Annotated in this window: 49 protein-coding genes and 1 tRNA gene; 34 read left to right on the top strand and 16 right to left on the bottom strand. The window is 46.8% G+C overall.

The window, feature by feature from the left end; genetic code table 11:
• Window positions 1-180, top strand: a 180-nt coding sequence (locus B147_RS0112300; RefSeq protein ID WP_020586660.1) for an ATP-binding protein, incomplete at its 5' end; no start/stop codon positions are given.
• 109 nt (window positions 181-289) lie between these two features.
• On the opposite strand, the gene mtaB is transcribed toward B147_RS0112300, so the two are convergent.
• The 3 genes from mtaB to B147_RS0112285 are packed head-to-tail and all read right to left on the bottom strand — an operon-like array spanning window position 290 to window position 3122.
• Window positions 290-1639 carry a tRNA (N(6)-L-threonylcarbamoyladenosine(37)-C(2))-methylthiotransferase MtaB gene (gene mtaB / locus B147_RS0112295; protein ID WP_020587501.1) on the bottom strand — a complete coding sequence of 450 codons (1350 nt, stop codon included), beginning with the start codon at window positions 1637-1639 and terminating at the stop codon, window positions 290-292.
• Complete coding sequence (gene mnmA, locus B147_RS0112290) at window positions 1636-2691, bottom strand: tRNA 2-thiouridine(34) synthase MnmA (protein WP_020587500.1); 1056 nt, start codon at window positions 2689-2691, stop codon at window positions 1636-1638. Before mnmA ends, mtaB begins: the two co-directional genes overlap by 4 nt.
• Window positions 2691-3122, bottom strand: coding sequence for an NIL domain-containing protein (locus B147_RS0112285; RefSeq protein ID WP_020587499.1), 432 nt, complete (start codon window positions 3120-3122; stop codon window positions 2691-2693). Before B147_RS0112285 ends, mnmA begins: the two co-directional genes overlap by 1 nt.
• A 209-nt stretch (window positions 3123-3331) precedes the next feature.
• Between B147_RS0112285 and B147_RS0112280 the strand changes: the two genes are divergently transcribed.
• Together B147_RS0112280 and B147_RS0112275 are read left to right on the top strand one after the other, a co-directional pair.
• Window positions 3332-5044 carry an ATP-binding protein gene (locus B147_RS0112280; RefSeq protein ID WP_020587498.1) on the top strand — a complete coding sequence of 571 codons (1713 nt, stop codon included), beginning with the start codon at window positions 3332-3334 and terminating at the stop codon, window positions 5042-5044.
• A 14-nt stretch (window positions 5045-5058) separates the two neighbouring features.
• The gene (locus B147_RS0112275) at window positions 5059-5424 is read left to right on the top strand and encodes a peptide chain release factor family protein (protein WP_020587497.1); all 366 of its coding nucleotides are present in this window, start codon (window positions 5059-5061) and stop codon (window positions 5422-5424) included.
• 7 nt (window positions 5425-5431) lie between these two features.
• Here B147_RS0112275 and B147_RS0112270 read toward each other — a convergent pair whose 3' ends face one another.
• On the bottom strand, window positions 5432-5863 hold the full coding sequence (locus B147_RS0112270; protein WP_020587496.1) for a hypothetical protein: 432 nt from the start codon (window positions 5861-5863) through the stop codon (window positions 5432-5434).
• A gap of 81 nt (window positions 5864-5944) precedes the next feature.
• Between B147_RS0112270 and B147_RS28270 the strand changes: the two genes are divergently transcribed.
• From B147_RS28270 to B147_RS30285, 5 genes are all read left to right on the top strand, one after another.
• Window positions 5945-6838 (top strand): pyruvate, water dikinase regulatory protein, encoded by an 894-nt coding sequence (locus tag B147_RS28270; RefSeq protein ID WP_020587495.1) that lies wholly within the window; start codon window positions 5945-5947, stop codon window positions 6836-6838.
• Window positions 6839-6859: 21 nt separating this feature from the next.
• Window positions 6860-7222, top strand: a complete 363-nt coding sequence (locus B147_RS0112260; protein WP_020587494.1) for a hypothetical protein — start codon at window positions 6860-6862, stop codon at window positions 7220-7222.
• Window positions 7223-7474: 252 nt separating this feature from the next.
• Window positions 7475-8296 (top strand): DNA-binding transcriptional response regulator, encoded by an 822-nt coding sequence (locus tag B147_RS0112255; RefSeq protein WP_020587493.1) that lies wholly within the window; start codon window positions 7475-7477, stop codon window positions 8294-8296.
• 1 nt (window position 8297) lies between these two features.
• Complete coding sequence (locus B147_RS0112250; RefSeq protein WP_245569004.1) at window positions 8298-8729, top strand: hypothetical protein; 432 nt, start codon at window positions 8298-8300, stop codon at window positions 8727-8729.
• Window positions 8730-8742: 13 nt separating this feature from the next.
• Entirely contained in the window at window positions 8743-10884 is a 2142-nt protein-coding gene (locus B147_RS30285) for a PAS domain-containing hybrid sensor histidine kinase/response regulator (RefSeq protein ID WP_020587491.1), read from the top strand.
• Window positions 10885-10961: 77 nt separating this feature from the next.
• Here B147_RS30285 and ppdK read toward each other — a convergent pair whose 3' ends face one another.
• Window positions 10962-13682 (bottom strand): pyruvate, phosphate dikinase, encoded by a 2721-nt coding sequence (gene ppdK / locus B147_RS0112240; protein ID WP_020587490.1) that lies wholly within the window; start codon window positions 13680-13682, stop codon window positions 10962-10964.
• A gap of 279 nt (window positions 13683-13961) precedes the next feature.
• On the opposite strand from ppdK, the gene B147_RS0112235 reads away from it, so the two are divergent.
• The 9 genes from B147_RS0112235 (at window position 13962) to B147_RS0112190 (ending at window position 24363) form a co-directional block, all read left to right on the top strand.
• Window positions 13962-15806: an ABC-F family ATP-binding cassette domain-containing protein gene (locus tag B147_RS0112235; protein ID WP_020587489.1), complete on the top strand. Its 1845-nt coding sequence runs from the start codon at window positions 13962-13964 to the stop codon at window positions 15804-15806.
• Window position 15807: 1 nt separating this feature from the next.
• Entirely contained in the window at window positions 15808-16023 is a 216-nt protein-coding gene (locus tag B147_RS0112230) for a hypothetical protein (protein ID WP_020587488.1), read from the top strand.
• 17 nt (window positions 16024-16040) lie between these two features.
• Window positions 16041-18275 carry a type IV-A pilus assembly ATPase PilB gene (gene pilB / locus B147_RS0112225; RefSeq protein WP_020587487.1) on the top strand — a complete coding sequence of 745 codons (2235 nt, stop codon included), beginning with the start codon at window positions 16041-16043 and terminating at the stop codon, window positions 18273-18275.
• 281 nt (window positions 18276-18556) lie between these two features.
• A complete protein-coding gene (locus B147_RS28260; protein ID WP_020587486.1) occupies window positions 18557-19354 on the top strand; it encodes an ABC transporter ATP-binding protein in 798 nt (265 codons plus the stop codon).
• Between the two features lie 18 nt (window positions 19355-19372).
• Entirely contained in the window at window positions 19373-19984 is a 612-nt protein-coding gene (locus B147_RS28255; protein WP_020587485.1) for a FecCD family ABC transporter permease, read from the top strand.
• Complete coding sequence (locus tag B147_RS0112210) at window positions 19971-20357, top strand: TroA family protein (protein WP_020587484.1); 387 nt, start codon at window positions 19971-19973, stop codon at window positions 20355-20357. The genes B147_RS28255 and B147_RS0112210 overlap by 14 nt, the downstream gene beginning before the upstream one ends.
• A 26-nt stretch (window positions 20358-20383) precedes the next feature.
• Complete coding sequence (locus B147_RS0112205; protein ID WP_020587483.1) at window positions 20384-22420, top strand: TonB-dependent receptor plug domain-containing protein; 2037 nt, start codon at window positions 20384-20386, stop codon at window positions 22418-22420.
• A gap of 92 nt (window positions 22421-22512) precedes the next feature.
• A complete protein-coding gene (locus B147_RS0112195) occupies window positions 22513-23181 on the top strand; it encodes a class I SAM-dependent methyltransferase (RefSeq protein WP_020587482.1) in 669 nt (222 codons plus the stop codon).
• Window positions 23182-23355: 174 nt separating this feature from the next.
• On the top strand, window positions 23356-24363 hold the full coding sequence (locus tag B147_RS0112190) for an adenosine deaminase (RefSeq protein ID WP_020587481.1): 1008 nt from the start codon (window positions 23356-23358) through the stop codon (window positions 24361-24363).
• A gap of 7 nt (window positions 24364-24370) precedes the next feature.
• Here B147_RS0112190 and B147_RS0112185 read toward each other — a convergent pair whose 3' ends face one another.
• From B147_RS0112185 to B147_RS0112165, 5 genes are read right to left on the bottom strand one after another with little or no spacing between them, the layout of a single operon-like run.
• Window positions 24371-26269, bottom strand: coding sequence for an aldehyde ferredoxin oxidoreductase family protein (locus B147_RS0112185; protein WP_020587480.1), 1899 nt, complete (start codon window positions 26267-26269; stop codon window positions 24371-24373).
• Window positions 26235-26813, bottom strand: coding sequence for an epoxyqueuosine reductase QueH (locus tag B147_RS0112180; protein WP_020587479.1), 579 nt, complete (start codon window positions 26811-26813; stop codon window positions 26235-26237). Before B147_RS0112180 ends, B147_RS0112185 begins: the two co-directional genes overlap by 35 nt.
• On the bottom strand, window positions 26810-27499 hold the full coding sequence (locus B147_RS0112175) for a YggS family pyridoxal phosphate-dependent enzyme (RefSeq protein ID WP_020587478.1): 690 nt from the start codon (window positions 27497-27499) through the stop codon (window positions 26810-26812). Before B147_RS0112175 ends, B147_RS0112180 begins: the two co-directional genes overlap by 4 nt.
• 2 nt (window positions 27500-27501) lie before the next feature.
• The gene (locus tag B147_RS0112170) at window positions 27502-28107 is read right to left on the bottom strand and encodes a Maf family protein (protein ID WP_020587477.1); all 606 of its coding nucleotides are present in this window, start codon (window positions 28105-28107) and stop codon (window positions 27502-27504) included.
• Window positions 28108-28167: 60 nt separating this feature from the next.
• A complete protein-coding gene (locus B147_RS0112165; protein ID WP_020587476.1) occupies window positions 28168-30099 on the bottom strand; it encodes a sensor domain-containing diguanylate cyclase in 1932 nt (643 codons plus the stop codon).
• A gap of 223 nt (window positions 30100-30322) precedes the next feature.
• Here B147_RS0112165 and B147_RS0112160 point away from each other — a divergent pair, with 223 nt between their 5' ends.
• Together B147_RS0112160 and B147_RS0112155 are read left to right on the top strand one after the other, a co-directional pair.
• A complete protein-coding gene (locus B147_RS0112160) occupies window positions 30323-31075 on the top strand; it encodes an RsmE family RNA methyltransferase (RefSeq protein ID WP_020587475.1) in 753 nt (250 codons plus the stop codon).
• A 67-nt stretch (window positions 31076-31142) separates the two neighbouring features.
• A tRNA-Phe gene (locus tag B147_RS0112155) sits at window positions 31143-31218 on the top strand.
• Between the two features lie 150 nt (window positions 31219-31368).
• On the opposite strand, the gene B147_RS0112150 is transcribed toward B147_RS0112155, so the two are convergent.
• Together B147_RS0112150 and B147_RS0112145 are read right to left on the bottom strand one after the other, a co-directional pair.
• On the bottom strand, window positions 31369-32550 hold the full coding sequence (locus B147_RS0112150; protein WP_020587474.1) for an MFS transporter: 1182 nt from the start codon (window positions 32548-32550) through the stop codon (window positions 31369-31371).
• A 26-nt stretch (window positions 32551-32576) separates the two neighbouring features.
• Window positions 32577-32987 carry a MarR family winged helix-turn-helix transcriptional regulator gene (locus B147_RS0112145; RefSeq protein WP_020587473.1) on the bottom strand — a complete coding sequence of 137 codons (411 nt, stop codon included), beginning with the start codon at window positions 32985-32987 and terminating at the stop codon, window positions 32577-32579.
• A 240-nt stretch (window positions 32988-33227) separates the two neighbouring features.
• Here B147_RS0112145 and lon point away from each other — a divergent pair, with 240 nt between their 5' ends.
• Complete coding sequence (gene lon / locus B147_RS0112140; protein WP_020587472.1) at window positions 33228-35624, top strand: endopeptidase La; 2397 nt, start codon at window positions 33228-33230, stop codon at window positions 35622-35624.
• A gap of 148 nt (window positions 35625-35772) precedes the next feature.
• On the opposite strand, the gene B147_RS0112135 is transcribed toward lon, so the two are convergent.
• Window positions 35773-36039, bottom strand: a complete 267-nt coding sequence (locus B147_RS0112135; protein ID WP_020587471.1) for a hypothetical protein — start codon at window positions 36037-36039, stop codon at window positions 35773-35775.
• A 379-nt stretch (window positions 36040-36418) separates the two neighbouring features.
• Here B147_RS0112135 and B147_RS0112130 point away from each other — a divergent pair, with 379 nt between their 5' ends.
• On the top strand, window positions 36419-36862 hold the full coding sequence (locus B147_RS0112130; protein ID WP_020587470.1) for a PPC domain-containing DNA-binding protein: 444 nt from the start codon (window positions 36419-36421) through the stop codon (window positions 36860-36862).
• A gap of 36 nt (window positions 36863-36898) precedes the next feature.
• Here the strand turns inward: B147_RS0112130 and B147_RS0112125 are convergent, their stop codons facing one another.
• Window positions 36899-37087: a hypothetical protein gene (locus B147_RS0112125; protein WP_020587469.1), complete on the bottom strand. Its 189-nt coding sequence runs from the start codon at window positions 37085-37087 to the stop codon at window positions 36899-36901.
• A 380-nt stretch (window positions 37088-37467) separates the two neighbouring features.
• Here B147_RS0112125 and B147_RS0112120 point away from each other — a divergent pair, with 380 nt between their 5' ends.
• From B147_RS0112120 to B147_RS0112085, 8 genes are all read left to right on the top strand, one after another.
• A complete protein-coding gene (locus B147_RS0112120) occupies window positions 37468-38022 on the top strand; it encodes a thioredoxin family protein (RefSeq protein ID WP_020587468.1) in 555 nt (184 codons plus the stop codon).
• 92 nt (window positions 38023-38114) lie between these two features.
• Window positions 38115-38888 carry an S-methyl-5'-thioadenosine phosphorylase gene (gene mtnP, locus B147_RS0112115; protein ID WP_020587467.1) on the top strand — a complete coding sequence of 258 codons (774 nt, stop codon included), beginning with the start codon at window positions 38115-38117 and terminating at the stop codon, window positions 38886-38888.
• Window positions 38889-38958: 70 nt separating this feature from the next.
• Window positions 38959-39480 carry an adenine phosphoribosyltransferase gene (locus tag B147_RS0112110; protein ID WP_020587466.1) on the top strand — a complete coding sequence of 174 codons (522 nt, stop codon included), beginning with the start codon at window positions 38959-38961 and terminating at the stop codon, window positions 39478-39480.
• Between the two features lie 28 nt (window positions 39481-39508).
• Window positions 39509-39988 carry a hypothetical protein gene (locus tag B147_RS0112105; RefSeq protein ID WP_020587465.1) on the top strand — a complete coding sequence of 160 codons (480 nt, stop codon included), beginning with the start codon at window positions 39509-39511 and terminating at the stop codon, window positions 39986-39988.
• Window positions 39989-40006: 18 nt separating this feature from the next.
• Window positions 40007-43357 (top strand): exodeoxyribonuclease V subunit gamma, encoded by a 3351-nt coding sequence (gene recC / locus B147_RS0112100; protein WP_020587464.1) that lies wholly within the window; start codon window positions 40007-40009, stop codon window positions 43355-43357.
• Complete coding sequence (gene recB / locus B147_RS0112095) at window positions 43354-46989, top strand: exodeoxyribonuclease V subunit beta (RefSeq protein WP_020587463.1); 3636 nt, start codon at window positions 43354-43356, stop codon at window positions 46987-46989. The genes recC and recB overlap by 4 nt, the downstream gene beginning before the upstream one ends.
• Before the next feature lie 15 nt (window positions 46990-47004).
• The gene (locus B147_RS0112090) at window positions 47005-47391 is read left to right on the top strand and encodes a YccF domain-containing protein (protein ID WP_020587462.1); all 387 of its coding nucleotides are present in this window, start codon (window positions 47005-47007) and stop codon (window positions 47389-47391) included.
• A gap of 157 nt (window positions 47392-47548) precedes the next feature.
• Window positions 47549-48115, top strand: a complete 567-nt coding sequence (locus B147_RS0112085; RefSeq protein WP_157237868.1) for a hypothetical protein — start codon at window positions 47549-47551, stop codon at window positions 48113-48115.
• 12 nt (window positions 48116-48127) lie between these two features.
• On the opposite strand, the gene B147_RS0112080 is transcribed toward B147_RS0112085, so the two are convergent.
• Window positions 48128-48472 (bottom strand): DUF3617 domain-containing protein, encoded by a 345-nt coding sequence (locus B147_RS0112080; RefSeq protein ID WP_169400714.1) that lies wholly within the window; start codon window positions 48470-48472, stop codon window positions 48128-48130.
• A gap of 321 nt (window positions 48473-48793) precedes the next feature.
• Here B147_RS0112080 and B147_RS0112075 point away from each other — a divergent pair, with 321 nt between their 5' ends.
• Window positions 48794-50425, top strand: coding sequence for a putative bifunctional diguanylate cyclase/phosphodiesterase (locus tag B147_RS0112075; RefSeq protein WP_020587459.1), 1632 nt, complete (start codon window positions 48794-48796; stop codon window positions 50423-50425).
• Between the two features lie 9 nt (window positions 50426-50434).
• Here B147_RS0112075 and B147_RS32460 read toward each other — a convergent pair whose 3' ends face one another.
• Entirely contained in the window at window positions 50435-50989 is a 555-nt protein-coding gene (locus B147_RS32460) for a hypothetical protein (RefSeq protein ID WP_020587458.1), read from the bottom strand.
• A 746-nt stretch (window positions 50990-51735) separates the two neighbouring features.
• Between B147_RS32460 and B147_RS33180 the strand changes: the two genes are divergently transcribed.
• From B147_RS33180 to B147_RS0112045, 4 genes are all read left to right on the top strand, one after another.
• A complete protein-coding gene (locus B147_RS33180; protein ID WP_020587456.1) occupies window positions 51736-51870 on the top strand; it encodes a hypothetical protein in 135 nt (44 codons plus the stop codon).
• A gap of 82 nt (window positions 51871-51952) precedes the next feature.
• Window positions 51953-53329, top strand: coding sequence for a hypothetical protein (locus tag B147_RS30280; RefSeq protein ID WP_020587455.1), 1377 nt, complete (start codon window positions 51953-51955; stop codon window positions 53327-53329).
• 69 nt (window positions 53330-53398) lie between these two features.
• Window positions 53399-55462 (top strand): DNA methyltransferase, encoded by a 2064-nt coding sequence (locus B147_RS28245; protein WP_020587454.1) that lies wholly within the window; start codon window positions 53399-53401, stop codon window positions 55460-55462.
• 208 nt (window positions 55463-55670) lie between these two features.
• Complete coding sequence (locus B147_RS0112045; protein WP_020587453.1) at window positions 55671-55892, top strand: hypothetical protein; 222 nt, start codon at window positions 55671-55673, stop codon at window positions 55890-55892.
• The last annotated feature ends 616 nt before the right edge of the window (window positions 55893-56508 follow it).

Here is a 56508-nt window from a genome sequence, read left to right as displayed (position 1 = left end):
ATCACTTCAAATCGCCCCATTGAAGACTGGGGCCTGCTTCTCAAAGACAATGCCGCATCATCGGCCATACTGGACCGGTTGCTTCACCATGGTCATCTGCTGAAATTTGAAGGGAAGAGTTACCGACTCAAAGAGGCTGCCAACCGGCTCTCTCAGCTGCGCGACAATAGGGAGGGATGAAAAAAGGAAAAAATGGAAGATATTAAGAGAATAACTTAGATCTCAATATTCTGCCGCCGGGGGATTTTGACCCGGCCACGGGTGGGGGATTTTAAAGTGGCCATCCGGGTCATGGGATAATCCGGCCCACAAGGCAGTTGCCGTTGTTGCATTGATCATATTTAATCTTAACGATTTTTCCTTTAAGGCTGTCCGGGTTGCCATGCGAATTTTTTTCATTCTTAATAAAGACGGTCAGGTAGTTGGTGGTGATCGCCTTAAGCATACCTGTGTGCCGGTCCCTTTGATTCTGGATCAATCCCTGAAGTACCCGGCCCCGGTTTGACTCGATAAACGCCGAACGCTTCTGCTCGCCAAGCTCGCGCATCAGTGCAGCCCTTTTCTTTGCCGTATCCGACGGTACCTTTGGGGTGAAATGCCATGCAGGTGTCCCTTGTCTTGGTGAGAAGGGGAATACATGAAGGTAAGATACGGGCAGCTCCGCCACAAGTTTGTATGTATTTTCAAACGCCTTGTCTGTTTCACCGGGAAACCCCATGATCACATCAAGGCCGATACCGGCATACGGCAGGGTTTGATGTATCTTGTGAGTAACTTCTGAGAACTGTTCAACTGAATAGGGCCGCTTCATACGGGCCAGAACGTCATTGTCTCCTGCCTGGAGCGGGATATGAAAATGATCGCACAAAATATGACCGGGGCCTGCCATATGAATGAGCTCATCCGTTATTTCATTTGGCTCAATGGAGGATATCCTGATTTGATCCACCGGACGTTCTTCATCCAGTTTTTTTACAAGTTGGGTTAAAGAGGTTTCAGGCTTTAAATCAAGTCCATACAGCCCGGTGTGAATACCTGTGAGAATAACCTCTTTGAACCCCTGCCTGTTTAAGCCTAAAACATGGGCCATGACCTGGTCAAAAGGCATGGATACGGATGCGCCCCTGGCATAGGGGATAATGCAATAGGTGCAGAACTGATTGCATCCGTCCTGGATTTTTAAGTAGGCCCGGGTCATTTTACCGAATACGGGCCGGTCAGGTTCTGCAATTTCCAAAAAGCATGCCGTTTTTCCGTATTCAGGTTTTCTGAAATCAAATAAGTTTTCTTTCGCCGGTTCCCGGGTGAGATATGCGGGGATGAGCGGTTTATCCTGGTGGCAGACAATAAAATCCACACCTGAAATTTTTTTAAACTGTTCAGGGTCAGTCTGTGCATGGCATCCGGTGACAATCATTGTAGCATCGGGGTGTTCACGGATCAGTTTCCTGGTTTCCTGGCGGGACTGCATGCCGGCCCTGGAGGTCACTGCACAGGTGTTAACAATACAAATATCAGCGGATTGCCCCTTACCTGCCCTTGAGAATCCATGGGCTTCAAGCTGGGCTGCAATGGCGTCCGATTCATATTGATTGACTTTACAACCAAGGCTTTCGATATAAAATGTTTTTTTTTTCATTGAATTGCTGAAATCAAACCGGCGCCTAATACGCGGTTTGCCTGATAGAACACTGCGGCCTGGCCGGGGGTTACCGCATTTTGGGGTGTGTCAAATGTTACAATGCCACGGGTGTCCTCCCAGTCAAGGCCGGCAGGGGCTGCTTTGTGTGCGTACCGGATCTGAACAGTCAGGTTTTTTATATTTTTCTTTTCAGGATAATTCCAGACCATCTGTTCAACCGTCATCCGTTTTTGGGCAAGATCTGACTTAAAACACACATGAAGGGTGTTGGTATTCATATCAATTTTTTTTACATAGTAAGGTGCCGGGCCAGGAATATTGATTCCCCTGCGCTGGCCAACCGTGAATTTGTGAAGCCCCTGATGGGAGCCCACGGTCTTCCCCTGACCGTCAACCACCGGCCCGGGCTTTGGGGAGACTTTTGTTTTGGTGTTAATGAACCTTCCATGATCTTTATCCGGCAAAAAGCAGATATCCTGGCTTTCACCCGGTACAACCGGTACAAGGTTGTGTTGTCCGGCAAATTCCCGGACCCGGCTTTTGGTAAAATCGGACAGGGGAAACACCAATCTGTCCAAAATATCAGGGGAGAGCATGGATAGAAAATAGGACTGGTCTTTATTCAGGTCAGCCCCCCTTTCAAGCCATGCCTGCCCGGACGCTTTTCTGCCGGACGTATATTTGTTGACCACCGTTGCATAATGGCCGGTTGCCATCAAATCCGCCCCAAGCGTTTGCGCATGCTCAAACAACCTCTTAAATTTTATCTGCATATTGCAGACAAGGCATGGATTCGGTGTTTTCCCCGCCATATAGGTTGACACAAAATATTCAACCACCCGGGTCTCAAATTCCCGGGACAGGTCTATGGTGTGAACGGGAAATCCGAAGACGGACGCCAGGCCGGATAGATCCGGCATACGTTTTTCATAGCCGGTGGTGAAATGAACGCCGAGCACTTTTTTAAAACGCTGTTTAACAAGAAACCCTGCCACCATGGAATCTATTCCCCCGCTCAGAGCCACGGCTACAACCGGTGAATCAGACATCAGGCAGTTTCTTTTAAATCATCACTGAACAAACCCATGGCTCGGACGGGGCAGGTCAGAAGACAGCGCTCACACAGGCTGCATTTTTCCCTGTCAAATATCACTTCCATTTCAGGCCGTTTGATGTACAGCGCCCCCGTGGGACAGACTGCGGTGCATGCGCCGCAATGGGTGCATCTTTCTTCATCTTTGAAAATTTTATGTTCGGGTGTGGATACAAGAACCCCATGTTCCTTTAAATAGGTGATCCCCTTGTTAAACGCCGCTTTCCCGGCACCAGAGATTTCAAGCACCATATGGCCTTCTCTTTTTGAAGATATTCGTGCCTTGAGGATATTAAACATCAGGTCATATTTCTTAACCAGCTGGCAGACAATGGGTTCTTGGGCCGATCTTGGCGGAAAATCTAAAATAACAATTTTTGAATACAACTCCTTAACCTCCGTTCCTTGTGTTAGGTCGAAACCAAATTAAATATCATATCATTCATCGTGGTTTATATTAAATACCTAAATCGCTCAAATTCGCAGTTTTGTGAAAAATTTCTTGTCAAACCGTCATACTTTTAGATAAGAATATACAAAAATTACCTCTTTTCGTTAATTTCTTAACAATCGCTGGTTCTTTTTCCAGGAGGAACATGTCTCAAAAGGCGTCATATAACAGTTTAGTAAAACGGATTAAGGAGCTTGAACTTGAAAAGGCTACCCTGAAACAAGAGATCGTTACACTTAAAAAATTTCGGACCATTGATAAAAGTGTTGGCTCTGATCCCGTTGAGTTTGCGGCTGCAATCAATCAAAAAATTGAGAAAGAGAGAGAATTGCTGCTGGCTGCAGTCGAGCAAATTTCGGAAATGGTCTATATCACAAATTCCGAAGGTATTATCCTGTATATCAATTCCGCCTTTGAGACCCTGACCGGGTTTTCCAGGGAAGCGTGCATCGGCCGGGATATCAGCATGTTCAGAAGCAAGAAATATGATAGCCAGTTTAATATTAACCTGCGGGCCATTATCAGTTCCGGGCGGGTGTGGAGCGGCCATGCCGAGTTTAAAAAAAAAGACAACACTTTTTGCATAATGGAAATTACCATATCTTCGGTCAGGGATAAAAATGGTGACATTACCAACTATGTAGGTGTACAGCAGAATGTTTCCAATGAGATGAAGATTCATGAAAAGATGGCCCAGGTCCAGAAGCTGGAATCCCTTGGCACCCTGGCAGGTGGTGTCGCCCATGATCTTAATAATATGCTGTTTCCCATTATAGGAAATGCAGAGCTTTTGATTCTTAAAAGCGCTGCCTATGACGATGAAACAAAAGAAAGGCTGGCTCAGCTTCATGAAAGTGCCCTGCAGGCAAAAGAACTTGTCCGGCAAATTTTAAATTTTTCCCGTCAAAAGAAAATTAAAAGAGAGCCGTTACAAATACAAAATAGTATAGAGACCGTACTCAAGCTGATGAAGTCCGGTATTCCACGCTATATTTCAATAAAAAGAATTGTAGATCCAAACTGTCCGCCTGTTATTGCCGATCCCACCCAACTACATCAGATTATAATGAATTTGGTCAGCAATGGCGTGCATGCCATGGGTAAGACAGGCGGTGTAATCGAAATTTCATTAACGCCTGTAAATGTTTCTCAATCTGATTCCAACGGCGGGGTCAAGCCGGGAGAGTATATTTGTCTAAGTGTTTCGGATACAGGCGAGGGAATGTCAAAGGAGGTGATGAGCCGTATTTTTGAACCGTTTTATACCACCAAGGGCAATGAGGATGGAACCGGCATGGGATTGTCTGTTGTTTATGGTATTGTAAAAGATATGGCCGGCGGCATAAAGGTACACAGCCAGCCGGGCAAGGGAAGTGAGTTCAAGTTGTATTTTCCAAAATTTTCGGAAAAAAGTATTGAACCACGACTTCATGTGCCTGCCCTAAATGAGAAAATCGACATTGAATATAAGATCCATGTCCTTTTTGTGGATGACGAAGACATCATTCTCAAAGTAGCAAAATCCATGCTGGAGCGTTTAGGGTGCCGTACCACAACCATGACAGATTCTTTGGTTGCCCTGACACATTTCAAAAAAGAGCCTTTAACCTATGATCTTGTGATTACGGATCTGTATATGCCGCATATGAACGGCGATTGTCTGGCGGAAAACATAAGGGAGTTTCGCCCGGATATCCCTATCTTTCTTTGTACGGGATTCAGCGACGACATTACCTTGGATATGATGGCGCAAATAGGTATTAGGGGGGTGTTATCCAAACCGCTTTCCATAAAAGAGATGTCTGAAAAAATTGGAAAATTTTTTAACCCCCAAAAAATACCATTAAAAAAAATATAGCGGCTGAAATCCCGATGCCCGGTCCTGATATAGATAAAATAAGAGCCCTTGAAAAGAAAATGAATCATTTGGGTATTTCAAAAAAAGATATCCAGGAGAAATTTATAAAATCCTCGGGCCGTGGTGGCCAAAAGGTAAATAAGTCATCCTCTGCCGTATTTTTGACCCATGTGCCCACCCAAATAACTGTAAAATTCGGGAAGTATAGATCCCAGCATCTGAACCGGTTTATGGCCTTGAGATCCCTGGTGGAAAAGATTGAACAGTTGCAATTCGGGATGCCTGATGCCACAGCCCAAAAATTAGCCCGGGTGAAAAAACAGAAGCAGCGGCGAAGGAAAAAGGCGCTTAAGAAGGTGTCGGACAGCAAAGAGACTTGATTAAATTTTAGAATACCCCCAACTGACAGGGTTTGATCCGGATTTCAAGCCGCTCACAGACAGACCCCATATCTATTCTGGTAATTTTAAATTCCTTTGCTATCTCCCAGCAGGTTTTGCAGTCAATTTTTCCGTCAGACTGAGCATCAAGTATCCTGTCCTTTAATTGCTGTGTAATGCCGGCATCGGGATTGAAATTCTTTTTGCCCTGGGGGGATCCGAAAAGACCGAGTTGGCATTGTGCGATACGCAATTCAAGTAGATCCGCCTGTATACCGATCTGCTTTGGCAAACAATTTTGTGCCTTCGCAAGGCGATGGGCACTTGCACATGTAAGCCTGCCGTTACTGCTCGCCTGCAGAATGGCTTGGGAACGCGTCTGATCCAATTGCGCCCCGGAATGCCTTTTTGCATCTGGGCCGCTGTCCTGGTGTTCCATAATATTTAATTGACTCTTGTTTCAGGTTTATGTATGGGTGGTTTATAACGTAAAACTTCGACAGGATAAAGGCCTTATTTTATGAAAAACATGCTTGGATCCGGCAAATTCCAAATGATATACATTGCTTCCTGCGGTGAGGGTGTCAACGCTTTTCATCTCGTGGAATCCACCCTTGTACAATTTCCTGATTCCGATATCAGTGTTGTAAAAGTCCCCAGGCTACGTACGGAGAGCCAGGTCGATGATCTCATCGATAAGGTCAAGGATATTGAAAGTATTATTGTTCATACCATTGTTGATTCAAACCTTCGCAGGTATCTCACGCGTCAGGGCATGGATAATCATATTGTCACCATTGATCTGATGGGCCCCATTATTTCAAAAATAGAAACATTTCTTGACCGTAAGCCCCTGGAAACCCCGGGACTCTATCGGGAGATTCACCTGGTAAATTTAGAACAGGTGTCTGCCATTGATTTTGCCCTGGCCCATGATGACGGTTTGAATCCTGAGAGTATTGCTGAAGCCGAAATTGTGTTGATCGGACTGTCCAGGGCCGGAAAAACACCGTTGTCAATGTATATGAGCGTTTTGGGGTGGAAAGTGGCCAATATCCCCTTTGTCCCCGGTGTTCCCATGCCCCGGAGCCTGGACCTTGTGGACCGGCGCCGGGTATTTGCACTGAACATCAACCCGGAACAGCTGCAGGCGCACAGGAGAATGCGCCAGGAGAGCCTGGGGGCAAAGGATATCTACGCCTATTCCGGAAAGGATGAAATTGAAAAGGAGATTGAACACGCCCAGAAATATTTCATTACCAAGGGCTATTCCATGATCAATGTGAGCAATAAACCCATAGAGACCAGTGCCGAGGAGATCATTGAAATGATTACGCGCAGGTTCAAAGCCAATGCCCATATAAGGGACTTTATACCCCATCAGGGCAGCCCGCAAAGCAATTTAACTTTGTGATTAAACTTCATTTTTGACGTTATGCCTGAAAAGAAAAGACAATCGGAAAGACGAAAGCCCACGGATCTTTTCAGGCTTGTTTTTATCTGGATAAATATCGCTGCCTGTGCAGGATTAATTATTGCCATTCTGATTTTTCACAGGGCTCAACCCGAATTTGAAACCTTTTTTGACCGTTTCTATCAGCTTGAATTAAGGCGTTACTGGGATCAGAACTATGTCCGGTTCCTTGTTGATGTGCTGGGGGCAGGTGCCCTGATTAATGCTGCGGGTCTTTTGCTTGCCCGGTATCGGGGCCGGCGCAGCACAGATCACAGGCGTCTTGTGCTGGTGTTAACCATTCTTTACAGTCTGCTGTTTGTTCTGTCCAAAACGCTGCTGTAAGATCAAATTTGAAATATTCATTACCGGATGCAATCAAGAAGTGCGGGTTTTATGCCGATAGTGTTTTATATGAAACTGGAAACAAGATACAAGAAACAAGAGGGTGAAGCGCCTGCGGCGCCCATTTTAGTCCTGCATTGTTGGTGTCTTTAGTTTTATTGTTTGTTATGGGTTGAGCCTATGTTGTTGATAGACCAGGTCGGCCATGGCCGTTATTAGCTTTTAAACCCAAGAACTTTAGGAACGACAGCTATGACACGTTATTTTATCCTGATGCTTGTCTTGATTGTAACGGCAGTGCCATGCCGGGCCAGGGATTTCATGGTGGAGTTTGTAGAAGAAAACTACATGGAAAGTCAGGAAGACTATGCCAAAGCCCCCATGATTTACCATTCCTTTCAGGTGCGCTCCCATGCAGGCTTAAAGATGCTGGTGCTCACCGGGGAACACCCTGAATACCGCAGATGGCTGCGCCGGTATGTTGCCCAGGATAAAGGGTTTATTGTCAAGGTCCCTGATAATGAAAACGATTTGTTCATTGCTTCGAAAGTCTATAAAACAGATGTGACAAATGTCCACCCCTTCAATCCGACAATCTGGTCAATGGAAGGCAGCCGTGTTTTTGACACCAAAAATGTGTCGGAAACGCAGGCCTGGATTATAGCCGGTCGGGGTCATATTCTGGTACTGGATCAAAACAACAAACGCAGTGAACTTATCGATACTGTGGTCAAACGTATGGGATATATCGGCATGATCTCCGGCGATCCTGAAGTGGCGTTGGGCGTATTTAGAAATCAGCCTGAAAAATTTAAAATGGTCATTGTGAATTACGATATACCTGGTATGGGCTCCCAGGCCTTTGTGGATAAACTGCTCAAAATTGATCACACAATACCCATTCTTGTGGAAACCGGTTATAATAACGAAAAGCGCATGCGGCAATACCTGTCAAAATTTTCAGGAGCCGGGACGGTCACGGTTACCCCCGTGGCATTGAATCGCCTTCAACAAACCATAAAAAGCTTGATCAAACCTGAAAAAGAAATAGCCACACAACCTGTAAATGGATAAAATGGATAAATTCATAAAGATTTGGAGCGTCATATTCATATTTTTTTTAACGGTTCCTGGGACCGGCCGTGGGGCAGATCAGGAATTTTATGAGCTGGAGGCCGGATTTAAAAATTTCATTCAATGCGAACTCACCCGGACGGATGCCGAGAACCATTTTAAGGGAAAAGCGTTTACCGTGGCCATGGTAAACCTTTTCAACGTTACCCGGGAACTGGATATCACCATCCTGACCGGGGCGGTTAAGTGCGATGTTCAAGGGCAGTACCAAACCTTGTATGTTGCCATGGGATTAAGGGACTTAAGGGAAAAAAAGGTGGTTTCCTATTTCACCGTCAGAGACAAGGATTTTCGCATTCTTGCTACGGAACTGATTCGTTATCCTTACAAGGAACGATGCCCGTGGACCCGTTACTGGATTAATCAGGAGTAATTCAAGTTCATTTATGAAAAATATTTACCGATTATTTTTAAAAGAGCGGATATCAATAAAAATTTCCTTTATCTATGCTGCATTTTCAGCGCTATATATAATATTCTCTGACCAAATATTATTTTTTTTTGTTAAAAATTCTGAGAACATAACGATAGTACAATCGATAAAGGGCTTCGCTTTTATTTTAATTTCGGCATTGATAATTTTTTTCCTATTACGCAGAGAGATTCAAAAATATGTACAAACAGAAAAAAAACTCCAGGCCATTTTCAATCACCGATTTCAACTAACAGGTTTACTTGATGTTAATGGCAGATTGATAATGGCAAATGACATGTTCTGCAACATGGTTGGGGTTAATTGCAGTGAACTTGTGGGTAAATACATATGGGAATTGCCCCTTTGGTCTCATTCCAAGGAACAGCAGCTTAAAATTAAAAAATCTATTCAGATGGTTAAAGAAGGCAAGTCAATAAATTTTGAAACAACTCATGTGGATACCAAAGGTGACAAACAATATATTGAGTTTTCATTGACGCCTGTTCATGATGATAATGGCAACATGGTTTATATCGTTCCGGAGGGGAAAGATATTACGGAGAAGAAACAATCGGAGAAAAAATTAATTGAAAGTGAAAGAAATTATCGGGAAATATACAACTCCAGCAGCGATGCAATTATTCTTCATGATGTAGAAACCGGGAAGATCATGGATGTTAACCAAACCATGCTGGATATGTATGGATACGCTCATCATGAAGTTTTAGAATTTAATGTAGGTGATATCAGCTATAGTATTGATCCTTATACACAAGAAGAGGCAGTTAAAAAACTAAAAAAATCTATCGACGAGGGGCCACAGTTATTTGAGTGGAAGGCCAGACATAAAAGCGGTAACTGCTTTTGGGTTGAGGTGGCCTTTAGAAATACCGAAATTGGAGGGAAGGGGCGAGTTTTAGCTGTGGTTCGTGACATCAGTGAAAGGGTCCAATACGAAAAAGAACAAAAAAAACTTGAAAATCAGTTAGTCCAAGCCCAAAAAATGGAAGCCATCGGCACCTTAGCTGGAGGCATTGCCCACGACTTCAACAATATCCTTTTCCCCATAATGGGGCATTCAGAAATGCTTTTAGAGGATCTTCCCAAGGATGATCCGGCCAGATCCCGTGTCCGGCAGATACATTCGGGGGCAATAAGAGCAAAAGAGCTTATCCAACAGATTCTGACTTTTTCCCGTCAGGAAGAGACAGAGATGCGGTTGATGAAAATACAGCCTGTTTTAAAAGAAACCATGAAAATGCTTAGATCAACCATTCCCACAACTATAGAGATACAGGAAAAAATTGATCCGGGATGCGGCCCTGTGATAGCGGACCCCATACAGATCCAGCAGATCATCATCAATCTGATCACCAACGCCTATCATGCCATGGAGAACAGTGGCGGTACCTTGAGCGTAGGGTTAAAAGAAACAAATACCAGTGAGCATAGTCCGCACTTGGCCCCCGGTCGTTACGCTTGTCTGATAGTGAGTGATACCGGCACCGGCATACCCAAGGAAATCAAGGAAAGCATATTTGACCCATTTTTTACAACCAAAAAGAACGGAAAAGGAACCGGCCTGGGACTTTCGGTGGTTCACGGGATTGTTGCCAAAATGAAGGGAGATATCCACATAAACAGTCAACCGGGCGAAGGATCGGAATTCAAAATTTATTTCCCCGTTGAAAAGAAAACGCTTCATGAAAAGGATAGTATTAGCGAAAGTGATATTCCATCCGGCACGGAACATATCCTGCTTGTAGACGATGAACCGGAAATCATTGCCATAGAAAAAAATATATTGGAGCGGCTGGGATATACGGTTACCTCAAGAATGTGCAGCATTGATGCTCTTGAGGTTTTTCAAAGCCGGCCGGATAAATTTGATCTGGTGATTACCGATTATTCCATGCCGAAGATGGCGGGAGACCAAATTGCGCAGGAACTGCTGAAAATCAGGCCTGATATTAGAATCATGGTATGCACGGGCTCCAGCAACAGAATCTCGAAGGAAACGGCTGAACAAAAAGGAATTCGTACAGTTTTAGAGAAACCTTTTACCAAAAAGCAGTTTGCAACAAAAATTAGGGAAGTTCTCGAAATACTATAAACATCATGTAACAAGCTCTAAAGAACAAGCCTGGTTACTTTACGTAACCAGGCTTGTGATGTTTATAATCCTTATTTTTACCGACAGTCAGGATACATAATGGCAGCCTGGGCTGCCGCCAGCCGGGCAATGGGAACCCGGTAAGGTGAACACGATACATAGCTTAATCCTGCTTTATGGCAGAATATGACAGATTCGGGATCCCCGCCATGCTCTCCGCAGATGCCCAGTTTGATTTCAGGACGGGTTCTGCGGCCACGTTCCACTGCCGTTGTAACCAGCCCCCCAACCGCTTCCTGATCCAGGGTCTCAAAGGGATCTGAACTGAGAATGGCATTATCAATATAATCGTTCATGAAAGAGCCGATATCGTCCCTTGAAAAACCAAAGGCCATCTGGGTCAGGTCATTGGTACCAAAAGAGAAAAACTGGGCATATTTTGCCATTTTATCTGCAATCAATGCCGCCCTTGGAATTTCGATCATGGTGCCGTATAGATAGGGAAGGGCGTCTAATTCATAAGTTTTAAGTGCTTCATTATAGCACTGGGTAACAATATCCTGGACAAAGGCCAGCTCTTTTTCATTACAGGTTACGGGCACCATAATTTCAGGCATGGGATTTTTACCCGCTTTGATCAGTTCTGCACTGGCCTCAAATATGGCTTTCACCTGCATGTGGGAAATTTCAGGATAGGTGATACCAAGCCTGACACCCCTGTGCCCGATCATGGGATTGGATTCTAAAAGCTGCTCGCTGCGTTTAAATACTTCTTCGATGTCAATATGCAGGGCATCGGCAATTTCCTGCTGATTTTCCCGGGATTGGGGCACGAATTCGTGCAGGGGAGGGTCCAGCAGACGCAGGGTTACGGGCAGATTATCCATGACCTCCAGGGTGGTCTTAATCTCCTCCTTGACAAAGGGGAACAATTCTTCCAGGGCGGCCTTTCTCTCTTCATGGGTTTTGCTTAAAATCATTTTACGCAAAAGGAAAAGAGGCTTATCGGAATTGGCACCGTAAAACATATGCTCTGTTCTGAAAAGCCCGATACCCTGAGCACCAAAATCAAGGGCCGTCATGGCATCTGCCGGGGTGTCCGCATTGGTGCGGACCTGCATGGCCCGGTATTTATCCGCAATCTCCATGAATGCTTTGAATCTGAGATTTTCCGATGCGTCTTTCATATCGAGCTTGCCTTGATATACCATACCTTTGGTGCCGTTAAGGGTGAAGGTCTCTCCTTCCTTGAATGCCCGTGTTCCCACACGAAGTTCTTTGGTTTCAAAATTGATTTTAAGGGCACCTGCACCCACAATGCAGCATTTGCCCCATCCCCTGGCAACGAGCGCCGCATGGGAGGTCATGCCGCCCCTTGCCGTTAGAACGGCTTCTGCGGCCCGCATGCCTTCAATGTCTTCGGGGTTGGTCTCTTCACGGACCAGGATGACCTTTTTGCCTAACTTGGCCCACTGAACCGCATCTTCGGCCGAGAACACAATCTGTCCCCATGCACCGCCGGGTCCTGCGGGCAGGCCTTCAGCAACTTTTACAGCCGTTTTTTCCGCTTCCGGGTCCACAATGGGATGAAGCATGTCATCCAGGATTTTAGGATCAAGACGGCATACCATGGTTTTTTCATCAATGGTGCCTTCTTCCAGCATATCCATGGCCATGTTCAGGGCAGCAGCTGCGGTACGTTTCCCCACCCGGCACTGGAGCATGTAAAGCCTGCCTTCCTGGATGGTGAATTCGATATCCTGCATGTCCTTGTAATGGGCTTCCAAAAGGTTCCTTATTTCAAATAGCTGCTTGTAAAGCTCGGGCATGGATTCTTCCAGGGAAGCCAGGTGTTTGTTTTGGGCATTTTTGGTGTCGTTGTTCAAAGGATTGGGTGTTCGGGTGCCTGCCACCACATCTTCGCCCTGGGCATTGACCAGCCATTCTCCATAAAATTTATTGTCCCCTGTGGCCGGGTCCCTGGTAAAGGCAACGCCTGTGGCGGAAGTGTCGCCCATATTACCGAAAACCATGGTCTGGACATTGACGGCCGTGCCCCAGTTGTCCGGAATATGTTCAATGCGGCGGTAGGATACGGCCCGTTTTCCGTTCCAGCTTTTAAAGACGGCACCGATGGATCCCATGAGCTGATCTTTGGGGTCATCAGGAAAATCAGCACCCAGATCCTCCCGGATTTTTTTCTTAAACCGTTCGCAAAGGGTCTTTAAATCTTCGGTGGAAATATCCGTGTCATTGTCATAGCCCTTGTCGTTTTTCAGGTTGTTCATCATCATTTCCAGATTCAGGCGGATACCCATGCCGTCCCTGGGACTGATCTGCTCGGCTTTTTCCATAACCACATCCGAATACATCATGATCAGCCGGCGGTAGGCATCATAAACAAACCATTCATTACCGGTTTTTTTAATCAGTCCCCGGATCGTGGCCGTACACAGGCCGACATTCAATATGGTCTCCATCATTCCGGGCATCGAACTCCTTGCGCCGGATCGGCAGGATACCAGCAATGGATTTTCCGGATCACCAAAAATCATACCCGTTTGGGCTTCAATATTGGCCATGGCTTTGAGACTTTCTTCTTCAAGGGTATCCGGAAAGCGCCCGTTTAAATCAAAATAGTGATTGCAGCATTCCGTTGATATGGTGAAGCCTGGGGGAACAGGCAGTTTCAGCTTTGCCATTTCTGCAAGGTTGGCGCCTTTGCCGCCCAAAAGGTTTTTCTGACTTGCATCCCCATCTGTCTTATCAGGGCCGAACTCATAGATGTATTTGGTCATTTTAAATCACCGCTTGTATGGTTTCAGTCTTAAGTGGTTAAGGACATAGGTTAAAGATAAATTGACGTTTAGCTTGTTCAAGCCGTAGAATCAGCCGGTATTCGATTCCGTCATAAAGCCTGACAAAGGTTAACGTTTACTATTAAAACTTTGGGCATATCAAGTCAAATAAAATCTTATGTTTATAAATCATAACTTCAGTGATACTATTGCTTTTTTTTTAATATGGTGTGCGTTGGCACTTTATTGTTATTTGACGGGCACAAACAGGAGGAGTAAATGCTGAATATAGAATCCATAACCAAAGGATTCGCAGACCAGGTGCTGCTTGACAATACCGGCATGCAGATCAATTCCGGTGAGCGGGTGGGCCTGGTGGGAAGAAACGGCCATGGTAAAACCACGCTTTTAAATATCATCGCAGGCATGGACCACCCCGATGAAGGGCGGGTTATCATACCCAGCGGATATCGGATCGGTGTACTTTCCCAACATATAAAATTCAGCAAACCCACTGTTCTTGAAGAGGCCATGTTAGGCCTGCCGGATCACGAGCGTGATCATTTCTGGAAAGCTGAAAAAATTTTGTCAGGTCTAGGGTTTTCAGAAACAGACATGCAAAAGGATCCCATGCAGTTTTCCGGTGGCTACCAAGTGCGTTTAAACCTTGCCAAGGTATTGGTGTCCGAACCTGATCTGTTAATCCTGGACGAGCCCACCAATTATCTGGATATTACATCCATCCGCTGGATTACGGGGTTTCTTGTTTCCTGGCCAAGGGAGATGCTTCTGGTTACCCATGACCGGGGATTCATGGATAATGTGGTCACCCATGTTGTGGGGATTCACCGTCGTAAGATGAAAAAGATACAGGGAGACACCGCTAAATATTATCTCCAGGTGGCCCAGGACGAAGAAATATATGAAAAAACTCGGGTAAATGAGGAAAAGCGTAAAAAAGAGATTGAACTGTTCATCTCCCGGTTCCGGGCCAAGGCAAGGCTGGCCAATATGGTGCAATCCAGGATCAAGACCCTGGCCAAGCTTGAATCAAAGGACAAATTGGCAGAACTTAAAAATTTGGATTTTTCCTTTAATTACCTGCCTTTTGCCGGCAAACAGGTGTTGACTTGCGAAGATTTGAGTTTTGGATACAACAAAGACAACCCGTTGATTGAACATTTTTCCTTGACCGTATATCCCGGGGACCGTGTGGCTGTCATCGGGAAAAACGGCAAAGGGAAGACCACGTTACTCAAACTGATCAGTCAAAATATAGATCCGGATGCAGGGTGGGTGAAACCCAATCCGGGTGTGGAAACCGGATATTTCGAGCAGACCAATATCCAGACCTTGAATCCACAATTCACTGTGGAAGAAGAGATGTTACATGCCTATCCTGAAACCGACCGCCAGACCGCCAGAAACATCTGCGGTGCCATGATGTTTGAACAGGATGCGGCATTAAAAAAAATCAGTGTGCTGTCCGGCGGAGAAAAAGCCCGGGTCATGCTTGGCAAGCTTTTGATCCGGCCTTTGAATCTTCTGCTTTTGGATGAGCCGTCAAACCATCTGGACATTGAATCAAGCGATGCCTTTGTGGAGGCCTTAAATGCCTTTGACGGAGCTGTTATGCTTGTTACCCATAATGAGATGTTTCTTTATGCCCTGGCAAACCGCCTGGTGATATTTACGTCAAACGGCATTGAGATATTTGAGGGGACCTACCAGGAATTTCTTGAAAAACAGGGATGGGAGGATGAAGAGTTGATTCCTGCAAAGCGCAAAAAAAGTGCTCAGCTCCCCAAAAAAGAATTGCGTAAAAAAAAATCAGAAATAGTGGCCGAAAGGTCAAAGCAATTAACACCGATAAATAAGAAGATTAACAAACTTGAACGAGAAATAGAGGCAAAGGAAACCAAGATGGCCCGGGTGAACAAGGAGCTGCTTGATGCATCCCAGGACCAGGACGGATTAAAAATTGCCACTTTATCCAAAGAACATGCTAAACTGGAATCCGATATTGAAACCCTGTTTGACACCTTTGCGGAAATCTCTGAGAGGGCAGACAATATAAAAAAGAAATTTGACCGGGAATTATCCGGCCTTGAAGGTGGGGATTAAGATGGACAAACAAAAGCTGACATTTTATTATGGTATTATTTTAATCGTTGTGGGCATCGCGGTTTTCATAAGGGTGCCCCAGGTGATACCCCAAATAGAGACCATTGAATTTTTTAAAAATAAGATCGGAATCGTAAAGTTCTGTTCCTATTTCTTGGGTTTTCTTTTGGTTCTGGCCGGTGGTATCCGGGTAAGCAAGAATTATAAAAAGTCGTAACCGTTTAGGGGTATTTTATGGCCGGCAGTACTGCTTTAAAACCCGGGTCCAGCCTTAAATCTACCATCAAAGATCAGTCTGGTGCCGGTAAAGTGAAAATCGGTGAAATCCTTTCCAAAGAAGGACAGATTACCTCTATTATGCTTAATGAGGCCCTCTCGGTCCAGAAAAAGACCAACGAGCGGCTTTCGGGGATTCTGCTCCAAAAAGGTTATATTGATCCGGATACCATCGTCAATGTACTGGGACGATTATACAATTACAAAATTGTCGCATTCTCTGAAATAAAGCCGGATCCCCAGGCATTGAAACTGCTGCCCTATAATGAAGCCAAAAAACATCTGGTTTTCCCTTTAAAGCTGGCCGGGGACGATTTACAGGTCTGCATGGCCGAACCCACGGATACGGATGTGGTTGCGGATCTTGGAAAGAAAACAGGGAAAAATATACGGGCCTTTGTCTCCACTGAAAATGATATCATCCAGGCGTATCGTGATTATTATAAAATCTCCGATGAAGAGTATAAAAGTTTTCTTCATTTTGAGGACGAGGCGGAAGATGATGAACCGGTAACCTCTGTTGAGGATTTCGGTTCCCTGGTTTCCGAGGCCGCCGAGGAGCTTGAGGTGGCTGGCGCCGATACGGACGCCGGCCATGATGAGTTCATGGCCTCGGATGCACCCATCATCAAATTGGTAAACGGCATCTTAACCAAAGCAATTAACGACGGCGTGTCGGATATACACATTGAACCTTTTGAAAAAACCTTTCAGGTGCGCTACCGCCTTGACGGCGGTATGTACAAGGCCATGAACCTGCCGCTGTCAATTAAAAATGCCGTGATTTCAAGGGTGAAGATTCTGGCTTCCCTGGATATTGCCGAGCGCAGGGTTCCCCAGGACGGTCGAATCAAACTCCGGCTGGGCCGGAAAAAATCCGTGGACTTCCGTGTCTCCACCTTGCCCACCCTGTTCGGCGAAAGCATTGTTATGCGTATCCTGGACCAGAGCGCATTGAGCGTTGATTTGACCCGTTTAGGGTTTGAATCCGGCACCTTTGACATGCTCAAACGATGTATTTCAAGACCCTATGGCCTGCTTCTGGTTACAGGTCCCACGGGTTCGGGTAAAACCACGACATTGTATTCCATTCTCAACCGCCTGAACAAAGATGACATCAAGATCCTGACCGCTGAAGACCCGGTTGAATTCAACTTTAAGGGTATTAACCAGGTGCCGGTAAAAGAAGAGGTCGGCATGACCTTTGCTGCAGCCTTGAAAGCCTTTCTCAGACAAGATCCGGATATTATCATGGTGGGCGAGATCCGGGATATCGATACGGCTGAGATTGCCATCAAAGCGGCCATGACAGGCCATCTTGTTTTTGCCACCCTGCACACCAATGACTGCCCGTCCACCATTGGACGGCTTGTGGATATCGGCATTCCACCCTATATGCTTGCCTCGTCCGTTACCATGGTGTTGTCCCAGCGTCTTGGGCGCAGGCTTTGCCCGGATTGTAAACAGGTGGTCACCGGGCACAATCCGGAAGATTTGGAACTGCACGGTTTTCATAAGAGTGAAATTCCGGATTTGACCATTTACGGTCCCAAGGGTTGCCCCCACTGCAATGGTACCGGATACAAGGGCCGGGTCGGGCTTTATGAGCTCATGGAAGTGACCGATGAGGTTGCCAAAGCCATATCTGCCGAAGTACCCGAAGATCAGCTGCGTAAAGTGGCAATCGCCGAAGGCATGGTCACGCTTCGGGATGCAGGCCTTGTTAAGGTAAAATCCGCCGAGACGTCCTTGGACGAAGTGTTAAAGAAAACCGTTATCTCAAAAGAGGCGCTGCCGGCCTACCTGGTGAATCCCGACATTGAGCAGTACGAGGACAAGGATGTGATCATCCGTGAAGGAAACACGGATATTGATTTTTTCAAGCTTGTTCAAGGCGCTGTCTATGTGGTCAAGGGCGGTAAAATGATTGCGGAAATTACCCAGCCCGGAGAGTATTTCGGCGAAATGGCGGCCATCACCGGTACGTCAAGGTCTGCGTCCATTATTTCAAAGGGCCGCTCCAAGATCAAACGCTTTCCTGGAGACAAGCTGATTGAAATTATAGAAAAATACCCTGATGTGGCCAAGCATCTTTTCACCGTCCTTGCCGACCGCCTGAACGAAACGGACCGTAAACTCGTCTCCCTTTACAACCAGATCAAAAAACGCAAAATCAACGACAACGCCTCCTGATTCCAGCGCATGTAAGGGGCGTGGAAAAAATAACCTCCCAATTTTACAATTTTCTTATCCGTATTCCTTTTAAAGTTCCTATTTCGTCCATAGTGCTTTTGACGCAAACACTCTCATGCCTATATTCTACATTTTTGACGTTTTTAATTTGTAGTTGACAAATAAAACATACACATAGTACTCATGCTTTCTGTGAATTGTAGTTTATAAACGACATTTAAAAGTTTATAACGTGCATTATTTTATAAAGTTCAATTAAGAAAGCACTAAAAGGGGACGGCATGACCCATCTCGAAGTTCACCACCTGTGGTTTGATTATAACACCGGCCCGGTATTAAAAGATGTCTGTCTGACAACGGAACCCGGCAGGGTTTCAGGTCTGCTTGGCCCCAACGCATCGGGAAAAACCACCTTGTTCAAATGCATGAACGGCATTCTTCGTCCCCAGTCAGGCCGGGTCTGCCTTTCAGGCAAGCCCGTAGCCGGAATTCATAGAAAGGACTTGGCACAAATCATGGCGGTGGTTCCCCAACAGACCGGGGCCATCTTTTCTTTCACTGCCAGACAGATGGTGGTGATGGCCAAAGCATCGGGCCTGGCCATGTGGCAGCGTCCGTCAAAAGCTGATTTTTCCGGAGCGGAAAAAGCCCTTGATGACATCGGGGTGGGTGGACTTGCCCATCGCATGTTCAATGATTTGAGCGGTGGAGAGAAGCAGATGGTTTTTCTTGCCCGGGCCATGTTCCAGTGCCCTGAAGTGCTTCTTCTGGATGAACCCACCGCTCACCTGGATTTTAAAAACCAGCACCTGATCCTGGATATGATTAGAAGCGTGACCAAGGAAAAAAATCTGACAACCATCATCACCCTCCATGATCCCAATCTGGCGGCACGATACTGCGACGATGTTGTAATGCTTAAGAACGGTGAGGTGTGCGGTCATGGCCCTGTCCGGGAGGTGTTCAATGAAGATACCATTGAATCGGTGTACGGTATAAAGGTTATGGTGACCGGTTATAACCGGGGTGACTGTCTGGTAATTCCCCGGAACAATGCCACCGGGGACGTCATGTTCTGAAAGGCCGGAGTCATTGTGATGAAATACCGCCTTTTATATCCTGTCTGCCTGCTGTTCCTGTTATGTGCGGCCCTTCTGGCCCTGTCAACGGGCAAGTATCCCATGGGGCCTGCAACCTTGGTGCGCCTATGCCTCTCTGCTGTTGGATGTAAGTCACCCGGATACGACCTTGCCGCCCCGGCACTGGTGCTGTGGTCTGTTCGGTTGCCCAGAATCCTCATGGCCGCGCTTGTGGGGGCAGGGCTCTCCGTATCCGGGGCCGTGTTCCAGGGCCTGTTTAAAACCCCCCTGGTCTCTCCAGGTATCCTGGGCGTCACCTCCGGTGCCAACTTTGGTGCGGCGTTAGGACTTTTATTTTTTGCAGGATCTGCCTGGCGTATCCAGGTGTCTGCTTTTGCCTGGGGGCTTATTGCCGTGGGCTTGACCTGCCAGATCGGGAAGCGTGGCGACCGCTCCGTCACCACCCTGATCCTGGCCGGGGTCATCGTCTCCGCTCTGTTTATGGCGGGATTATCATACATCAAGTGCAAGGCAGACCCCTTGGGACAGCTGCCCGCTATTGTATTTTGGACCATGGGCTCCTTTAGACTGGATCGTTACCGCAGCCGGCGGCGCCATGCTCACCCATGACGAGTCAGCCTATTTCGTCTCCGTATCCACCGAAGAATTGATTCTATGGAACCCTGACATCCTCCTGGCCAGCACTTTGCCTTCGGTGGCACCGGTGCTGTCCGATCCACGTCTTAAAAACGTGGCCGCGGTAAAAAACAAAAAAGTTTATATGACCCCCCAGGGGCAGTTCTACTGGAGCCATTTTTCTACGGAATCCTTTCTGTGTATTCTCTATCTGGCCAAGCTGTTCCTTCCCGATCGGTTCCCGGATTTCGATTTGATCCGGGAACTGACCGACTACTACTCCCGATTTTATCAATACGATCTGACACCGGACCAGGCAAGGCGAATACTGGCACATCTTCCGCCTATACCTGAAACTATCGATTAATTACGCATAAAAAGAAGAGGAGAAAGATGAAACTTACGTTGAAAATCAAGAAAATGGTGTTTCCTGTTGTTGTGTCGCTCATGCTGTCTGCCCCGGCTTTTGCGGATACAACAGACGATCAGGTCTTTAATTTAGGCGAAGTTGTGGTCACCGGGGAAAAGACAACGGTGAACAACGCCACCACCGTTACAGAGGTTTCCATGGAAGAAATTGCCGCCAAGGGCGCCACCACAGCGGCCGAGGCCTTGAAGTTTTTGCCCGGTGTATATGTCCAGTTTGGCGGCAAAGGGGAGGCCCATGTGAGCATCCGCGGCTTTGAACAGCGCCAGATCAAGGTCCTTATTGACGGCGTACCTGCCCGGGAGAGCTATGCCGGCACTGTGGATCTTTCCATGCTTCCGGCCGATTCCATATCAAAAATTACCATTACCAAGGGGGCAAGTTCCGTACTATACGGGGCCAACACCATGGGCGGGGTAATCAATATCATTACCAAAAAAGGAACCAAAACCCCGCAGACATCGGTTTCCGTCGCCTTCGGAGACTATAACATCGCCCACTACAGTGCTGGTCACGGCGGTGTTTTGGGTAAAGAAGGGATGATCAACTACTGGATCGGTGCCGGTTACCACACCTCGGACGGCTATCGGCTTTCCAGTGATTTCAGCGCCGACAACACGGATACGGGCCGTGGCACCCAGTTCAACGAGGACGGCGGGGCCCGGGATTTAAGCGACTACCAGAAAAAAGACCTGAACATGAAAATCGGGTATGATCCCGGTGGAGAGTCCAGTCTTTACCTCTCTTTTGATTACGTGGACAACGACCGCGGCATTCCAACGTTTTACAACCGGTATTGGACCTATGACCACTGGAAACAGTGGCAGCTCAGCTTGGCCGGTGAGCACCGGATTTCAGAGATGCTAAAGCTTAAAGCACGGCTGTACTATGTAAACCATGAAGACGGCATTACCGATGTCAGCTGGGATGCCGATCATACCACAAGTGGAAAAAAATGGTTTGAGAAAAGCTATTACGACGATGACACCATGGGTGGTGAACTGCAGGCCACCATTAACTTTGTGCCGTGGAACACTCTGCGCATCGGCGCCAATTTTATGGAGGACAACCATAAAGAGGGCAATTACCTCAGTGCTGACTGCTTTAATGTTATTAAAGGGTGGTCTTCTGTAGGGTGGGAACCCGAAGAGGAATACACCGCCCAGACATGGACCGTTGCTCTGGAGGACGAATTCACCCTTTTCGAGCGGCTCTCCGTGGTGCTTGGCATCAGCTACGATGTGTTCGAACCTACCAAAACATCTTCCCAGCCTGCGCCCGGGCAGACAGACGCCGTCAATCCTCAGATCGGGCTGGTGTATGCCTTTGATAAAGATACAAGCCTTCACGCATCTGTGGGCCGCAAAACCCGGTTCCCCAGCCTGAAAGAACTCTATTCAGATCTTGTGGGCGGAAATCCGGATCTTGATCCTGAACAGACCCTGGCCTATGAGATTGGTGCCACCCACACATTTGCCGGTAACATCAAGACAAATCTGGTTTTTTTCTATAATGATGTGGATGATCTGATCGACATGATCACTGTTAACGGGGACAAAGCCTACATCAATATCAACGAAGCTGTGATATACGGCGCTGAAGCCGGTATCTCCATGCCTATTTCAGACGCCATGGATATCAACCTGAACTACACCTATATGTCCACCGAGGATAAGTCAAACAATGGACGGGATTTGGAAGGGCGTCCCCGTCACCGGCTTAACCTGGGACTGGGATACCGCTTCTCCTTCGGGTTGACCGCTGATCTGAACGCCTCCTATAATTGTCACCAGTACTGGGAAAATTCAATCACCTATGAGTGGGAGAAACTGCCGGATTATTTTCTGGTTAATCTGAAGTTGACCCAGAAACTGCCTAATATCGGGAAAATGGCCCCGGAGGTCTTTGTGCTGGGCACCAATCTGCTGGACGAGGATTATTATGAAACCAACGGTCCCGAGCCCGGATTTAACTTTCTGGTTGGTATGAACTTGAAGTTTTAGGAAAATCCATGAAATGCATGATCTGCTGACGAATTACGGACATCCCTTTAATAAAAGCCGGCCGCCGGCATTTCCCTGGGAGGAGAAATTAAATGAATGAAACAAATTGGACAAAAACCCGAAACCCGGCATTTGACAAAGATGGCGCACGTCACATGGACCGGATAGCCAAGACCGCCTTTAAACCCATCTATCCGGTGATTGCCCGGAATGCCATTGATGTCACCGGCGTAAGCCGGGGTCGGTGCCTGGACATGGGAACAGGCCCGGGTATGCTGGCTATAGCAGTGGCAAAAGCTGCGCCTGAAATGGCGGTGACGGCCTTTGACTTTTCCGATGATGCCCTGGAAATTGCCCGGGAAAATATTCGCCAGGCAGGTCTTGAAAGCCAGGTGACCACTGCCGCAGGGGATGTGCATGCCATGCCCTTTGAGACAGGGGAGTTTGATCTCATTGTCAGCCGGGGCTCCATGTTCTTCTGGAAAGATTTGAAGCATGCGTTTGCCCAAATTTTAAAGGTCCTTTCTCCTTGTGGGAAAACTTACATTGGTGGCGGGTTCGGAAGTCTTGAACTCAAAGCGCACGTCATTGAGGAGATGGCTAAAATCGACCCCTCATGGGACTGCTACGCCAAGAAAAAAAGCGGCGACGACGGTATTAGACGGTTTGAAAACATGTTTGATGAATTGAACTGCAGCAACTACCAAATCATTGATGATGATACGGGATTCTGGATCGTGCTGTCCGCAAATAGAGTCTGATGTCATTTTTGCCTGGAATTAGAATGTCTGCTTGAGTTTTTGTTTGGATATTGGTATGTATTTTATAAGCATTCATTAGTATTAGGCAGGCTGATCTCTTAAAATATTTTTATAAAATAAATACGTTACTGTCATTTTTGTTGAGTCAAGAACAAAAGTAACAAGGAGAGTTATATGGATATGAATGTATTCATCCAGACTATTCCCAAGGCAGAACTGCATCTTCATATTGAAGGGACGTTGGAACCCGAGACATTGTTTCGTATGTCCGAGAGAAACGGAATAAGCATTAAATACGATTCGGTAGACGCATTGCGGCAAGCTTACCGTTTCGATAATCTGCAGTCATTCCTGGATATCTATTACGAAGGTGCCGGTGTACTCCAAAACGAAACCGATTTTTATGAACTGACATGGGAATATCTCCTGAAAGCCAAAGCGCAGAACATCCGGCACGTTGAAATTTTTTTTGATCCCCAGACCCATACCGAACGTGGCATTGCGTTTGAAACCGTTATAAACGGCATATTTAATGCTTTATCGGAAGGTTCCAGGGATCTTAATATTTCATTTTGCCTGATCATGTGCTTTTTACGTCATCTGCCGGAATCCGATGCCATGGAAACCCTTTCCCAGGCCTTGGATTTCAAGGATAAGATTACGGGGGTAGGACTTGACTCATCCGAAGCCGGGCACCCACCATCCAAATTCAAACGTGTTTTTGAAAAAGCACGAAAACAAGGCTTTTTGACTGTGGCCCATGCCGGAGAAGAGGGGCCTCCTGAATATATATGGGAAGCACTCCAAGATCTTAAAGTTCAGCGAATTGATCATGGCGTGCGTGCATTGGAAGACAAGTCGCTTATCAAGGAACTCAAAAACCGCCGGATCCCTTTAACGGTTTGCCCGCTTTCCAACATCAAGCTGTGTGTATTTAAAACTATCCGGGAACACAATTTTAAAAAACTGTTTGACCAGGGGCTTTGCGTGACAGTCAATTCGGATGATCCTGCATATTTCGGCGGATATGTTGTTGAAAACTATCTGGCGCTTCAAAACGCTTTTCAGCTGACTCGAGATGATATTGCGCAAATAGCAGTCAATTCTTTTAATGCCGCGTTTATCAGCCAGGATAAAAAAGATATGTTTATTGATCAGATAAAAAAATTCGCGGCTGAATGAAGCGATTTCAATCAATCAGGGGGCCGTCCCAGGCTTTAACGGGCAGACTGGATTCGATGGCATCTGCAGCAAAATCAAGTCCCAGGGATTGAAGCAGAGGCCTTCCAGGAAGCCCGTTCCTATCGTATCCGCAAGCGCTATAGTATTCTTGTACAAGCGCGTTATGGACCGCACGTTCTTTTTTCCCTTCCTCAGAAGCCGATAGATCCGGATTTTGAGGGATTTTGTCGTCTTTGTAAGTGATGCCGCAGAGTGCGTTAAACGCCCGTTCCAGTGCTGAAATTCTTTGGGCGGTTTTTTTAAGGTCCTGTTCGGAAAATGATTTGCCTGTAGCAGCAGACGCCAGTTGTGCCAGCCCCTTGAACAGCGGATATTTCCATACCAGTGGAACGGCTGCCGTCCATGTATTCACTGCGCCTTTGCATCTTCCAAAACAATCTGCAAGGGTTGTGGCCTGTTCGGCAAAAATAAGAGAGGAAACGGCATCATCTGAAACAACCCCGTCTTTTTTTAGCTGTGATAAAACCGATTCCTCCGAATTATCACCGGCAGCCCAGCTTCTTCCCCTTAAATGATCCGCCCCTCTTGTGGCAACGGCATGGGCCAGAGAAAACAATCCTGCCGGGTGAAGCCCGCGGCTCAGCCCTTTAACGTGATAACAATAATCCATGGCATCTTTTCCGAGCATTTTTGCCATGACAAACATTCCCTGCCCGATCATCCGGCCAAATCCCCTGGCAAATGCCGTATCAGAGACAAGCTGCACCTGGGCCTCGGCGTTCTCCCACGTCAAGTCGAGTCCTTGGGTTTCTTTTTCAGTAATAATGCCCCTGTTGAAAAGATCCTTGGCAAAAGCGACGGCATTCCCTAAAGAAACCACATCCATGCCATGCATGTCACAAAGATTGGCCATTTCCATCACTGCGGACGCGTCCTCAACACCGCAATTGGTACCCAGACAATAGACGCACTCATATTCCAAACCTTCACCTTGTTCGCCCTTTCGTCTGCCAGATGGAATTTCATAAACATTTTTGCATTTAACCGGACAGTTCCTGCATCCGGTCCGGCCTGTTTCATATTTTTTAAAAGATTGTGGGGTCAATGCTTCAGGGATCTCATGCGGCAGGAGAGATTTCGCTGAATTCCGGAAACCGGGCTGCCAATTCACAACGCCGTACAAAGACCCGTAAACGGAAGCGACATTTTTTTGAACATCATCATTGACTAAAAATTTTGAGTCTGCACCTGAAAGGCTTATAAATTTTTTTGCATTATACAGCTCAACCTTGGCCGAACCTTTTACCACAATGGCCTTCAGGTATTTTGATCCCCACACCCCCCCGCTGCCCCGTGCGGCAGACGAATATTTATCTACCATCGTCGATGCGACACGGACCAGGTTTTCCCCTGCTATACCAATTCCGGCGACACTGACATGTTTGCCATGTCTTTGTTTCAGGATATCGGTCATCGCCCACACATCTTTGCCCCAAAGATCTGCGGCATCACAGATTTTTACATTTTGATTTTCAATTAAGATGTAGACGGCTTTTTGCGCTTTCCCGCTAATGATGATTTGGTCAAAACCGGCCTTTTTGAGACAATGGGCAAACGAACCGCCTACATTTCCGTCCCCGATAATGCCTGTCAGGCAAGATAAGGTGGTCACATGGAGGCGGCTTGACATCCCAAGGGGCGTTCCGCTGAAGAGCCCCGGCGCAATACAGATTACGTTTTGGGCGTCAAAGGGGTTGATTATAGGGTTTCTGATGTCAAAAATTTTTTTGATATTCAGACCTCTTCCTCCGATAAAATTAATTGCCTCCTCGACACAGAGTGGGTTTATCTGCACACCTTTATTTGTGAGATCAACATAAAGAACTTTCCCTGCCCATCCGTACATGGTTCGATTCCTTTTTTTGTTGATAGTACCGGTCTTTTTCGCTGTAAATACAGCCGCAATACTGCTGGCGGTACATGCCCAAGGCCTTTGAGGTCTCTATCCCCTGTTTCCAGCCGTCACGAAAATCCTGGTAAATGAATTTCAGGCCATATTGCTTGGCTAAACCCTGGCCGATTTCTGTGATCATGGCATGGTTCTGGAATTTTGAATAGAGCAGGGTGGTGGAAAATCCGTCAAATTTACCCTTTTTGGCAACCAGGGCACTGGCTTTAAGGCGTGCATGGTAGCAGTACCTGCACCTGTTTTTTTCCCTGAACGTCACGGCACGCAAAAATTCTTCAAGCTCATAACCTTTTTGCCAGATCATTTTCAGGTTCATCTGATCCGCATACTCACGCAATGTTTCCTCACGCTTCATGCACTCGGTGAATGGATGAATATTATACCGGTAAAAATACCCCATGACCTCCATGTCCATGCGTCGCAACATCTCAAGGGGATAGATGGTGCACGGGCCACAGCAGGTATGCAAAAGAATTCTCACGGTCTTGCTCCGAAGATGGCTGTGCCCACGCGCACTAGAGTTGCCCCTTCTTCAACGGCTACGGTGAAATCATTGCTCATGCCCATGGATAAATGAGTCATGTCCGTATGGGGAAGATTGAGCGCTTCAATATCTTTACTGATCTGTTTTAGTCTTTTAAAATAAATTCTTGCTTCTTCAGGATCATCGAAAAAAGGCGGCATGCACATAAGTCCTGAAACATGCAGGTTGTCAAATTGACAGACCTGGTTTGCAATATCCATAATTTCGCTTTCTTGTGCACCGGATTTGGTGGTTTCTCGGGCAATATTTACCTGGAGCAATATTTCCTGTATTTTTCCGATTTTCTCTGCCTGGCGGTTGATTTCCTTGGCAAGCTTAACTGTATCCACGGTATGAATCAGGTCGAAATACTTTACCGCAAATTTGGCCTTGTTGGATTGAAGATGCCCGATAAAATGCCAAGTCGCTGATTCTCTGCCAAGGAGATCAATTTTTTCCATGGCTTCCTGGATATAATTTTCCCCAAAATCTCTGTGGCCGGCATCAATGGCCTGTTGAATCATTTCAGCAGGTTTTCTTTTGCTCACTGCGATAAGGGTTACACCGGACGCATTCCGTCCGCTTTTTTGTGCTGCAGCACATATCTCATCTTGAATTTTTTTTATATTGGATTGAATCTGCATTGCTATTTTGTTTCCTTAAAACTGATTGCCCCTAAAGATGCCAGGGCATCAATGAGTTCACACACAGGCAGGCCGACAACATTGGTATAAGATCCGGATATCTCTTTAACCAGAAAGGCTCCAATCCCCTGTATCCCATAGCCTCCGGCCTTGTCATAGGGTTCGCCGGTGGCTGCGTACCAGTTGATTTCATCGTTGGACAGTGCTTTAAACCTCACCCGGGTGTTTATGGCCTTTGTAACCAGATCATTCGACTTCGGTCTTATGATGGTGAAGGCGGTAAAGACATTGTGTTCCCTGTTGTTGAGCTGGGATAGCATGGCTGCGGCCTGGCGGTGCCCGGCGGGTTTGCCTAAAATCGTATTATCAACAGCGACAATCGTGTCCGCCCCGATGGTCCAGGCATCCGGGTAGTTCACCGCCACGGCCTGGGCCTTGGTTCTGGACAATAAACAAACATAGTCTTGGGGTGCCATGCCCGGATCAACCTTGGATTCGTCAATATCAGCCACATGAATTTTGAAACTTATACCTGCCTGGGCCATAAGTTCCTTTCTGCGGGGTGAACCCGAGGCAAGAATAATTTCTTCTTTGTTTATCTCTTTCATGGCCTCTTATGTATCATAAATAGTGGCCATTCGGAAGATCGGGTAATGCAGAAAAAACGTCTAAGAGCTGTTGCCTTGGTAAATAACATATTGATTTCTCATTTTCTTGGCCTCGTACATGGCTTTATCTGCGCACTGCAAAAGTGTTTCGGCATCGGTTGCGTCCAAAGGATAAAAGCTGATACCAATACTTGTTGTCACAAAATCAATTGTTTGTGATTTCAGGTAAAAGGGCTGGGCCATAACATCTATTATCCGTTGGGCGATCGTATTGGGTGTTGTTTCCTCGGGGTTTGTTAAAATAATGGCGAACTCGTCACCGCCCAGCCGGTAAACCAGATCCGTATCCCTGAGGATTTTTTTGACCCGATGAGCAAACCCTTTCAACAAATGGTCTCCGGCATCATGGCCAAAGGTATCGTTTACTTTCTTAAACTTATCAAGATCCACATACATCACGACTCTTTGTTGCTTATATCGGTCTGCATAGGACAATTCCTTTTCGAGGTTTTCATGAAATGCTTTTCTGTTCAAAAGCCCGGTTAATGAATCATGGTAAACCATATACAAAAGCTTTTTGGATGATTCCTTTTGTTCGGTGACGTCCCTTGATATTCCGCGAAACCCGATCACTTTTCCATTATTATCCTTAATCAGAGCGGCGGATGACTCCAGGTAGATTTTTTGACCGCTTTTAAGTTTGAATTCCGTCTCCATAGACCTTATCGGGATGCCTGTGTTATACAAATGTTGAAATGTGTTGGATGCTTCTTCAGCAGCGGACTCATCCAGCAGTTTACGGTAGTTCATTTTGCCTAAGTTTTGTCCTTCATAGCCGAAAATCCGGGACATAGCATCGTTGTAAAAGGTGAGATTGCCTGAAAGGTCCAGCTCAAAATAGGCGTCTTCAATGGATTCAAGGATTGCACGATCCCGTTCTGTGCTGACCCTGACAGATTCTATCATCAGATTTATCTGTGTGGACAGATCGAATAATTCATCTTTTCCGGTCATTGTTGTTTTTGCAAACAGGTCGCCGGTACGTGCAATTTTTTTAACGTCACTGTTTAATCGAACCAGCCGTGATAACACGGTGACTTCAAGAGAAATCAAAGTGGCAATAATGAAAACAATACCGATTATCAACAATGAATAGACAAGATACCGCATATCGGTCTTACCCTGGGAATAAATTGTGCGTTCCTTGTCTATCCCGAGCATGAGTATAGGGCTGCCGGTTAAATCAGTGACCAATGAATAAGCTGCAATGGTATTTTCATCCAAGGGTATAATAGCAACCTTATTTTCCATAAACAAAGACTGCTTTGCCTTTTTAGACGAATCTGAAAGTGAAGGACTGTCCAGCCTTTCAAATGTGACCGGCAGATTTATCAAAGAAGCCAGTCTTTTAATCTCCGGGGCATTTAAATACCTTCCGGCAATCAGTGTTCCCATTACAGGGCCTTTAAATTGACTGGTAAGGATCGGGGCAGACGCTATGAGAATGGGGTTCTCCGGCAGTATTGCAAGACCCGACAAGGTTTCATTTTTGCTTTCATTCCGCAGAATAAAAGATCCTTCAAAGGAAAGATACTTTTTAATGGATTCCGGGCACGCTTCGCCCCGGCCGCTTTCCAGGTCAAGATACGTACAATGCACAATTTCCCCGGCAGTGTTAATGAATAATAGGAAATTGATGTGTAAATTGACCAGCGTTAAATCCATGAGATTATCGTCAATATATTTTTGATTCTTATTTTGAACAAAGAAATAGGTATCATTCCAGGGAGCCCAGTCGCCTACGATGGTTTGCAGTTGACCCAGTTCATCATCAATGACCTTCATTGCCTGATCCATGCTCAGAATGATATTTTCCCTTTCAAGGTTTGCATACCCCCCAAGTAAAATCGTGTTGGTGATGGAGTATATAATCAAAACCATCAGAATGAGTGTCATGCCAATGGTTATTAATGTTTTTTTCCGCAGTCCCATCGGATAACCTCCTATTCGTTGGCAAACGATACTTTTGTTGATAATCCGGTCTTTGTGTATTCAAATAGAATTCGTGTCTGGGAGCTGTGTGCCCAATATCGTGGTGAAATGAGGCCTGTGTTCACTAACTAAAATTATACCGTATCTTATACGGTAAAACAAACGCATTCCCATTGAATGTCCGTTCTTGACAGGATTTTGGCGGTAATGATACATCTGAAATATGCAGAAATTTTTAATCAATAAAGAGGCGTTAAGCGCCGGTAAAGCAGTTATCCTTGACCAGGACGCAAAACATATATGCAAGGTCCTCAGGCTTAAACCCCAAGATACCATTTCCATGACCGATGGCCATGGTACTGACTATACAGGTTGTATAAACAAGGTCTCCTTTGACTGTGTGGAAATTTCAATTTTAAGTGAGCAAAAAAGCCTCACGGAATCAAATCTTGATCTGACCTTGTGTACGGCCATGCTCAAACACAACAAGATGGATGAGATTATTAAGCAGATTACCCAGCTTGGGGTTACCCGTTGGATTCCTTTTTATTGTAAAAGATCCATTCCATTGGCAGGTCAAAAAAGAGAAAAAAAACAGATTGATCGATGGCAGACCATTGCCAGAGAGTCTCTAAAGCAGTGCAGACGATCGTGTCTTGTCGATATTCTGCCGCCCATGGATTTTCAACAGGTTCTGTCCTTCTCAAAGGCGTGTTCATACAGATTTGCCTTCTGGGAAGCCTCTGATCGCCCCCTTGCCGGAACAATTTCCCAAGAGAATAATAAAGCGGTTCTCCTGATCGGACCGGAGGGTGGATTCGAAGAAGAAGAGATCAGGCAAGCTGTTGATTCCGGATTTACAAGCTACTCCCTTGGGCCCAGGATTTTAAGGGCAGAAACGGCTGCGGTATGTGCCTGTGGGTTAATTCAGTATCTGCTTGGTGATATGGGGGGAAGCCCAAAACAATATTCTTAATACTTTTCTAATTTTTTGCTTGACTTGAACAGTTAAAGAGCATATATAAGCTGACGTTGTTTGACGTGCCCAGGTAGCTCAGTCGGTAGAGCAGGGGACTGAAAATCCCCGTGTCAGCAGTTCAATTCTGTTCCTGGGCACCACGATTATAAAAGCTTTCAGCGGGTTCCGTTGAAGGCTTTTTTTGCTTTTGCACGGTTTTCGTTTTTCAAACCGGCCTGTTATTCGCCTTTTTCGCTTGTATTAGTTTAAACAAATAGCAGCATATGGCCCAGTGACCCATGGCGATGTCATCATGGGTCTTGGATTGGGTTCAATGAGTTGTCATAATCCCATAAAAAGACGGTTACGGCAATGCCGCCCAAAAGGATTAAAAGGCTTCCGGCGATAAACACATAGGATACGCCTATCCAATCGAGGATGAGTCCGGAAAGGATGGGGGAGACGATAAACCCCAGTCCCCAGGCGGCGTCGTTGATACTCATAATGGATGCCATCCCCATGGTCTGTCCCAGCCGGCCGGTGATGACCAGTCCGCCGGGCAGAGACAGGCCGTTGGCCATTCCCATTAAGATGTTGAGTATGAGAATCGGGATAAATCCGTGAACAAAGGGCATGCCCAGGACTGTTATGCCGCAGGCAAAGGTGCCGGCGATGATCAGGTGCTTGGGATTGATCCGGTCGGCAAGTCTGCCGCTTATGCGTTGAAGGAAGGCAATCAAAAAGATGTTCATGGTTAAAATGATGCCCACCTGCGAACTTGACAGGTCTATCTGCATGGCTAAAATAGGCAGAAAGGTATAAACCGACCCTTGGCCGGAAGCAGCGAAAAATCGCATAATAAGGATACCGGCAGCTGTCTTGTTGGCTATTATTTTTCTGACAGGGTATGGTTTTGGCCGTTTTATATCGTTGAGATGGGCTTTGTCCGCCGGGAGGAAAACCGCCACCACCAAAGAAGTGATAAGGGCCAGGGCGCCCATGATGTAAAAAGCGGCATTAAATCCCAGGGTATCCCGGATCATACCGCCCATAGCAGGGCCGAAACCAAGGCCAATCATAATAGCCATGTTCACTGTTCCCATATAGAGCCCAAGTTTTCGGGGCGGTGCAATGTCCGCCGTCAGCGCCATGGCCACCGGCACTACCAGAAGCGAGGCAATGCCGTGAAGCAGCCTGATCAGGATCAGGGTTTCCGCATTTTTCGGCAGCACATAAAAAACAGAAAGAACCGCATAGAAGAACAGGCCGGATGCAATGAACCTTTTTCTGCCCCATTTATCCGATATCAGTCCGCTGAAAGGGCTTAAAAGGGTCCTGGAAATGTTGAAGCTTGCAACGATGAGTCCGACCAAAAATCCCCCGGCCCCAAGCTCCACCGCATAAACCGGAATCAAGGGCCATATGATGCCAAGCCCCATCATCGCCACCCCCACGGCAGTAGACAGGATAAAGAGAATAGCGGATTTGTTCATTTGGGATCATCCATGGATTTTTATGGCTACAGTTTTTTGATCAGCCGGATAAAAGTATGGATCTCTTCTTCGGTCAGGACTTTTAGGATCATGTCCACGACGCGCTGATGGGAAAGGTATTCCAGACGGTTGATATTGCGGCCCTTTTCCGTCAGTTTGATATAGTGAATGCGTCTGTCTTTGGTGCAGCGTGATTTTTCAACCACACCCAGATCAATGAGTTTGTTGACGATACCGGTGACAGAAGGTTTGGTGACATTCAACTCCTCGGCCAGTTCTCCACAGGTAATGTCCACGGTTCTGTCAATCATTTTCAGATAGTACAATTGATTGACCTGGAGTTCGGATACCCCCAGTTTTTCCGAGATTTCATGATTGCATTCCCGGCCCAGCCGACTGAATTTTCTTATGACTTCGTAGATTGGTTCCCTGTCCAAAACACCCCCGGATTTGTCAAAAACAGTTAGTTCATGCCTTATTAATAAATATTGTTTTTTTTGTCAATAAAAACACGAAACCCTATATCAAACAATCATACCAGATTGCAATGACCAAATGCCCCCGCATATAACCTGCGGTCAAAAAGAAAATATTGTTAGTTTCTATTGAACTAAATTAAATCATCCTTATTGTATGATCGTTACAACTCGATCAACCGACGCCAAAAGGAGAAATCAATGGTATCAATACCCGAGACCTCAACACATATTGTCGTACCCCTTACCCGGACCGTATTATTTCCGGAATCAGACCTGGAAATTAAGGTAAACAAGGCCCTGGGAAATCTACTCAAACAGCGCATGGATCAGGGGGAAAACCTGGCTGTCGCTTTGTCCGTCAAAGAAGGGTTCGATCCCGGACGCATGGATACAGATAAGTTCTTCTCGACCGGGACGTTGATGGAATTAAAATCCCACACGTTCAAAAGCGGCCATGATCTGTTCCGGGTGTACGGACGCTCACGGATCGCTGTTGAGTCCCTTAGAAAAACAGACAGCCAGGTGACGGCTGCGGTCACACCGGCACCGGACCATGCGGACATAGACCTGAAAAGCCGGAAACAGATGCTGGATTACATCAAGGATATCGCCCAGGAAATCAGCATTCAGTTCAAAGGTTCCGAAGCCTATGCCCGGCGCATCGGGCAGATGGATTCCATACCGGAGATTATGACGTATCTTTTGCCGTTCATCCCCATCGCCATGGAAGAAAAACAGCGGCTTCTGGAAACCGATTCATTCAAAGAGAGGGGAATCGCATTTATGGACATTCTTCTCAAGCACAAGACTTCGATCCTACTCCAGATTGAGATGGCGGAGAAATTTTCCAACCAGGCCAATGAAAAATATCGAAAGGCCTTTTTGAAAGAGCAGTTGAAACACATCCGCCAAGAGCTGGATGAAGGCTCACCCGAATCAAACGTCAAAAAGGATTATGCCCGACTGATCAAGGAGGCCGGCATGCCAGGGGAGGTGGAGCAGGTTGCCCTGGAAGAGCTGTCAAAATTAAAGGAACAGGGCCAGGGAAGCCATGAGACTCCTATCATAAAAAACTATCTTGACCTCCTGGTGGCGCTGCCCTGGCGGGTTACCGAAGAAAAGGATATCGACATTGATCATGCTGAAAGATTGCTTGATGACCATCATCATGGGCAGGTAAAAATAAAGGAACGGATTCTTCAACACCTGTCTGTGATGAAACTTAAAAAAGAAAAACAGGGTTCCATCCTGCTGTTGGTTGGTCCTCCGGGCACCGGGAAAACCAGCCTTGGGGCCGGCATTGCCAAAGCCCTGGACAGGAAATATATTCGGATCAGCCTGGGCGGTGTCAGGGACGAAGCAGAGATCAGAGGCCACAGAAGAACCTATATCGGTGCACTGCCGGGGCGGATCATCCAGGGCATGAAAAAAGCGGGTGAAAAAAACCCGGTGTTTGTTCTGGACGAAGTGGACAAACTGGTTTCGGCATTCCAGGGAGATCCGTCAAGCGCCCTGCTCGAAGTGCTTGATCCGGAACAAAACCACAGCTTTTCCGATCATTATCTGGAAGTCCCTTATGATCTGTCAGACGTATTTTTCGTTGCAACGGCCAATGATAAAAGAGGCATACCTGCACCGCTTTTGGATCGGATGGAGGTGATCGAAGTCTCCGGGTATACGGCCGGTGAGAAACTGTGCATTGCCAAAGATCATCTGATGAAACGGGTTCTCGAGGAACACGGCATCAAGAAATCTCAGCTTGAAATCACCGAAGACGCGTTAAAAGCGCTTATCGATCAATATACGGTTGAAGCAGGTGTCAGGGCCCTTCGCCGGCAGCTTGCCCGGGTGGCAGGATTTGCTTCCAGGAAGATTGTTTCAGGAACGGCCGATCAGCCTTATATTGTCACAGAGGACTCTCTGGAAGAGATTCTCGGACTTCCCAAAACAAGACACGATGTGGCCCAGGTGGACAATCCGCCAGGCGTGGTAACCGGCCTGGCCTGGACTCCCATGGGGGGCGAGATCCTCTTTATTGAAGCTGTCCATATGCCGGGAACCGGCAGATTGACCCTGACTGGTCAACTGGGTGACGTGATGAAAGAGTCAGCCACCATATCCATGGGGCTTTTCAGATCCCGGCTGGCGTTTGCCCTCAAGGATTTCGACTTTCAAAAAAATGACCTGCATATCCACATCCCTGCAGGGGCACTGCCCAAGGACGGGCCGTCAGCCGGGGTGGCCATGTTTACGGCCATCGCATCGCTGATCATGGGGCGTAAGATTGATCCAACGCTTGCCATGACAGGGGAAATTACCCTGAGGGGTCACATCCTGCCTGTCGGCGGCATCAAGGAAAAAGTCCTGGCCGCCCACCGGGCCGGCATGAAAAGAATCATCCTGCCGGAAGAGAACGAAAAAGACCTTACCGAGATTCCGGAAGAGGTGAGAGAACAATTGACTTTTGTGACGATTCATACGGTTGAGGACCTGATCAGGGAAACCATCGGTATTGATCTGCCCAAACCCGAAACACTCAGGCTCGGGACACTTCCCGAGAATTTGGCTGTGAGCCCGGTTTGCACAAAAGTCTGAACATAACTTTTTGATGGCCATAAATGGCTCACTTCCTCTTGCCATTGACAACCGGCCCCGGTGACCCGGCCCGGCCACAGGCACAACATGTTGTGCCTGTGGCCGGCTGGGCCATATTTAAAAATTTATCATTCTTTACATTGCCTTATCAATCAAGGCCCAGGTTGTCGTAGAAGTGCCGGCGTTTCATCCGGTACAGTGCCTTGTCTTCTTTGACCAGGTAGTAGTATTTGTTGTTTTTGTCATCAAAACATTCAAAAAGCCAGGTATAATCTTCTATGTCGGTAACATCACAGATCTTAGAAACATCATCGTTAAACCTCCGGCATACCGAAACCCAGTCCTCAATTTTTGAGTCTTTTTTGATGGTGATTGCCTTTGATGCCTCATCATATTCAGCCTGGATGGATTTCATGTTGATACCTCCAGATTTTAAAATTACGGGGCCAAAGAGGCCCAAGTTTATACAAATCACTTTAGCAGAACAGACCTTTTTGTAGAAATTTTATCAGAAACGCGGTGAGTTTTAAAACATTTTATCTGCAAGTCTCCCGCAACTAACTGGATTCTTTCTACCTTTATTGTGGGCCGGAACCTGGGCGCAGATATACCAGGTCGGCCCATGGCCGTTAGTTGATTGAATGTAAGTGCCTTTAAAAATAACGCTGCAACATTTAGGGCCCAATTATTGTCAGTTCAGCTTTTTTCTGATATTGAGAACGTCACTACGCTTTGTATGGCGTCATACCGGAAAATAATTAACGAATATATTTAAAAATAAAAGAATACATCACATGAAGTACTCACAGGCAAAACAAGGAAGAATATACATTATTCGTCTTGAAGACGGCGATATCATACATGAAGAAATTGAGAAGTTTGCCAATGAAAAAGCAATAAAAGCTGCGGCGTTAACCATTATCGGCGGTGCTGATAAAGACAGTAAGCTGATTGTCGGGCCAGAACATGGACGGACAGAATCAATTACGCCAATGGAACATATCCTCAATAATGTGAATGAAATTGTGGGAACCGGCACAATTTTTCCCAATGAAAAAGGAGAGCCCAAATTACATATGCACATTGCTTGTGGCAGAGAAGCGTCGACCGTAACCGGATGTATCCGTAACGGTGTCCGGACATGGCATATATTAGAGGTTATTTTATTTGAATTGATTGATACCGGCGCCGTCCGTGTATTTGATCCAACTACAGGATTCGAATTGCTCAATCCATAAATATCTTAAAATGACCCAAAGCAAAAAAGTATTCGCTTATTTCTTTAAAACAGGAGATTGATATTCTATCCAATTTCCCCTATCATTTCGACGGTCACCACCAGACCTGCAATCTGGATTTAACCGTTTTTCAATGCCTGTATAATTCAATGGGTTGAGTTGGCGGCGATCTGTTCCGGAACGTCTCTCTTCTTGGCCTCGGCGCTCTTTGTCTTTTTCCATCATGATACCCTCCTTTGCCAATACGGATTTTTGTGAGGATATGGAAATTATAATGGGTAGGAAGGAACCTGTCAAATAAACAGATGTCTGGTGCGAAAGTCTGTGTAACCCCCACAGATATTAAAGCTTTTGTTGTGGGTTGAGTCTATTCGTGTGTGGACCAGGCCAACCCATGACTGTTGTGTGATTGCCGATTGCATAAAATCTGTCGTCTTTTTAATCAAATGATTATGTGCTATTTTGACTTTTCTGCATTAAATTAATGGGAACGGTGGTCGAATGCCAATGCCGGTATTTTTTTACGTTTAGAAATACCCGGCATGTGAACAAATATTTCGACATTGGAGCTGGTAGCTTTAAGACTGGTTAAAAAGGACTTAAAAATGAGAAAAGAAAATATATTGGTTGGGATACTGGTGATGCTGACTTTGGGTGGCATCTATTTATACAACAGACTTGGGTCGGATTTGGGTTCCCAGGCGTATCAGGCAAACATCGGACCAGTTGCCGGCGAAGATGGAACTTCACAAAATTCATCAATGGCAGCGTCCCAAAATATTTCCTGGAATGATTATACCCCGGGCCTGGCCCTTGCCGGGAAAGAGGGTAAAAACATTTTTCTTTATTTCCATGCGGACTGGTGTGGATACTGTACTAAATTAAAAAAAGAGACCTTCACGGATGACCGGGTAAAAGCCTATCTGAACGATAATTTTGTCAGTATTGGTGTGAATACGGACAAGCGTGAAAAGTTGGCCCGGCAATGGGGGGTTCGGGGGCTTCCTACTCTGTGGTTTCTGGAACCGGACGGAACAAAAATCAATAGTCTGCCCGGTTTTGCCAATGCGGATCAGTTGTTCTCAATTTTGCAATATATCCACACCCAAAGCTACAAGAGCATGAGTTACCAGGAATATATCCAGCAAAAAAAGTCTTGATCAGACCTTCTGATAAATTCCTGCTTGAATCTCTAAAGGGATATATGATAGCGCAGATGTCTTGTTGATTGGTTTTTTTAGGAGAGTTGAATATGATACGGGTCGGCATTATTGGCGGATCAGGACTGGATGATCCTGATATTCTGGAAAATTGTAAAAAAAATGAAGTAGACACCCCTTATGGTACGCCTTCATCAGATATCATGTCCGGTCTGATCAATGATACCCGGGTATTGATTCTGGCAAGACACGGGCGCAAGCATCAGTACAGCCCCACCCAGGTGAACAACCGGGCAAATATATACGCCCTGAAACAGGCCGGAGCCACGCATATTATTGCCACAACCGCCTGCGGCAGCCTGAGAGAGGAAATCGACCGGGGCCATTTTGTGATTCTGGATCAGTTCATTGATTTTACCCGGTTTCGTAAAAATACTTTTGCCGATTCTTTTGAACACGGTGCGGTTCACACGGCCATGGCCCACCCTTTTGATGACTTCCTGCGCAATGTGCTGTATAAATCTGCCACGGATCTTGGACTGAATGTCCATGACAAGGGATGTGTGGTGACCATTGAAGGCCCCCGGTTTTCAACCGTGGCGGAATCCAGGATGTTCAGGTTGTGGGGTGCGGATGTCATCAATATGTCCACGGCACCCGAGGCCATGCTGGCTAATGAGGCGGGCATCCCCTACGCCGCCGTGGCTATGGCCACCGATTATGACTGCTGGAAACAGGATGAGGCCCCGGTCACCTGGGATGAAATTTTATCCGTATTCAACAAAAATGCCGATAATGTTAAACAATTGTTCATCAACGCTGTTTCACAAATACCGCTCATGGACGGACCCAGGTTCACGGCTTAAAAAATATGAAAACACCTACTGGGACTTTAATGTAATTTTATATATGGATGTAGAGGAGAATCAACAGGCAATGGATTTAAAACAGAACATCAGAAGCATTCCGGATTGGCCCATCGAAGGCGTTGTTTTCAGGGATTTGACCACATTGATGCAGGACCCCAAGGCATTTAGATATTCGTGTGATATCCTCTATGACCGTTATAAGGACAAAAATCTTGACAAGATGGTCGGCATTGATGCCAGAGGCTTTGTGTTTGGTGCTGTGGTGGCCTATCGCCTTGGTATCGGTTTTGTTCCGGTGCGCAAGAAAGGAAAATTGCCCCATAAAACCATTGAGCAGAGCTACAGCCTTGAATATGGGGAAGGCATCCTTGAAATGCACAAAGATGCTGTTACCCCAGGCGAAAAAGTGGTCATTGTGGACGATCTCATTGCCACCGGCGGCACGGTGGGCGCTACGGTCAAACTGGTAAAGCAGCTTGGGGCGGATCTGCTGGAATGCGCTTTTGTTGTGGAACTGCCTGATCTTAAGGGCCGGGATCAGATTCCCGGCTGTCCTGTGTTCAGTATTACTGAGTTTGAAGGAGAATAAATAAAGGAACGGGGGAGGGCGCGGATTCATGAAAATTAACTTTACAAATTTGGGCTTACAGGTGACGGCCTTCCTGGTTTTTGTGTTTTTTTTCATTCCGGCAGGGTGCGGGTTTGATAAAGCCGGACACATGAGGCACAGTCCGGACCTTATGGAACAGTACCGGGAAAAAACGCTTCCTGAACAGTTATCCTATTTTTATTGCGGCCGGAAAAATTTGCCCTATGCCGTGGTGGGTATTGACCCGGCCTATTCTTTTGAAACGAAATTCTGGTTTCCCATTGAGTTCGGGCCTGACCTTTATCGCAAAATTGACCATTTAAGTCATCTGGAACCCAACCAGAACAGAATGTACGCCCGGTCCATTTTGGGTCCGGCCGGAAACACAATCGGTGTGTGGTTTTCCTTTTATCATTCCACAGGTGTGATTGTGGATGATGCAAATCATAAGATCAAAGTGTTCAACCCCTACAAGCCTGAATCCGGGCCATATCATATGTATCGTTAAGGGTTTTGGGACAGTGCCATGCTCAATCTGATCAAAAGCAACCGCATGGAAAATTTGGCCCGGGCCCTTTGCTCCGTAATCGGTGAGGGGCCAGGCAATCCCATTTTACCCGAATTCATCGGCATCCAGTCCAGGGGCATGAAACAATGGCTTTCCCAGGAGATCGCCCGTCACTTCGGGGTTTGCGCCAATGTGCGTTTCATGTTTCCCCGGCAGATGCTTGAATATATCCGGGAGGTTAGCTGTGAACACCAGGGTATGGGCCCGCCTGAATCGGGCTTGTTGAACCGGGACGTGATGGCCTGGGCTGTTCTGGACGCACTTATGGACAAGGCATCGGAACCGCCCCAGACCGATAATGGCATTTTGGGTCCCCAAACATACCTTGAACATGACGACACCGGCACCAAGGCCATGGCGTTAAGCCGAAGAATTGCAACTGTTTTGGATGATTACCAGGTATACCGTCCGGACATGCTGGCGGACTGGGGCAGGGGAGAAAGCCAGAAGTCTGAAGATCCCCATGCCCTGTGGCAGGCTGTGTTGTGGCAGAATTTAATCAAAAAAGGCATGTCTCTGCCTGACCAGATGCAGGCCTGTGTTGCCGCATTTGAAGCCGGTGCCGGCAATACCATGGCGCTGCCCCGGCGCATATCCCTTTTCGGGATCTCTGCTATGCCACCGTTTTTTCTGGACTTTTTTAATATGTTGGGCCGAAATATAGATGTTTTTTTGTTTTTGCTCACACCTACCCACCACTTCTTTTTTGATCTGCCGTCGCCCCGGCAACAGGAAAAAGATGCATTGAAAAACAAGGCCGTTTCAGAGCTGCCCGAAGAGGGTAATCCCCTGCTGGGTGCCCTGGGCCAGGGCAGCAGGGAGATTCAGGGGCTGTTGGAAAATTTTGACTATGACGAGCCCCTGGGTGATCTGTTTGCCGACCCGGCTGAAAAGGATTCCATTGACCCAGACCCTGCCTGTATGCTCAGGGTCGTCCAGTCCGATATCCTGAATCTTGTCCGGCGGGGTAAGGGCAGGGCAGATGCCCCCATGGCTGTTTCACCCGGCGATGATTCCCTGGCCGTTCATGCCTGCCATTCACCCATGCGCGAAGCCCAGGTGCTCAAGGATCTGATCCTGGATGCATTCAATCAAGATCCTGGTCTTTGTCCCCATGATGTGGTGGTGATGATGCCGGATATTGAGGCCTATGCCCCTTTTCTGGAGGCTGTGTTTTCCCAGTCGCCGGGTTTGCCTTTTACCGTATCAGACCGCCGCCGACGTTCCGAATCCCTTACCCTTTCCGCCTTTTTAGATATCCTTGACATGAGAGAAGGGCGTCTTGAAAAATCAAAGATCATGGGACTTTTATCCTCTCCTGTCATTGCTGATAAATTCGGCCTGACCATGGGAGACCTGGATCTTGTTTCCGCCCTGTTTGACAGTGCCGGAATCTTGTGGGGCAAGGACGGTGCCCACCGCCAAAGAATTTTGGGCCAGCCCTATGAACAAAATTCCTGGACCTTTGGCCTGAACCGGCTCATGGCAGGGTTTGCCCTGCCCGAAGCAAGTACCGAGTTTGTCAATGATGTACTTCCCTGTGACGGGTTTGAAGGGCTGGAAGGGGAGATTTTAGGAAAATGCGCCCATTTTATTCATTCTTTGTTCAAGGCCCTGGATTTGATGGACTCCCCCGGTACGGTCCGGGAATGGGCCACCCGGTTCCGGACCATGATTTCGGATATGCTGGTAAAGGATCTTGGCAATGACGGGGATATGGCTGTGTTGCTCAATGCCCTGGATGATATTGAGAAGCAGGGCGGCCAGGCCGGGTTTGAAAAATCGATCTCTTTTTCGGCTGTTCGCCTGGCTCTGACCGCCAAGCTTGATGTGAATATTTCCCAGGGCAGTTTCCTTTCCGGGGGGATCACATTCTGTAATCTTATGCCCATGCGCAGCATTCCGTTCAAGCTTGTCTGCCTGATGGGCATGGATGCCCAAAATTTTCCCAGGGCAGGCAGCTCCCCCGGATTTGACCTGATCCGCCAAAATCCCAGGCTCGGGGACAAGCAGGAACGTCAGGAGGATTGTGAGCTTTTTCTGGAGGCGTTGCTGTGCGCACGTCTCAAGATTATCATTACCTATACCGGCATGCGCATCAGTGACAACTTGCCTGTCCCCGTTTCCTCGCCTGTGGCTGAATTAATTGATACCGTAGAAAACAGCTTTGCCTTTCCCCAGGGGTTCCAATGGCAGTTTGCCCATCCGTTGCACCCGTTCAGTCCGCTCTATTTTTCTGATACCCGTGGCCCCGGATATTTTTCCTATTCAAATGCCCAGTGCCGGATCTGCAGCAGCCAAAGTATCAGAAATAATGGGGATGATATCGCAGCATCTTCTTCTTGCTTCCGGGCCCCGGACGGTGACAACGTCCTGCTGCAACACAATTCGGAAGAGATACCCGTGATTGCACTTTCCGATCTCATCTCTTTTTTCAGGCATCCTGTCCAATATTATGTCACCGGAACCCTGGGCGCGGTCTATCCGGAACCGGGACAGATACCCGATGAACGCGAACCTTTCAAGCTGTCCGGACTGTCCCTTTACCAGTTGGGGAACCTGGCTGTTGAGAACCGTGAAGGTTTTGATCTTTACCCCATGGTTAAAGCCCAGGGCCGGCTGCCCTTTGGCACCAAAGGCGAACAGGAATGGGCCAGAATCAATGGGCTTGCAGAACCTGTGAAACATCTGGCCCAAAATGAAATTCCGGACGCAGCCCCAAGCACACTTGACTTGTATTTACAAACAGATTCCTGCTGCATCACAGGCCGGGTGACCGATGTGTATGACCCGGGCCGGGTCGTGACAGGCTTTGGTAAACTGAACCCGTCCCGGCTGCTGACCCAGTGGATTATGCATCTGGCCTATTCTTGTGTTGAAGGCCATGGCGGCACCACCGTGATGATTGGCCAGGACCCCAAGGGCCGCAAGCCTGTGGTGAAGTTTGAATTTTGTTCTGTTCAAGGAAAACCCCGGGCCCAGGAATTGCTTTTGGATTTGGCCGGATATTACCTGGATGGACAGGCAAGGGTTTTCCCCTTTTTTACGGATCTTTGTTTCCAGTTGGTTTCGGATTTGTCCTCACGGGACTATGACCTGTCGGCACCCTCTCTGGCAAAGGCCTTAAATAAATGTGCCGGTTTGTGGTACAACAGTTTTAATTCAACCGGGGAAAGTTTTAACCGGTACACCGCCCTTGTTTTTGGGCAGGACAATCCCTTTTCCGATCCGTCAACCCTTGAACATTCCAAGGTGCTGGATGCAGGCCTTGCCGTGTTCAGGCCCATGCTGGAACATTTAATATCATGAACAGACCTGCTGTGCCGTTGCCCCTTGACCCCTTTGCCCTGGATCTTGAAAAGATCAGCTTGATCGAAGCCAGTGCAGGAACCGGAAAGACATATACCATCACCACGCTGTTTGTACGGTTGGTGGCCATGGGGTATAAGGTGGAATCCATCCTGGTGGTGACATTTACCGAGGCGGCCGCCGCAGAGTTGAAACTAAGAATCCGTAAACGCCTGGTTCACTGCCTGATGGTTCTATCCGGCCAGGAAAATGACGAATACACGCCGGATGATCTCACCGGTTTTCTGGGAAGACAAAAGGATGCAGACCACATCCGTCAGTTGCTTCGTCTTGCGGTGACCTGTTTTGACCAGGCCGCCATTATGACCATCCACTCGTTTTGCTTTTCCGTACTCAGGGAAAATGCCTTTGAAAGCAATGCCCATTTTGACATAGAACTTATGGTGGACAACCGGGGTTTTGTCGACCAGGTGGTCCGGGACTTTTTTTCAGGCCGTATCAATCATCTGGATCCATTGTTTTTATCTTTTTTGGATCGGAATAATATTACCCCGGATACCTTTGGCAAGGGCCTTGTTCAGGCTGCGTCCCGGCCGGAAATAAAAGTGGTGCCTGAACCGCAGGTGTTTCAAGAGGAGCAACTTCAAGAAATCTGTAACAAATACAACGATACCGTCAAATTGGCAGGAGAAATCCTGAACCGGGAGTTGGAATGCATACGGGAACTGATTCAGACCCATGCCGGGATAGACAAACGAAGTTATAATAAAAAGAATCTGTCCAACTGGCTGGGTGCCAGCCAAAAGAAATTTGAAACAAGTTGCGGCGCCACTCTGCTGTTTGACATGAGTGAAAAAGGCGATGCCCTGTATAAATTTACCCGGACCCGGCTGTCGGAGAAGACTAAGGCCGGCCATACCCCGCCGACCCATGATTTTTTTGACCTTTGCGATCATCTGCTTGATCTGTCCCGATCCATAGCTGAAAATCTCATTGCATTAAAATATCTGTTTCTTGATGATTATGCCGATGCCCTGGCCGCCATGAAGCAAGGGCAGGGCGCCTGTTTTTTTGATGATTTGATCAATGATCTTGCAGCCGCCCTGGACGGGCCGGGTGGCCATGCATTGAAAACGGCCGTGAGAAAACGGTTCCATGCCTGTCTCATTGATGAGTTCCAGGACACGGACCCGGGCCAGTACAAAATTTTTTCCATTTTGTTTTCAGACCCAGGCACGCCATTTTTTATGATCGGCGATCCCAAACAGGCTATCTACGGTTTCAGGGGCGGTGATATTTTTACCTATATGACTGCGTCAAGGGCCTGTGACCAAAGTTTTACCCTGGCAAAAAATTACCGTTCCGCACCGGCCATGGTGCAGGCCGTGAATACCATCTTTTCATCAACGGATAATCCATTCGGGTTTAAACTCATTCCTTTTTTGCCTGTGGGAACACCCGAAACTGCCATAGACCGACTGGTGTGCAACGATATACCTGTGCCGCCGGCCACCTTTCTGGTTGTGGATACACAAGGATTACCCGGTAACAAAAACGGTGTAATCAATAAGACAGATGCCCGGGATCTCATATTAGAGATCTTTGCAAAGGATATGCTTTCCATTTTAAAGAATCCTGATGTCTGTCTGCGGGACAAAGACGCTTCGGCGGATAACGGTGCGGCAACCCCCGTGACACCAGGGGATATGGCCGTACTGGTGCGTACCAATTCCCAGGCCGAGGCTGTGCAAAAGGCCCTTGTGAAACGCGGTATTCCCTGCTTTTTATCCAAGACCGGATCGGTCTTCGACTCCATCCAGGCCCGGGAGCTTTATGACATCCTCTGCGCAGTGGCGCGCCCCGGGGATATGGGGCTGATCAAGGCGGCTTTGGTCTCTTCGGTATACCTGGCCGATGAGGCGTTTTTAAAAATCATGAATACCGATGACACCCTCGCAGGCACCTGGCAGGACAGGTTTGCGGGCTACAGGCGGATCTGGGAGGAAAAGGGGTTTGTTGCCATGATCAGCGCCCTTTTATACCAGGAGGACGCGCTGCCTTGCCCTTGTGCCCATATGGATGAACGGGGCCTGACCAATGTGTTTCATTTAAAGGAGCTTCTGGCCCAGGCCGCCATGAACCTGGGCAAGGAGACACCGTCCCGGATTGCCACGCTCATTGAATGGTTTCGAAAACAGTTGTTTGAGCAGACCCGGCAGGCGACCGCTGATGAACTGCGCCTGGAAAGTGATGCCCGGGCCGTGGCCATCGTCACCATTCACAAAAGCAAAGGGCTTGAATATCCCATCGTGTTCCTGCCTTTTTTGTGGCACGCCGGCACTGTAAAGGATAGCGGTTCTCCTGTCTTATTCCATGACCCGGAAGAGAATCATGCCCTGGTGCTGGATTTGGGCTCGGATGACCGGGAGCGGGCTGTGCAGCTGAACCGGGATGAAGCGGCGGCTGAAGATATGCGGTTGCTCTACGTGGCCCTGACCCGGGCTTCGGCCGGTGTAAGGATCTACTGGGGTGGTTTTGCAGGCATTGAAGGTTCGGCGTTAGGGCGTCTTTTGCAACCCGGCGGTTTGGGGAAAGACCAGTCTCTGTCTACAGACCTTGAACCATTGAATAAGAAATTAGACCAAAGCATCGACGTCGTCATAATTGAACCCGATGCCCTGCCCGACGGCGTCTTTGATAATCAAACGGTCCGGGATACGGGTTTTTCCCCAAGAAGCATGACCCGGAAGATTTCCCCTGTATGGCGGGTATCAAGCTATTCCGCCCTTGCTGCAGGGCAAAGCCATGATCCTGTGCAGGATGGGCAAAAGGAGCGGCAGGAGCCGAATCCCGATCTTTTTTTGACCGATGCTGCACCTGCCATGGATATTGTGCCTTTGTCCACCTTTCCCAAGGGGCCGGGGGCAGGCGATTTTTTCCATAAGGTATTTGAAGAAATTGATTTTTGTAATCCCGCCACCATTGAGCCCTCTGTTGCCGGCAACCTTGACCGGTTTGGATTTGCTATGCCCAAGGCAGTTCCGGATATCTGCGATGCGTTTAAGGGCGTTTTATCCGCCCCCCTTGATACGGGGCAGGGGCGGTGTTTTTCCCTGGATCAGATTACGTTGAACCATCGGCTGGTGGAGATGGAATTTAATATCACCCTGGACAGGTTCAGTTTGCCGGCCCTTGGCAAGCTGTTTGAACAGTTTGAAACCGTTGAAGAAAATCAGAAAATCGCCGGATATGGTGCCAGAGTGTCGTCCATGCGGGTATCCGGGTTTAAAGGGTTTTTAAAAGGATTCATCGATCTTGTGGTCTGCCATGAAGACCAATGGTATATCCTGGATTACAAGTCCAATTACCTGGGGCCTTGTTTCAGTGACTATAATCCTGCAGCTGTGACCGCGGCCATGATCAGTCACGATTACATCCTGCAATATACCCTTTACCTTGCGGCCCTGGACAGGTATTTACAGTTGCGCCTGGAAGATTATAATTATAAGGACCATTTTGGCGGCGTCTTTTACCTGTTTATCCGGGGGATGGCTAAGGACAAAAATACCGGGATCTATTTTCACAGGCCCGGCAATGAGTTTATGAAACGGTTGAGAACACTTTTATCCTAAATCTCAGGAGGAACAATGACCTTTTTGTTGAATCTGCTCTGGTTTGTACTTGGCGGAGGATGGGCTGCGGGCCTTTTATGGATTTTCACCGGCTGTATTCTGATGCTTACGGTTGTGGGGATTCCCTTTGGCTGGGCTGCGTTTAGAATTGCGGGCTTTGCCGCCTTTCCCTATGGCAAGACACTTGTGGATGCCCGGGCCGTGGGCGAGGAGGTGATAACCGGCACGACCCTGGCGAATATTTTGTGGATCGTCTTTGCGGGGATATGGCTGGCCATCTCCCACATCTTAGCCGGAATCTCTCTTTGCATGACTATTATCGGCATCCCTTTCGGGTTTGCCCATTTCCGGCTGGCAGCCGTATGCTTTGCCCCCTTGGGGAGACGTACGGTTTTGATTTGATACATAATGCCGGCGGTTTTTTAGTTTTTCCTGGTGTTTTTTGTCTGGGGATATGGAGGATATTGGATTGTCGAACAGAAGAAAAAACAAAAAGACACGTTCCCACCTAAAGGAAAGAAGGTCTCAACATTTCAAATTGCTTGAATATGAGATTACAATGGAACCTATTCATGACAGGCATTATATGAGATTGCCCGATCATATAAAGGATAAGATTGATGACCTTTATGATCTTGTACAAGAAAAGCCTGATCAAACAGTGATATCGGATTTAGAGGCTCTAATTGAAAAATATCCCAAAGTGCCGGTGCTGTATAACTATCTTAGCGCAGCATACTCTCGGTCAGGCGATAAGGAAAAATACCAAGAGGCTATCAAGAAAAATTATAAACTCAATCCTGATTATCTGTTTGCACGGCTGAATTATGCCGAGTTATTTGCCCAGCAAGGGAGTTATGAAAAAATTGCAGAAATATTTGACCATAAATTTGACTTAAAACTGCTATACCCAAAACGCAAAAAATTTCATTTAACGGAAGTTGCTAATTTCATGGCGTTTATTGGGATATATTTTTTAAAAACGGGAAAAAAGGAACTTGCGGAACAGTATTATAAAAGTATTGCTGAAATTGCATACGATTATCCAATGGTACAAAAGTTACGCAAACAATTGTATCCTGGTTTTTTCAAACGCACATTTTGCAAAATGATTGGAAACCGTTGATAACCTGTTAGCTCAATCACAAGATCCGATCCTTTTGCCGGTGATTTGAGTCTTGATGGTCATATTTCCTGCTTGTGGTCCCATTTCCATTGTCATTACGCCCGCAAAAGAATCTTCAGAATACGTCATTTTTCCCGTAGTTGTGACTTTTTGGCCTTGTTGGTTGCATTCCATAGTCCAGGTCAATGTGTTCCCATCCTCTTGCATGTCTAATATTTCGCAGCCCTGATCTCCCATGGATTTATCCGGTACCGGCTTTTCCTGTGTAAGGCACTGGGTGACGGTCTGCGCGGGCATAGACATCCCCGGCATTTCTATTTTTGATGTAATTTCATATTTTCCAGGTTTAAAATCCATGCAATTTGCTGAAAAGGGTGAAAAAATAATAAAAGACAAAAAAACGATTGGGATAATTTTTTTTATCATGATATTTGCTCCGGTATTTATTTTCGATGTCCAATCAATTAGATTAAAATAAGTTTCAAGTCAATACGAATCCTGTTGGCATTGTAAGAGTGGTCACCCTGGAATGAATTTGACATCCATCCCAATAATGTGCCATATGTATTTTATATTAATACGATAGCAAAATAATATCCGGTTTCTTTCAGACATTAAATCGTTTCCTTAAAAAGAACCAAGGGAATATATGGTTCATTCTTAAAGGTAAGCCTATATATGGACAAATTACGCCAGTCCCTTCGCGCTAACGTCAAACTCATGAAGTCCGAGATCACCCGCTATGCGTTGTTCGGCACCCTCATAGCCTTTGGTGCTCTTATCTTGGCCACGGCCATCAATGCCTATCTCCAGTCAGGGGAAATTACCATTCAAGCCATGATTGAGGCACAGAAAACCAACGTCACCCTCTGGATCATGGATGCCATGCCCTTTATATTTGCCTTTTGGGGCCAGTACACCAGTACGATCATGGCCTATGAAGCAGGCTCCATCGTCATGGAACAGACCGCGGACCTTCGGAATCTCACTGTTGAACTTGAACATAAAGCAGTACACGAATCCACCCACGATACCCTCACCGGCCTGCCCAACCGCACGCTGCTTTACGACAGGCTGAACCATGCCATCCAGATGGCATCCAGACGTAAAACCAGTCTGGTGCTGATGATTCTGGATCTTGACGAATTCAAGCAGGTTAATGAAACCCTGGGCCATTACAGCGGGGACCAGCTTTTATGCCAGGTAGTTTCCCGGCTCCAAATCATCATACGAAAATCCGATACCCTTGCCAGGGTTGGAGGCGATGAGTTTGCCATTCTTCTGGATATGAGTACCCACAGGGAAATGGTGCTCAATATTGTCAAAAAACTGCAAAAAATATTTATGGAACCCTTTTCCATAGAAGGCCTTGATATAGAGGTAATGGCCAGTATCGGTATCGCCTCTTTCCCGGATCACGGCATGGAAGCCGACACCATTATGCAACGGGCAAACCTGGCCCTGGTCAATGCCAAGCAGAACACCAAGAAATTTGCCGTATATAATAAAGATATGGACAAAGGCAGCCCAAAACGCATCACCATGATGGGGGAACTGCGACACGCCATCGACACCAATGAGCTGATGGTTTATTACCAGCCAAAAGTCAATCTGGCCCAGGACCGGGTCGGCAGTGTAGAAGCCCTGGTCCGCTGGCAGCACCCTGAGCACGGATTCCTTTCACCGGACGAATTCATCCCCATGGCCGAGCGGACCGGGCTGATCCGGCCCCTGACCATCTGGGTACTAAATGCTGCCCTTAAACAAGGGGAAAAATGGCATAAAAAAGGACTGAAAATAGGTATCGCCGTCAATTTGAGTCCTGCCGCTCTTCTGGATACGGAACTGCCCGACGTCATAGTGGGCATGCTCTCACTCTATGAAATCCCGGCCAGGTACATTACCCTTGAGGTCACCGAGGGGTCCATGATCAAAGACCCGGACCTGGCCCTGAAAATTCTCAGCCGGCTGGCAGAGCTGGACATTAAAATTTCCATTGATGATTTCGGCACTGGATATTCGTCTCTGGCCTATCTGAAAAAACTGCCGGCAAAGGAATTAAAAATAGATAAATCATTTGTTATGGACATGCTGGAAAGTGAGAGTGATGCTGTCATTGTCAAGTCCATCATTGACCTGGGCCATAACCTGAGCATGAAAGTTGTGGCCGAAGGGGTTGAAAATAAAGAGACCGCCGTGAAACTGAAAGCACTGGGATGTGATATCATCCAGGGATTTTACTTTTCCAAGCCTCTGAACCACGAGGCCTTGATCCAATGGTTGGGTGAAAAACGGCAGCCCATCAACTAATCAACTACCTCAAGTTTTCAAAGAGCGAATTAATTCCGCCATGGCAGTTTGGGCCTGGGATAGGGCGGTTTCAGGATTGTCTGCCCGGGCCGCCCAGAACGCCGCTTCATTGGCCGCGCCTGATATGATATGGGCCAGGGCATCAACGGGTAAGGGATTCGTCACACTGTTATCGAACCTCGGCATTTCAATAGAATTGTATGGATTGGTCCCGATATAATAACCCTGTTTAATGCTCCAATTAAATATCCTTTTAACCAATACGAGCACCTGTTTGATTGTGGCCGGTGCATATGGTTTGCCCCTCGGAGTCATTCTGGTATACATAGTATTTATGATGGCCTGAACATGGTGAGGTATTACCCGATCCAGTTTATAGCCACTGATATGTTTTTCTATGTGGTTGTGGTAGCGCGCCGCATCATCATGCCAGGATTTCTTATTCTGCTTTGCCCACTTCAGATATTCCGGCCAGACTTCAGTGATGGTCATGATTTCAAATTGAATCTTGATGTCCTCTTCAACGCCCTTAGTCTTATACTGAAGCTCTATTTTGTTTGCCATATTAAGTCTGGGGACGGTCTTAGACTTCCATTTACCAGAAGGTAATTTCACACGAACCCGATAAAACCGATTAGACCCGGTAAGACTCCGACCACATTTACGACATTCTTTAGTGCCTATTTTCATAGATGATTTACAGGGCTGACAGAACAGATTGATTGCCATTTTAACCCCTTTGGGGTGTCAACATAGTGTCAACTCGACCCGGTATTTTGGTTAAAATGGGACTCAGAGAAGAAACAAAAAGGGCCTTGAAGAAACCTTCAAAACCCTTTATATTAGTGCATTTCGGTTATTTTCATGTGGCGCGCCCGGCGCGATTCGAACACGCGGCCTACGGATTAGAAGAACTTACCTCCGAGCTTCCTTATTTCCTTGATATACCTGAAAGCCCTTATTTAATAGGGCTTTTCAAATTCCAGACTTTTTCCAATTTTTTGCCATTTTAGCACATTTCGGAATAAGTTTCTCACATGACTCTCACACAGATTCCCACAAAAAAGCTGTTCTCATACCCTCAAATTCCTACCTTTCCCGGATCATTTTGGACGGTCTGGACGATAACTATTCCAAAACTTTTTTCCTGAAGAGCTAATTTTACTTCGGCTGAGTTCTGGGTAGGACCCAAAAAGTTATAGGGGTACTTCCAACATCTCCCTTACTGATTGAGCAGAAGCTCACATCATTAACCACCTGAGTTGAGGCGGTAAGATAAACCGCCCTCCAGGAAATTGAAGGAGATTATTATGGAAATTTCAATCGACAAATTCATCCAAGGACCCTTTGAAAATGAAACTATGGATTTATTCAAGACCAAAGACGACATCACCTACGCAACCATTCGGGGCCGGATACGCAACCATTCGGGGCCGGAATTTTAACATTCAAGGTTCCAAATTTAAAGATTTCATTAACAAAAAATATTTTGAAACCTTTGAAATTTTTCTTCCCAAAGGAGACCTCATGGAGATCATTGATAATTGTGATAACTTTGCCAGACTATTTGGTGAAGTTAAGCCTGTGTTCCGGCGCATTGGCAGAACCCCAGATGCCATCTATATTGATCTGGGCACCCCTGGTTTCGACGTTATTGAGATCACCGGGGAATCTGTCCGGGAAATTCAGAATCCTCCCGTGAAGTTCATTCGGTCTAAAATACAACTGCCGATCGAAGGCGCAAAGATAGACGCCCAATCTGAAGACCTCAATCTGCTTAAAAAATACGTCAAGTTTAAGGCGGAAAACGACTTCATTCTGTTTGTGGCCTGGTTAATGTCCTGTCTGAATACTGACGGCGGATATCCTCCTCTGTTTCTGGTTGGCGAGCAGGGCTCCGCAAAGAGCACCGTCTCCACCTTGATTAAAAATCTGCTGGATGAGTCTACTGTCCCTTTGAGAAACTTGTCCACAGGCATGAGAAACCTCATGATCGCTGCCAGTAACGATTTCATTCTTTGCTATGATAACCTGTCAAAGATTACGGATAAACAATCCGACAACCTTTGTAAGCTTGCCACGGGTGCCGGATTTACAACCAGGAAACTTTACACCACCAACGAAGAGATCCAACTTCTTTGCAAAAATCCGATTGTTATTAACAGTGTCGCCATGTCCCCAACAAGACAGGACCTGGCTGATCGTTCCATCATTGTTGAGCTGGCCTTTATTTCACCAGAGGAGCGTAAAACGAGCAAGGAAATCTGGGAATCCTGGAAACAAGATCGCCCTGCCATCCTGGGAGCATTGTGCAAAGGGGTTTCTGCAGCCTTGAGGAATTTTGACCAAGTGTCAACGGAGAATTTGCCCAGAATGGCTGATTTTGCCAAATGGGTTATTGCCGGAGAAGACGGACTCCCTTGGGAAAATGGTACCTTCCTGAAAACCATGCAAACCATGAGAACGACCTTGGTCGAAGAGTCTATTGATGCCGATTCCACCGCTTTGGCCGTACTCAAGTTCATGAAAGACCGGAATAATTGGAAAGGGACTGCTACGAGCCTTTTGGCTGATCTGGTCATGTGTATTGAACCGGATAAACAAAAATACCCACAATTTCCAAAGCTCCCGAATCATCTGTCCCGGAATCTTAAACGGATTTCCGCCTTTCTTCGGGAAAAAGGCATTCTGTTCGAGAAGGAGCACTCCGGGAGTCGCTCAATCAGCTTAACAAAGATAATCCAAAATGGAGAGCCTGCGCTCAAAGAAGAAACGCCTAAACGAGATCTGGATGACCGTGTGGAAACAGTTCAAAAAGTGATGTCAGCCAGACAGGAATCTAAGGACTTGGCAGACGATTCGGGCAAGGAAAAAGCCTCAACCGCCACAGCAGCAAGCTTCTAAACAACAACCAAGGTGACCGGTCATCCATTGGAGGTGGCCGGTTTATCCATTATATAAAGGATTTTTAATATGATAGACATCAAAAGCATCAACAACGGAGAGCTCCTCAACGGAAACTCTGCCGTTGAACTAAAAAGAGTGCCTTCGGACTCAATAGATGTGGTTATGACTGACCCTCCATACGGGCTCGAATACGACAAATATAAATGGGACAAGGATCTCCCAGAGGTTGGTATCTGGGTTGAAACCCTTCGGGTCCTGAAACCTGGTGGGTTTGCTTTCATCATGTGCTCTCCCCGGCAGGATCTACTCAGCTTCCAGATTATGATTCTGCGCAAAGCGGGCTTTTTCATCAATTTCACATCTCTGTACTGGATCTACAAGACCGGCATGTCCAATGCCCGGAAAATACAAACTGAGCAAGCCAATGACGATGCCCAGAAAAATCTTGAGAATGCCTATGCAGGCTTTCAGCCCAGGCCTGCCACTGAAGTCATTCTGGTTACTATGAAGCCTCTTTCCGAGAAATCTTATACGGCCCAAGCCCACACCAACAGGAAAGGCGTGACATTTCTCAATGATTGTATGATCCCGATTATAAATAAGGATGGGAAAGTTGAAAAGCGGCAGATGTCCAATATCATTGTCAGCGATTTGGCTTTAGACCCGTTCGGCGATGACTGTGGAGAGATCGAATGTGCAGACTCAAAGGGAAACTCTCACCGGTTTTCCCTGGATAGCTGGGCTAAACACACTCTGCCGTATTTGTTTGCTGCAAAACCATCAAAACGGGAAAAGGACTTCGGATTAGATAACCTGCCAGAAAATAAACGGGAAATACGTCGCCAAGGGCTGAAAAGCCACAACGTTCCCATGCTCCCCAGACCCACCGCACGGAAGAATATCCATCCAATGGTAAAACCCCTGAAGCTGATGTCCTACCTGATTGCTTTAGGCTCCAGGCAAGAGGATTTAGTCCTGGACCCATTTTGTGGATCTGGGACCACCTGTCTGGCGGCATGGTTGCTCGGAAGAAAATTTATCGGTATTGAACTTGAAAAAGAATACTTTGAGATTGCCAAAGAACGCCTTAAAAATGTTTCCGGTGGAATTAAAAAACCGAAGCCTTTGGCATCAGGTAAAATTCAGAGATTATCAGATTTTAAATCCTTCGAGCTTCAATCACAAGGCGGTCCAATAATAGACGTATCAGGCGAAAAAGGATTGGTGGAAGCCATCCATTTTGCACTTAATAACCCGTCCACTACCTCCGTGGAGGCTCATGGATTCAAAATTACAGGCTATAAAAAACAAAACCTTGAGCAGCAAAAAGAGCCTGACAATGTCCAGGACTGGGCCGACAAAGGAATTAACATCTCCCGTGGCTGCAGCAATGACTGCCGGTACTGCTACGCCAGGGAAGAATCCGTCCGCCGTCATGGCAACACAGTTAAAAACTGGCCGAAAGAAAAACTCAATCCCAAAATAATCAACAAAGGCTGGCGAGTAAGCAGTAAGCGGTTGATGTTCCCTTCGACACACGACATCACCCCAGGCACCTATGATGCCTGTGAGACTGTTTTGAAAAAACTTCTCAAGGCGGGAAATAAGGTTCTGGTGGTATCCAAGCCCCGGCCTGATCTGATTGAAAAGCTGTGTGACGCGATCGCACCCTATAAAAGCCAGGTTATGTTCCGATTCACCATTACCGCCATGGACAATGACGTACTTGGGTTCTGGGAACCCAATGCACCCACCTATGAGGATCGTAAAAAAGCCCTTGCTCTGGTCAAGGAAAAAGGTTTCAGGAACTCTGTCAGCATAGAACCCATGCTTGATTTCCCAAATGTGGGGAATCTGATTGAAGACCTACGGCCTCATACTACGGACTGCATGTGGGTAGGTCCCATGAAAATGGTCAGGAAACGGGTGGTCAATGACAGTCCCCAAGTTGAAAAGGCGATTGTTAAAATCATTACCGACCAGACCCCGATGAAACTTTTGCCAATTTATACACGGTACAAAAACGATCCCATGATCAAGTGGAAGGGGCACTATCGGAAACAACTTCGCAAACTCAAGGTTGAAATCCCACCTCAGAAGGATGACTGGCGAGACCGTATTCCAGAATAATCTTCAGGCAATTTAACCCACATCATACAGCCGGGTTTTTACGCCCGGCTGTTTCTATTTTTTTCAACAAAATCATCCTGCGACACTAAAAGTCGTACGGCGACAGTCAAAGTCTCCCATCCTTTGTGAAAGCAATTTTAACGATGCCGGGACAACAAAGGTCAATGGGGCTGAAAAGGCCTGGCACACTTTGCAAGGAGACTAAATCATGAGTTTAAATAAATATTGTAAATTCAAAATCAAGGATATCGAAAAACAAAGCCTTAAACATAAACGTAACGAGAAAAATACTCGGGCGCTAAGGAGGCAGCAAAAAGAATGTTGGAATGGTAGTTTACATTCAGGATCAATTTATTATGCTTTACCGAGTTCCGTGAAGAAGTCTGACACAGCTCTACAAGAGGCTATTCAACAACGATTAAAACGGTAAATTTAAATTTTCCTCCCGGTTGCCCAAACAGCAGCCGGGGGGGGGGCAACTTACCCTCAATGATCTCAATTTTCACCCTGATAATTTTGCCACGCCTGCTGCCAGCAACCAAAAAATGAAAAGCGTGTGTAACGGGGTGCCTGTAATCGGTTACAGGAGGTGTAATGGGTGTAACGGATTTTAGACAGATCGTGTAAAAAAGCATCTCAATATCGCCAAAAACTTAATAATATCAAGGTTTTTTAAATTACGATCGGACCATAAGGGCAGATGACAAAGTACCAGAGTGGTTAAAGTTTTTTTAAAGATTTACAGGGTTCTAAATGGTACTGAATTTTTCTTTTATCCTTGGGAAAGGCCACTTTATACAAGGGTTATTTGAGGAAAATTATCGACGATTTAAAAATTCGGTGGTATTGATCGCTTCTACCAGACCCGTATTTCTTTGATCCTTATAATGTAAGTCGATGTAAAATTGGTTGGTGGCGGGCCGGTCAAGACCCGCCTATTCTGCGACAATTATCTTGTCCGGTTGACGACAATTACCTTGACCGGTTTGTCGTGATAAAACCCCAGACACTAAAATTCACTTAATTGGAGGTGCAATCCCGTGTCG

Source organism: Desulfobacter curvatus DSM 3379 (assembly GCF_000373985.1).
Lineage (GTDB): Bacteria > Desulfobacterota > Desulfobacteria > Desulfobacterales > Desulfobacteraceae > Desulfobacter > Desulfobacter curvatus.
The sequence above is the reverse complement of the archived record's forward strand: the minus strand, read 5'-3'. Positions and strand labels throughout refer to the sequence as shown.

Coding starts and splice junctions, on each gene's coding strand:
- mtaB (WP_020587501.1), bottom strand. CDS start 1,639: ATGAAAAAAAAAACATTTTATATCGAAAGCCTTGGTTGTAAAGTCAAT.
- mnmA (WP_020587500.1), bottom strand. CDS start 2,691: ATGTCTGATTCACCGGTTGTAGCCGTGGCTCTGAGCGGGGGAATAGAT.
- B147_RS0112280 (WP_020587498.1), top strand. CDS start 3,332: ATGTCTCAAAAGGCGTCATATAACAGTTTAGTAAAACGGATTAAGGAG.
- B147_RS0112275 (WP_020587497.1), top strand. CDS start 5,059: ATGCCCGGTCCTGATATAGATAAAATAAGAGCCCTTGAAAAGAAAATG.
- B147_RS0112270 (WP_020587496.1), bottom strand. CDS start 5,863: ATGGAACACCAGGACAGCGGCCCAGATGCAAAAAGGCATTCCGGGGCG.
- B147_RS28270 (WP_020587495.1), top strand. CDS start 5,945: ATGAAAAACATGCTTGGATCCGGCAAATTCCAAATGATATACATTGCT.
- B147_RS0112260 (WP_020587494.1), top strand. CDS start 6,860: ATGCCTGAAAAGAAAAGACAATCGGAAAGACGAAAGCCCACGGATCTT.
- B147_RS0112255 (WP_020587493.1), top strand. CDS start 7,475: ATGACACGTTATTTTATCCTGATGCTTGTCTTGATTGTAACGGCAGTG.
- B147_RS0112250 (WP_245569004.1), top strand. CDS start 8,298: ATGGATAAATTCATAAAGATTTGGAGCGTCATATTCATATTTTTTTTA.
- B147_RS30285 (WP_020587491.1), top strand. CDS start 8,743: ATGAAAAATATTTACCGATTATTTTTAAAAGAGCGGATATCAATAAAA.
- ppdK (WP_020587490.1), bottom strand. CDS start 13,682: ATGACCAAATACATCTATGAGTTCGGCCCTGATAAGACAGATGGGGAT.
- B147_RS0112235 (WP_020587489.1), top strand. CDS start 13,962: ATGCTGAATATAGAATCCATAACCAAAGGATTCGCAGACCAGGTGCTG.
- B147_RS0112230 (WP_020587488.1), top strand. CDS start 15,808: ATGGACAAACAAAAGCTGACATTTTATTATGGTATTATTTTAATCGTT.
- pilB (WP_020587487.1), top strand. CDS start 16,041: ATGGCCGGCAGTACTGCTTTAAAACCCGGGTCCAGCCTTAAATCTACC.
- B147_RS28260 (WP_020587486.1), top strand. CDS start 18,557: ATGACCCATCTCGAAGTTCACCACCTGTGGTTTGATTATAACACCGGC.
- B147_RS28255 (WP_020587485.1), top strand. CDS start 19,373: ATGAAATACCGCCTTTTATATCCTGTCTGCCTGCTGTTCCTGTTATGT.
- B147_RS0112210 (WP_020587484.1), top strand. CDS start 19,971: ATGCTCACCCATGACGAGTCAGCCTATTTCGTCTCCGTATCCACCGAA.
- B147_RS0112205 (WP_020587483.1), top strand. CDS start 20,384: ATGAAACTTACGTTGAAAATCAAGAAAATGGTGTTTCCTGTTGTTGTG.
- B147_RS0112195 (WP_020587482.1), top strand. CDS start 22,513: ATGAATGAAACAAATTGGACAAAAACCCGAAACCCGGCATTTGACAAA.
- B147_RS0112190 (WP_020587481.1), top strand. CDS start 23,356: ATGGATATGAATGTATTCATCCAGACTATTCCCAAGGCAGAACTGCAT.
- B147_RS0112185 (WP_020587480.1), bottom strand. CDS start 26,269: ATGTACGGATGGGCAGGGAAAGTTCTTTATGTTGATCTCACAAATAAA.
- B147_RS0112175 (WP_020587478.1), bottom strand. CDS start 27,499: ATGCAGATTCAATCCAATATAAAAAAAATTCAAGATGAGATATGTGCT.
- B147_RS0112170 (WP_020587477.1), bottom strand. CDS start 28,107: ATGAAAGAGATAAACAAAGAAGAAATTATTCTTGCCTCGGGTTCACCC.
- B147_RS0112165 (WP_020587476.1), bottom strand. CDS start 30,099: ATGGGACTGCGGAAAAAAACATTAATAACCATTGGCATGACACTCATT.
- B147_RS0112160 (WP_020587475.1), top strand. CDS start 30,323: ATGCAGAAATTTTTAATCAATAAAGAGGCGTTAAGCGCCGGTAAAGCA.
- B147_RS0112150 (WP_020587474.1), bottom strand. CDS start 32,550: ATGAACAAATCCGCTATTCTCTTTATCCTGTCTACTGCCGTGGGGGTG.
- lon (WP_020587472.1), top strand. CDS start 33,228: ATGGTATCAATACCCGAGACCTCAACACATATTGTCGTACCCCTTACC.
- B147_RS0112135 (WP_020587471.1), bottom strand. CDS start 36,039: ATGAAATCCATCCAGGCTGAATATGATGAGGCATCAAAGGCAATCACC.
- B147_RS0112130 (WP_020587470.1), top strand. CDS start 36,419: ATGAAGTACTCACAGGCAAAACAAGGAAGAATATACATTATTCGTCTT.
- B147_RS0112125 (WP_020587469.1), bottom strand. CDS start 37,087: ATGATGGAAAAAGACAAAGAGCGCCGAGGCCAAGAAGAGAGACGTTCC.
- B147_RS0112120 (WP_020587468.1), top strand. CDS start 37,468: ATGAGAAAAGAAAATATATTGGTTGGGATACTGGTGATGCTGACTTTG.
- mtnP (WP_020587467.1), top strand. CDS start 38,115: ATGATACGGGTCGGCATTATTGGCGGATCAGGACTGGATGATCCTGAT.
- B147_RS0112110 (WP_020587466.1), top strand. CDS start 38,959: ATGGATTTAAAACAGAACATCAGAAGCATTCCGGATTGGCCCATCGAA.
- B147_RS0112105 (WP_020587465.1), top strand. CDS start 39,509: ATGAAAATTAACTTTACAAATTTGGGCTTACAGGTGACGGCCTTCCTG.
- recC (WP_020587464.1), top strand. CDS start 40,007: ATGCTCAATCTGATCAAAAGCAACCGCATGGAAAATTTGGCCCGGGCC.
- recB (WP_020587463.1), top strand. CDS start 43,354: ATGAACAGACCTGCTGTGCCGTTGCCCCTTGACCCCTTTGCCCTGGAT.
- B147_RS0112090 (WP_020587462.1), top strand. CDS start 47,005: ATGACCTTTTTGTTGAATCTGCTCTGGTTTGTACTTGGCGGAGGATGG.
- B147_RS0112085 (WP_157237868.1), top strand. CDS start 47,549: ATGGAACCTATTCATGACAGGCATTATATGAGATTGCCCGATCATATA.
- B147_RS0112080 (WP_169400714.1), bottom strand. CDS start 48,472: ATGGATTTTAAACCTGGAAAATATGAAATTACATCAAAAATAGAAATG.
- B147_RS0112075 (WP_020587459.1), top strand. CDS start 48,794: ATGGACAAATTACGCCAGTCCCTTCGCGCTAACGTCAAACTCATGAAG.
- B147_RS32460 (WP_020587458.1), bottom strand. CDS start 50,989: ATGGCAAACAAAATAGAGCTTCAGTATAAGACTAAGGGCGTTGAAGAG.
- B147_RS33180 (WP_020587456.1), top strand. CDS start 51,736: ATGGAAATTTCAATCGACAAATTCATCCAAGGACCCTTTGAAAATGAA.
- B147_RS30280 (WP_020587455.1), top strand. CDS start 51,953: ATGGAGATCATTGATAATTGTGATAACTTTGCCAGACTATTTGGTGAA.
- B147_RS28245 (WP_020587454.1), top strand. CDS start 53,399: ATGATAGACATCAAAAGCATCAACAACGGAGAGCTCCTCAACGGAAAC.
- B147_RS0112045 (WP_020587453.1), top strand. CDS start 55,671: ATGAGTTTAAATAAATATTGTAAATTCAAAATCAAGGATATCGAAAAA.